Source organism: Rhodanobacter sp. K2T2 (genome assembly GCF_013408815.1).
In the GTDB taxonomy this organism is placed as follows: domain Bacteria; phylum Pseudomonadota; class Gammaproteobacteria; order Xanthomonadales; family Rhodanobacteraceae; genus Rhodanobacter.
On the sequence record NZ_JACCCA010000007.1, the window covers coordinates 226030 to 281592 of the forward strand.

Genomic DNA, 55563 nt, shown 5'->3' on the forward strand with positions numbered 1-55563 from the left:
CCGGTGACGCTGCCCTGGTTGACGTGGGTATCCCAGCCGCCGACATCGACAAAGCCGAGCTTGTACTGATCGCGCATCATGGTGGCGATGCGCTGCGTCTCAGTGGCGAAGTTGCGTGCGCTCGGTGCGCCGCGGCCCGCTTTGGCCATTTCGTCCATCAGATCCTTCGACACCGTCTTGCGTAGCTCCAGGCCGTCGGCCGTGGCGGAAGCCAGCGGGGTGCCGCGATACATGTCGGTGAGGATGGCCGACTGCCGCGCGTCGAACGAGGAGGCGGTATTGCCGCGCAGCGAAATGTTCGGCACGTCCTTGGCCGCGCCCTGCAGGCTCAGCGGCAGGTCGTTGGTGAAGGCGATGGTCGGCACGCCGGTGAGCTGGCCGGACAGTCGCGCGAGAAAGCCGGAACGGTAGTTGCCGGTAGCACCCGCTGCCTGGCCGCGCTCAATGTTGTCCTGCGTTTCGAAGTGGCTGCGCGAGAGATCGTCGGTGCCGGCGAATGGGATGAAGGCGACCTGTTTGCGCTGCCATAGCGGATAGATCGAATCGCGCAGCACCGGGTTGAGCCCCCAGTGGGCATCCAGCGCAATGGCACTGTTCGCGTTGCCGACGTCGGGCTTGGCGATGGCCAGGGTAGGCCGCGACTCGTAGTAGAAGTCGCTGCTGTAAGGCACCAGCAGGTTGTTGCAGTCGTAGCCGCCGCGCAGAAAAACGAACAGGAAGCGCGGTGAGCTGGCGGGCGCCGCAAACAGCTTGCCGGAGAAGGACAGCGTCGGCAGCGCGACGGCCGCCGAGGCGGCAGCGAGCAGAAATTCACGACGGTTCATAAGCACCTCGACTCAGTGGGTGTTCTGGAAATAACGCAGCGTTGTTGCATTTGATAAGCATCGAAATAAGTCGTACCCGGCTCATCGGTAATTGAACTCCGGCGAGGACAGCACAAACGTATTCCATTCTTCCGGTGACGTGGCCTTGCTCAACGCGGTGCGCGTGTTAGGCGATAGCATCGGCTCGATCGTCTGCTGATATACGGTATTGTTCATGACCGGCGGATCGACTCGCGCTGGCGGCGCATCGCCGACGGCGAAGAGGCGGTTTTTTCCGCTACCGATCATATGCGCCACGTCGAAGCGTTTGGCCATCTGTCCGGAACTCGACCAGTTGCCGCCATCCAGCGGCCAGCCGTCAGGCGTGACGCGGCCGAAGACCGGCTCGCCCATCTGGTTGAGCCAGTTCACCAGCGGCTGCGCGTTGCCGATCGGCTGTCCATCGTAAGCCAGCCGCATGGCGGAAACCAGAAACTGGGTCGGGTCCTTGAACTTTCTGGCCTCATGGGCCGAGTTCAGGCTGGCCGTCAGCGCTTTGGACAGAAACATCGTGCGCAGCACGGAAGCGATATCGCCGTCGGTGCGCTGGAACGTCTTCGCCATGGCATCGACCAGCGCGGCGGGCGGCTTATCGGCCACGAAATACTGCGCGATCTGTCCTGACACGAATGTCGCGCAAGCCGGCTGCTGCACGATCAGGTCCACGGCCTGCGCGATTTCGTCCGCGCCGCGGCCCTTGATCGTGTGGCCAAGAAAAATCTTGTCGCTGAAATCGTGCTTGTTGGGGTTGAAGACGAACAGGCCGTTGCGCACCATGCCGGGCGATTGGCGATGGAAAAAGCCCTGGTCCGCGCCATCCCCCTTGCCGAGGGCCAGGCCGGCGCCGGTGAGGATCAGCGTCAGCTGCTGCACATCCTGCTGGCTGTAGCCCGAGCCGACGCCCAGCGTATGCAGTTCCATGAGCTCGCGCGCGTAGTTCTCGTTGGTCTTGTCCTTGACGTTTTTTGCGTTGTCGAGAAACTGCAGCATCGCGGGGCTTTCCAGCGTCGCCAGCAGCAGATCCTTGAACTTGCCCAGTGCGCGGGGGCGAATCACGTTTTCCTCGTAGTCGGCCGCACCGATGGCGACGCCGCCTTTGGCCGCATAGACGCTGAAGTGATTGAGCCAGAACCAGACCATTTGCTCTTTCAGCTGGTCGGTGCCGTAAATGGCACGTAGCAACTCGGTTTGCTGAGCCTGCGTCGCCAGTTCGCGGCCGTGGATGCGCAGCGCTTTTTTGGCGGCAATCTTGCCATCGCCGTCCGGCATCGCCTGAATGCCCTGTCGAGCATCGCGAAACTGCACTGCCAGTTGGCTGATGGGGGTGTCGATGGCCTCGTAGCTCTGAATCATCGAAGCGACCTCGGGCGGCAGCGCATTGTCGCGGCGGTCGGCAAGCTGTTCATCCAGAAACCGTACGCGGCCAAGCTTTCGGTAATCTGACAATTCGGCCGAGTCGATACCGAAGCCGATCCGCTGCAGCCAGGCGATGTCTTCCTTCCCGAGCGGCTGTTCGCTCGACAGCGCGGGCGTGGCGGCCAGCACGCACAGCGTAGCGACTGCCAGCGCGGGCCATACCTTGCGTACCCGAGTGCCTGTTTTCGAGACCATGCCGATGCCCACGCGAGACGACGAAAGCGCCGCCGGAAGGCGACTTGTTTCCTATCAACGTATGAAATCGTGGTCGGCTGACTCGCCAACGAAAATAAAACGATTGTGTTGGCTTGGATTCACCTGGCGCGTCGCGAGAACTACCCAGCTGGGCAGTTATTTATGATCGAAGCGCGCTGCGCGTTTTTGCGACGCCGAGCCGCGTCAAAACTCGTCGACGAACTCGATGCCCGCTTCCAGTTCGTAGGCCACCGCTTCGGCGCTGCCGCGCACGGTGTCGGCGACTTCGTCGGTCGGCGTATCCACTTCGATGCAGTAGACCTGGCCTTCGCTGTCACTGACCGACTCGCTGGAGCTGGAGTCATCGCGCATCATCGGCATCAGATCGTCGACTTCTTCCACATGCTCGACGTCGTTGATGCCATGCAGTGCGGCGATGACCGAATCGGCGCTGGCGCGGCTGCCGATCAGACGAAAACGGACCATGGGCATAAGGGATTCCTTCGGCAAGATTCAGAACATGATGCTGACAAGCCGCACGCATACGCGAGGTGATGTCTTCGCTATTGGATACCATATGCGCCAGGCGGGCGTTTCCCTGCATCGCCCATCGCCGCGCCTTATCACCCGAGAACCGACCATGCCGAAGACCTACGATCGCGATTATTTCGACAAGTGGTATCGCGACCCGAAGCACGCGGTGGGCTCGCCTGCCGAGCTGAAGCGCAAGGTGGCGATGGTGGTGGCGCAGGCGGAGTATTACCTCGGCCGGCCGCTGCGCAACGTACTCGATGTGGGCTGTGGCGAGGCGACTTGGCGTGCGCCGCTGTTGTCCTTGCGGCCAGGCGTCGCGTATCGGGGTCTCGATGCGAGCGAGTACGTGGTTGCGCGTTACGGCCGGCGCCGGAATATCGGGCTGGCGCGTTTCGGGCAGTTGGAGCAGCTGCGCTTCGATACGCGCTTCGATCTGATCGTTTGCACCGATGTGCTGCACTATCTCAAGCCGGCGGAAATTCGCGCCGGCCTGGTCGGTATCGGCGAGATGCTGGAGGGTATCGCCTTCCTCGAAGTATTCACCCGTCGCGACGATGTGGCCGGCGATCACCATGGCTTCGTCTCGCGCGCGCCGTCGTGGTATCTGCGCCAGTTCGGCGAGGTCGGCCTACTGCCCTGCGGTTCGCACTGCTACCTGGGGCCACGGCTGGAGCGCCACATCGCGGCGCTGGAGCGGGCGCAATTGCCAGTTTGATGAACGGGGAACAGGGAACGCGGAACAAAAGCTTGAGCTCGCCGTGATCCGCTCTTTCCGTTCCCCGTTTTACCGCTTCTCCACTGTCTTGTCCTTGAACCGACAAAGATCGCGAATCACGCATTGCGGACAGTCCGGCTTGCGCGCCTTGCACACATAGCGGCCGTGCAGGATCAGCCAGTGGTGGGCATCCATCTTGAACTCGTCCGGGATCACCTTGACCAGCTTGTCTTCGACCGCGCGCACGTCTTTGCCGGGCGCCAGGCCGGTGCGATTGGCGACGCGAAAGATATGCGTATCGACCGCCATGGTCGGTTCGCCGAACGCGGTGTTGAGCACCACGTTCGCGGTTTTGCGGCCTACTCCGGGCAGGGCTTCCAGCGCTGCACGGTCGCGGGGCACCTCGCCGTCATGCCGATCGATCAGCAGCCGGCATAGCGCGATCACGTTTTTCGCTTTGGCATTGAACAATCCGATGGAGCTGATGTAGCGCTTCAGGCCGTCTTCGCCGAGATCGAAAATGGCTTGCGGGGTGTTGGCGACCGGATAGAGTTTCTTGGTCGCCTTGTTTACGCCAACATCGGTGGCCTGCGCCGACAGCACCACCGCGACCAGCAGTTCGAACGGTGTGCTGTACGCCAGTTCGGTGGTGGGGTGCGGATTGAGTTCGCGCAGGCGGGTGAACAGCTCGATGACGTCGGCGCGCTTCATGATTCACTTTTCATGGGTTGGTGGTCGGCTTTTTGGCTTTGGCGCGGGCGAGCGCTTCGAGCACCGGATTGCGTTGTGCGACGCGCTCCCCCACGGCGGCCTTGTGCGCCGCCAGCTCGGCGTCACGCTGCCGGCGCTGGCGTTCCAGTCGGGCTTCGCGCCGCTGGAAGTGCTCGCGTGCGGCATCGGCATGGGCTTGATCGATCTGTGTCGCAGGCATCGGCAGCAGCACGATGCAGTCGACCGGGCAGGCGGGCACGCAAAGTTCGCAGCCGGTGCAGTCGTCGGCGATGACGGTGTGCATCACTTTGGATGCGCCCACGATCGCGTCCACCGGGCAGGCCTGGATGCACTTGGTGCAACCAATGCAATCGGCCTCGACGATGCGCGCCAGCGCACGCGGCTTCTCGACACCGTGATCCGGGTCGAGCGGTACGATCGGTCGATTCAACAGCGAGGCGAGCCGCTCGATGCCTGCTGCGCCACCGGGCGGGCATTGATTGATCGATGCTTCACCGCGCGCTATGGCTTCGGCATACGGTCGGCAGCCGTGGTATCCGCACTGCTCACACTGCGTCTGCGGCAGGATCGCATCAATGCGGTCGGCGAGCGTTTGGAAAGAGGATTCGATGTTCACCGTCGCATTGTAACGACGGGCGACCTGCTGCGATGCATGTATAGCCGCTTGCCTGCCTGTCTATCGGCGGGTTGAATCGCCGAGCGATCGCCGCATGTATTCGGTACACCCTTCGCCAGATCGAGGAATCATCATGAAAATAGGCATCATCGGCGCCGGCCAGATCGGCGGCACGCTGGCTCGACGTTTCACCGAGCTCGGCCATCAGGTTTCCATCGCCAACTCGCGCGGACCGGCCTCGTTGGCCGACGTGGCGGCAAAGACCGGCGCGAAGGCCGTGACCGCCCACGAAGCGGCGCGCGCGGGCGACGTGGTTGTCGTGACGATCCAGCAGTCGCGCATCCCGGAGTTGCCCAAGGATCTGTTCGCCGGCGTACCCGACAGCGTCACGGTGATCGACACCGGCAATTATTATCCGCGCGAGCGCGACGGCCGCATCGAAGGTATCGAGGGCGGCCTGATCGAGAGCCGCTGGGTCGAGCAGCAGTTGGGTCGGCCGGTGATCAAGGCGTTCAACAATATCTACGCCAAGAGCCTCGGCGACAAAGGCACGCCGGTGGGCACGCCGGGACGCGTGGCGCTGCCGGTCGCGGGCGACGAAGCGGCTGCCAAGGCCGCCGTGCTGAAGCTGGTCGAGGAGCTGGGCTTCGATGCCATCGATGCCGGCGGCCTGGATGAGTCGTGGCGCCAGCAGCCCGGCACGCCGGTCTACTGCAAGGACTACGACGCGGCCGGCGTGCGCAAGGCCTTGTCCGAAGCCAGCCGGCAGCGCACGGCGCAGTGGAGCGGCACCGAAAACAGCCCGGGCACGTTTGAATCACCGGCGTGATTGCGCAGCAGCTTCATAAAATAAAAGCCGGCGGCCTCGAAGCAGCCGGCTTTTTATGGAAAGCGATCAGCGGACGGCGGCGCGCGACGTGACCGTTTCATAAGCTGCGCTAGCCGATGTGTGCGAATGACTTAAGCGGTCCCTTCCTTACCGAGCGTCGAAACGCCTGACGGGTGATTTCATTCCAGCGGTTTCAACGCCTTGGGCACTGGATACGTTTTGCCGTCGTAACTCAATCGATAAGCCGGTTGATCCTGCTTGCTGATCTTCTGCTGGCAATCGCCGTTCTTGCCCACCGAGGCCGTGGTGCTGGAGGCCTTTTCGGTCACCAGGATATCGGCGTAGCCATTGTGCGTAGCCGCGTCCATGGCGAGCGTGCGGTGGGTTTCGTCGAACGTCCCCGCGCATTGGGTATCCCATTCACCGCCGTTCTTGCGGGTAACTATCCCGTCAAGCACAGGGCGCAGCCTGTCGTGGTCAACCATATAGAGCGACAGATCCACTTCTCCGAAGGGATCGGGGCGAGAACTCCCCTCGAGGCTGATGCGCAGCCCGAAAGCCGACTGATCCGGCGTGAGTCGATAGCGCGCGGTATCGAACTGGATGTCGGCGATGCGAACGGCGTCGTCATTCATGCGCGCATGCAGGCGCAGTCTCGACTGGACCTTCAGCGAGTTTCGATCGATCACCAGCACATCGAGATCGCCCTCGTTGCCGTCGTCATCGATCTTGGTCATCAGTGGCACGGCCACCAGCAGCCGTTGCGGGTACGCGGGCCACGCGCGGCAGATCAGCGCGTGGGGGTCATCACCTGAAGCGTCGGCCGTGGGCAGCGTGATACTGGCATCGCCCACGCGGAAGCTGTCGGCTGAAGCTTTTGCCCCGGGGTAGGCCTGCTGCACGATGGTGGCGGCCTTGTTGCCGCAGGTGTCTTCGGCGTGCGCGATTGGGGTTCCGAGCAGCAGGGCGGCGACAATCAAAAAGCACTGTGTCTTCAGCATGCGCATGACTTCCTGTGTGGCTAATGCGACGCAACGAAAGCCTGATGCCGCTCAGCGGACAGTGGCACCCGGCGCGGCGCCCTGGTCGGCATCGAGCAGAAACAGATCGCTGCCACCGTCACCGGCGGAAAGAATCATGCCTTCGGACAGGCCGAAGCGCATCTTGCGCGGCGCGAGGTTGGCGATGAAAACCACGTTGCGGCCGACGAGTTTTTCCGGCTCGGCGTAGGCGGCGCGAATGCCCGAGAAGATCTGGCGCGTGCCGAGGTTGCCGGCGTCCAGTGCGAAGCGCAGCAGCTTGTCCGAGCCTTCCACGAATTCGCAGGCGGTGACTTTGCCGATGCGCAGATCGAGTTTGGCGAAATCGTCGATGGAAACGGTCGATGTCGCCGCGGCGTCGCCGCTGGTGGGCTGGTTGTCGTTCATGGGCTTGCTGGATTCCTTGGGTTTTTTAGTCGGCGCGCCCTTCGCTGGCGGCTCGCTGGAGGGAGCGCCCAGCGATTCCTTCGAGGCTTCGACCATAGCTTCGACGTGTTTCGGATCGATGCGGCCGAGCAGCGACTCGAACGGCTGGATCGTGTGGCCGAACAGCGTACGGCGCGCATCGTCGAAGCTGCCGATCGGCGCAGCGAGGAACTGTTCGGCAGCGGCAACGGTTGCCGGCAGGATCGGCTTGAGCAGTCCGGCCAGCAGGCGAAAGCCATTCAGCGCCAGCGTGCAGACCTGCTGCAGTTCGTCGCGACGGCTGTCGTCTTTCGCCATCAGCCACGGCGCCTTGGCCGCGATGTAGCCGTTGACCAGATCGGCGATGGTGACGAAGCGGCGAGTGACCTCGGCAAATTCGCCGGTTTCGTAAAGCTCGTCGACGCCGTCGTAGTGCGCCAGGAGGGTTTGCCACAGCGCGGATTCTTCGGTGCCGAAATGATCGGCCAGCTTGCCGTCGAAGAATTTCTGCACGAAGCCGGCGGTGCGGCTGGCAATATTCACCCACTTGCCGATCAGGTGCGAATTGACGCGCTCCTCGAAGGCCTTGAGGTCGAGATCCACGTCGACCGGCGCATCGCTGAGCATGGTGGCAAAGTAGTAGCGCAGGAATTCCGGATGCAGGCCCGCATCGAGATACGTGCGGGCCTTGATGAAGGTGCCGCGCGACTTGGACATCTTGGCGCCGTTGACCGACAGGTAGCCGTTGACGTGCAGCGCCGTCGGCGTGCGCAGCTGCGCACCGTGCAGCATCGCCGGCCAGAACAGGCCGTGGAAATTGATGATGTCCTTGCCGATGAAGTGGTGCATTTCGGCCGTGCTGTCCGGCGCCAGAAAGTCGTCGAACGTCAGCCCGGTCCGGTCGCACAGCGCCTTGAAGCTGGCGAGGTAGCCGACCGGCGCATCCAGCCACACATAGAAAAACTTGCCCGGCGCATCGGGTATCGGAAAGCCGAAATACGGCGCGTCGCGCGAGATGTCCCAGTCCTTCAGGCCGCCGTCCAGCCACTCCATCAGCTTGGCCACCACGCCGCTGTTGGCGACCGGCTTGCCGGCAGTGAATTTGCCGCCGAACCAGTCGCGCAGCAGCGGTTCGAACTTGGACAGCTCGAAAAAGTAGTGCTCCGAATCACGCAGCACCGGCGTGGCGCCGGACATCACCGAGTAAGGGGCGATCAGGTCGGTCGGCGCATACGTGGCGCCGCAGTTCTCGCAGTTGTCGCCGTACTGGTCGGGCGTGCCGCAGTTGGGGCACACGCCCTTGATGTAGCGGTCCGGCAGGAACATGTCCTTTTCCGGATCGAACAGCTGCTGGATGCTGCGGCGGGCGATGTAGGTTTGATTTTCCGCGCTGCCGCGCCGGGCGCCGTCGCGCAGTCGCGTATAGATCAGCGAGGCCAGCTCGCGATTTTCTTCCGAATGCGTGGTGTGATAGTGGTCGAAGCTGAAATGGAAGTCCGAAAAGTCCGCTTCGTGACCCGCACGAATGTCGGCGATAAACGCTTCAGGCGACACGCCGGCCTTTTCGGCGGCCAGCATGATCGGCGTGCCGTGCGCGTCGTCCGCTGCCACGAAATGCACCTCGTTGCCCATCATGCGCTGCGCACGCGCCCAGATATCGGTCTGGATATAACCCAGCATGTGGCCCAGATGCAGCGGGCCATTGGCGTAGGGCAGGGCGTGGGTAACGAGCAGGCGACGTGGCATGGCGGTTTTGATGACGGCGATTCGGCAGCGGGAAAGCCCCGAATTATGGCACGCAGGCATGACGGCCGGTGCGGCGTTCCCCTTGCGGGAGCCCGGAATGACTCAACCGAGCGTGCACGATTTGCAATGCATGTTTATGCATGTTTATATATGTTTATGAATATTCTAAACGACGTGGTGCAAGAGCCGTATGAAGCCGTCGGAGGGCGGGCCTTGCAAAAAGCCGCCCTGGCGACGCGCCTGATTTTTCTGATGGCGGGATTTGCGATGGCCAGCTGGGCGCCGATGGTTCCCTACGCCAAGGCCCGACTTCATCTCGACGATGCGGATCTCGGGCTCGTGCTGCTGGCGTTCGGCGGTGGGTCGATGCTGTCGATGCCGGCGATCGGCTGGCTGGCCGGTCGCTACGGCAATCGCCGCGTGATCGGCGCCGCGGGCCTTCTGATGTGTCTGGCTCTGCCGGTGTTGGCGCTGGTTTCCACGCTGCCGTTGCTTGCCGTGGGGCTGCTCTATTTCGGCGCGATGCTTGGCGCGGTGGATGTGGCGATGAACGCGCATGCGGTGGACGTCGAGCGGCTGCAGGGTCGCGCGATGATGTCCGGCTTCCACGGGCTTTTCAGCGTGGGCGGTCTGGTCGGTGCCGCGGGTATGAGTGCGATGCTGGCCAGCGGTCTGCCTTTATTGGCCTGTGCGCTGCTTGTCTCGCTGGCGATAGCGGTCATCGTTTTCAGTCAGCAAGCCAGCCTGCTGCGTGGGGCGGCTGCCACGCGCGGTGCGGCCGCACCGGCGTTCGTCTTCCGCCTTCCCCGCGGATTGCTGCTGCTGGTCGGCATGCTTTGCTTCGTCATCTTTCTGGCGGAAGGCTCGATGCTCGACTGGAGCGCGCTGCTGCTGCGCGACTTTCGCGGTACTGCAGCGGCGTCTGCCGGCATCGGCTATGCGTGTTTCTCAGTGGCGATGGCCGTTGGACGGCTGACCGGCGATCGCCTGGTCGCGTGGCTCGGCCCGGTGTGGACGGTGCGCGCGGGCGCAGCGCTGGCAGCGATCGGTTTTCTCATCGCGGCGTTGCTGCCGTGGAAAGCCACCGCGCTGCTCGGCTTTGTGCTGGTCGGCCTGGGCGCTGCCAACGTGGTGCCGGTGATGTTCAGCGCGGCGGGCCGTTTGCCGGCGAGCGCGCCGGCGGTGTCGATCGCCGCCGTGACCACACTGGGCTACGCCGGCCTGTTGCTGGGACCGGCGTTGATCGGCTTCGTCGCCCACGCAACCACTCTGCCTGCGGCGCTGGCCTGCGTGGCGGCGCTCTTGCTGCTGGTGGCGGCGTCCGCGCGCGTGGTGCGCCGTTGATTTCTTCTTTCTTGCATGGAGTGAATGCCGTGAACGATGCATGGGTCGACGAACCGGAGCAGCCTGCGCCCGATACGGTGATTTTCGATATCGGTGGCGTGCTGATCGACTGGAATCCCCGCTATCTCTATCGCCAGTTGTTCGACGATGAAACGGCCATGGAACGATTTCTCGCCGAGGTATGCAGCCCCGAGTGGAACGAACGGCAGGATGCCGGTCGCTCTTGGGATGAGGCGATCGCGCTCTTATTGGCGAAATTCCCTCGGCAGGCGTCGCTGATCCGCGCTTACCGCGAGCGCTGGGACGAAATGCTCGGCGGCGCCTTGCACGACAACGTGGCCGTGCTCGATGCGCTGCGTCAGCGCGGCGTGCGCGTGTTTGCCTTGACCAACTGGTCGCACGACACGTTCGTCATTGCGCGGCAGCGCTATGCCTTTCTGCAGTGGTTCGAAGACATCGTGGTTTCCGGCACCGAGGGTTTGATCAAACCGGATCCGGCCATCTTTCGGCTGCTGCTGGCGCGCGGTGGTATCGACGCGGCGCGCGCGGTCTACATCGACGATACGCTGCGGCACGTCGATGCAGCGAAGGCGCTCGGCATGCGTGCGCTGCAGTTTCGCGATGCGGCGGGCTTGCGCCGCGAGCTCGCCGCGATGGGCTTGCTGGCGCCCTTGTCGGAGGCGACCGCGTCATGACCACGCCCACGCCCGACGAAGCGCTGCCGCGCGAACGACAGCAGTGGATTCTCGAACGGCTGCGCAGTCATGGTCGCGTGGTGTCGGTGGAACTGGCGCAGACGTTTCGGGTATCGGAGGACGCGGTTCGTCGCGATCTGCGCGAGCTGGCGGCGCAAGGACTGTGCAAGCGCGTCTACGGTGGCGCGCTCCCGCTTTCCGCGGCATCGACGCCGTTGAAACAGCGTCGTCAAGAACATGCCGAGCGGAAGATGGCGCTGGCGCGCAAGGCCGTGACGCTGGTGCGTCAGGATCAGGTATTGCTGATCGATGCGGGTTCGACCAACGCGGCCATCGCCACGGCCCTACCTGAAAATTTCGGCTTGACCGTGGTCACCAATGCACCCGACGTGGCGCGCATCCTGATCGATCGCGAAGGTTTCGAGGTACTGCTGATCGGCGGTCGCATACACGCCGGTATCGGCGCTGCCATCGGGGCGCAGGCGATCAAGGACATCCGCCGCATTCGCGCCGATCTCTGCTTTCCCGGCGCCTGCGCCATCGACGCTGAGCACGGCTTGTGGAGTTTCGACAGCGAAGAGGCGCTGCTGAAGCGGGCCATGATCGAGGCCAGCGGCGAAACGGTGGTGGTCGTGACGCAGGACAAGCTGGGATCGGCCGCGACATATCAAGTTGCCGGCATGGACGAAGTGCATCATCTGGTGATCGAACATGCGGTGGATCGCGCCACGCGCGGGGCGTTGACCGCCAGCGGCGTCACGGTGCATCGGGCGGATGCGGTCAGCGGTTGAAGCCCTGCGATATCGCGCACGCGGAGCCATAAAAAAACCCCATGCCGGATAAAAACATGGGGTCTTTCAGGGTGGATGACCTTTTCAGCGCTGTGGCAGCGAATTATTGCGACAGGCGATACCAGGTCTGCGAGCGGCCGAGCAGCGAGAAGCCGATGTAGCCGCGCACGTCCATTTTCCGGCCGCCGTTGTCGAGCGTGAGCTTGACCTTATAGACCTTGCCGGTTTTCGGGTCGAGAATCTTGCCGCCATCCCACACGTCGCCGTCCTTCTTGACGCCGGACATGATCGTCATGCCTTCGACCGGCTGATCCTTGAGCGCGCCCTCGCACAGCACGCATTTGGGATGCTCGCCGCCGCCTTTGGCGATTTCTTCCGGGGACAGGTTCATGATCTGCAGAACCTTGCCCTGGAGCGTGCCTCCATTATCGGTGATCTCGATGACCGACTTCTGCTTGCCCGAGACATCGTCGATCTGCTTCCATTTTCCGACTGGCGAGTCGGTGGCCGCCATGGCGGTTGCGGCCGCCAGCAACAGGCTGGTGGCGAATGCGATGCGAAACACTTGCTTCATGGTATTTCCTCCCGTACGAAAGCGTATGGATGCAGAGTGACCAGCCGTCGGGAAGCGGTCAAGTTGCACTGCGCAAAGACTGATTTTTCACATATGGCCGGCCTGTATGGCGCCGACTGGCATAATGCGCAGCTGACTCTTTCCGATTGCTTATAACGAATGAATGTCTCTATCGAAGCCCTGGTTCGCCGCGTTCTCGCCGAGCAAACAGATCCGCACACGGGCGCTCCCTTGGTCGACGCCGTACGCGCTATCGGCGTCGATGGCGGCCGCGTTTCCGTCGATATTCAGTTGGGTTATCCCGCTATCGGTGCCGTTGACGAGCTGACCAAACGCGTCCAACAGGTGCTCGAAGCCGAGCCGACCATTGAGTCGGCGGCGGTGTCGATGACCAGTCGCGTCCATGTCCACAAAGTACAGGGCACGCTGGCGCCGCTGCCCAACGTGAAGAACATCATCGTGGTCGCCTCGGGCAAGGGCGGCGTGGGCAAATCCACCGTCTCGGCCAATCTGGCGTTGGCGCTGCAGGCGGAGGGGGCCAAGGTGGGCGTGCTGGATGCGGATATCTACGGTCCGAGCCAGCCGCGCATGCTCGGCGTCAGCGGCAAACCCGAGTCGCCCGATGGCAAAGTCATCATCCCGATGCAGGCGCATGGCCTGTCGGTGATGTCGATCGGCTTCCTGGTCGAGGAAGACACGCCGATGATCTGGCGTGGCCCGATGGTGACCCAGGCGATGATGCAGCTGCTGACCGATACGCGCTGGGAGCAACTGGATTATCTGATCGTCGACCTTCCGCCAGGCACCGGCGATATCCAGCTGACCCTCTCGCAGAAGGTGCCGGTGGCCGGCGCGGTGATCGTCACCACGCCGCAGGACATCGCGCTTTTGGACGCGCGCAAGGCGCTGAAGATGTTCGAGAAGGTCGAGGTGCCGGTGCTGGGCGTAGTGGAAAATATGGCGACGCACGTGTGCTCGAACTGCGGCCACGAGGAACATATTTTTGGCGAAGGCGGCGGTGCGCGCATGGCCGAGCAATACGGCGTGCCGTATCTGGGTTCGCTACCGCTGGATATCCGCATCCGCGAGCAGGCCGATGGCGGTACGCCGACGGTCGTGGCCATGCCGGATTCCGATCTGGCCGCCCGCTATCGTGAAATCGCCCGCAATGCCGCCGGGCGCCTGTCGCGTCAGCCGCGCAACAAGTCGCTGGGGCTGGGCAAAATCGTGGTGCAGGGCGCGCCTGCCGCATGATGCGGCAACGCGTGCTGTGCCTGTCGGGCAGCCTGCGCCGGATCTCGACGAATACGGCGGTACTGCAGGCAGCGCAGCAACTGGCGCCGGACACGCTCGAACTCGAGTTATATACCGGTCTTGGCCGCTTGCCGCTGTTCTGTCCGGATGACGACGTCGAGCCGTTGCCGGCCACGGTACAGGCGTTGCGCAGTGCGGTAGGTCGCAGCGATGCGCTGCTGATTGCCTGTCCCGAATACGCCCATGGCGTGCCGGGTGCGTTCAAGAACCTGCTCGACTGGCTGGTTGGCAGCCTGGAGTTTCCGGGCAGACCGGTGGCACTGCTGAATACCTCTGGCCGTGGTTCGTTTCATGCGCAGGTCGCCTTGCGCGAGATCCTGCGCACGATGTCTGCGCAGTTGCTGGAGTCAGCCTGTATGACGGTGCCGTTGTCGGGCGCAGGCTGTGAGGTCGGGGCGATCCTGGACAACCCGGCGCGCTGCGCCGAATTGCGTGGCGTCCTGGCCGCGCTTGCCACGGAACTGTCCAGTGGGTGATGCCCAAGGCGCATTGCGCGGCCCGTGCCGTGGTATTTTGGGCACCTTTGGCCGGGTTCGTGCCCAGCCGCAGCCCGCTTTGAGACTGGAGATCGCGTGAGCATCAAACCTGACAAGTGGATTCGCCGCATGGCGGAGCAGCACGGCATGATCGAGCCGTTCGAGCCCGGCCAGGTCAAGCTGCGGGACGGCCAGAAGCTGGTCTCCTACGGCACCTCCAGCTACGGCTACGACGTGCGCTGCGCCAACGAATTCAAGATATTCACCAATATCAACTCGACCATCGTCGACCCCAAGCATTTCGATGCGGGCAGCTTCGTCGACGTGACGGCGGATGTCTGTATTATCCCGCCCAATTCGTTCGCCCTGGCGCGGACGGTCGAGTACTTCCGCATTCCGCGCAAGGTATTGACCATTTGCCTCGGCAAAAGCACCTATGCACGCTGCGGCATCATCGTCAACGTGACGCCGCTGGAGCCGGAGTGGGAAGGTCACGTGACGCTGGAATTTTCCAACACCACGCCACTGCCGGCACGCATCTATGCCAACGAAGGCGTAGCGCAGATGCTGTTCCTCGAATCCGACGAGGAATGCGAAACCAGTTACAAGGATCGCGGCGGCAAATATCAGGGCCAGCAGGGCGTTACGCTGCCGCGCACCTGAGCCATCGCTTCCTGCGCCTGAACGGCCTTTGTAAAGGCCGCTGCCATTGCCGCAGCCGGGCGCTACACTCCAACCGATTGAATCGATCCACCGCACGGGAGACTTGCATGATCCGTTTTTCCACACTGCTGAAGCGCGCCACGGCCGCGATCATGCTGGGCAGCGTTGTGCTGCTTTCCGGTTGCCATATGTTTGGTGGGACGAAGCAGGTTCCTTCCTATACGGTGAAAGGTCAGTTTGACACCACCATCCAGGCTTACAAGGAAGGGCAATTTCTTGTCGATGGCGCCGTTTTGTCGGCAATCGACACAGGTAGCCATTTCGCCTATCTGAAAGATCAGGGCAAATTGCCCAAGACGGTGCTGCTGACGGCCAGCGACGATTCAAAAATCCGTAAAATTCACTTGCAGTACATGGCTCGCCTGCAGCTCGATTACGGTTTTCGCGTGTATTACCAGGACAAGGATCAGTTGGTCGAAATCAACCCGGTCGATACCAAGGCGCGCGCTCTGGAAGATCACCACGAGAAAGCACCGATTGAGGACTCCGCTCCACCGCCGCAGGACCATACCGGTGCGGGTAACGGTTACTGACCAGGCAATTTCTACCGTCTAGTCAAAAGGTCCGCGGAGCAATCTGCGGACCTTTTGCTTTTGAGTCGTTCAATGAGGCGAGCTGGGCGTGCTTAGCGCTGTATCAATCTATTGCACCGGCAGAAAGCTTGCGATCAACGCTGGTGACAATGGCGGTGCGCAGCGCAATCTCAAGTCCCTGCACGACATCAGCCTGCGCCATGCTGGCGGCGCCGCGCAAGCGTGCAGCCTGCTCCGGTAGGTAGGGAATATGCATGAAGCCTGCCCGCACGCCGCGCTTTTCAGAAGCTAGATGCAGCATGGCGTAAGCGATATGGTTGCAGACGTAGGTTCCCGCCGTTTGCGATATCTCGGCCGGCAGTCCCTTCGCGTGGAGCGCAGCAAGCATGGCTTTGATCGGTAGGGTGCTGAAGTATGCCGCCGGACCATCGGCAATCACCGGCTCGTCGACCGGCTGTGCGCCGGCGTTGTCGGCGATGCGCGCGTCCTGCACGTTGATGGCGACGCGTTCGATCGATAGCTGAGTACGACCGCCCGCTTGGCCCACACCGAGCAAAATAACCGGGGCGATCTCGCGGACGGCCGCCTTCAAGACGCGCAGCGAGCCGGCGAATTCGGTCGGCAGCTGACGGGCCACGATGCGATGCCCGCCGATGCGCTTTCCGTCCAACGTGCGCACCGTCTCCCATGACGGGTTGATGCTTTCGCCGCCAAACGGATCGAAGCCGGTCAGCAGAATGCGTGGCAGATCCTGGTGGGTGGTCTTTGGCATGGTCGGTGATCGAATCAGCGGAACACCAACAGATACATCAGCATGACGTTGGCGGCAAGAATCGCCAGCGCGCTGCCGAGCTGGGCACGAATCACGCCGTACGGGCTGCGCAGTTCCAGCAGGGCGGCCGGCACCAGATTGAAGTCGGCAGCCATCGGCGTCATCAGCGTGCCGCAATAGCCGCACAGCATGCCCATCGAGCCGAGAATCGCCGGATTCGCGTGATGCTGCTGGATCAACAGCGGCAGGCCGATGCCGGCCATCATCACTGGAAAGGCGGCGAAGGCGTTGCCCATGATTACGGTGAAGATCACCATGCCCAGCGCGAACCCCAGCAGGCAGGCGAGCGCGCTACCGGTAGGCAGCCAAGCGCTGGTGAGCCCGGAAATCGCGTTGCCGACGCCACTCTCGGTAAACACTTGGCCCAGTGCAGCGAGTAGCAGCGGCAAAACGGTAGCCCAGCCGATCGCATCGAGCAGGCGTCTGCCTTCGAAGAACCCGTCTTGCATCGGTGCGCGGGTGACGCGCGAGGCAGCGAACAGTGCGACAACACAGGCGAGCGCCAGGCCGGTCAGGGTCAGCTGCGGCTTGGCGAATACGGCGTAGCCCATGATCGACAGATGTGGGCCGAGCAGCGCGATCAGCAAGGTCACCAGTGGAATAAGCAGCGCAGGTACGAATAATCGGTGACCAAATCGCAGCGCCGATTGCCGGCGCGTCTCGCTGCCGACATCCTGCGCGTGCGGCACACGCCGCAACCGCGGCGCCAGCAGTGCGAGCAGAATCACGCCACCACCGACCAGTTGCGCGGGCAGTTCGTTCCCTGCTGCCTGCTGTGCCAGCACCTCGTCGCCACTGGCGAAAAGCAGGCCCAGCAGTAGCCAGAATGCCGCGCGCCAGCCCTGGCGCTCGCGCAGATGGCGTAGCCCTGCATAGAGCAAAAAAGCGGCGATCAGCCAGTAAGCGTATTCAACCCGCAGCATGCTCAGCCTTTCCTTGGTGCATGAACGTCGCCGGCCCGGCGTTGCAGCTGCCGTTGATAAAGCCAGACGCGCACCGATTGAATGACGAAGGCGGCCACAGCGGTCGGCAAGGCCCATAGAGCAATCGCCAACGGCGACAACTCGATGCCGTGCTGGGTATAGAACGCCTGAATCAGCAGCACGCCGCCGAGCGCAATGAACACGTCCTCGCCGAAGAAGCGGCCGACGTTGTCGGTGGCGGCCGCGATGGCGCGCACTTCATCGCGATCGGCATCGGTCAATGCCGGCAGGATTTTTTCCGCCGCCGCCTCGCTCATCGGGGCCAGCAGTGGGCGCACCGTTTGCGGTGCACCGGCGACGCCAGTCAGGCCGAACATCGCCAGCACTTGGCGCACGAGAAGGTAGCTCATCAGCAGTCGCGCCAGGCTCAGACCGCGCAGCTGGCCGATCCAGCGCTGCGCGTGTTCGCGTAACCCGGCACGCTCAAGCAGGCCGATCACCGGTAGGGTCAGCACAAAAAGCAGCAGCAGGCGGCTGGAGACGAAGCTTTTGCCCAGCAGCGCGAGCAGCGTCAGCGGGGCGATGCCGGCCAGCAGACCACTGGTCAGTGCGGCGCACACGACAACCGGCACCGGATTGAAGCGCAACAGAAAACCGATCACGATCACGGCGATGCCGAGCAACGGCCAGTAGTTCATCGGCTCGTCTCGGTAATGGCCGCGGCCTCCGCTAACAACGTCGACGCGACCAGCATCATTGCGTGCCCGGTGCGCTGATTTGCAAGCCAGCAGTCAGCAAGGCTTCGTGCAACCGGCTGGCGAACATCAGCGCGTGCGCGCCGTCGCCATGCAGGCATAGCGTGTCGGCGTGCAGCGATACGGTGCTTCCATCGTTGGCGATGACATGACCGTGCTGTGCGATAGCGATCGCCTGCGTTGTCGCGTCGTCGATGTCCTCGATGACGGCACCGGTTTCGCCGCGTGGCTGCAGCGAACCATCGTTGCGATAGCGCCGGTCGACAAACGCCTCGCTCGCCGCCGGCAAACCGATGGCTTCGGCCGACGCGATCAGCGCGGAGTTCGCCAGGCCAAACAGGCGCAGCCGCGGATCGAACCGATGAACGGCGTCGGCGATGGCGTCGGCGAGCGCGGCGTCGCGTGCGGCCATGTTGTACAGCGCGCCGTGCGGTTTGACGTGCGCCAGCCGCGTGCCGGCCGCGACGGCGAAGGCGTGCAGGGCGCCGATCTGGTACAGCGTCATGGCGTGTACTTCGGCCGGTGTCACGCGCATTTCGCGCCGGCCGAAACCCTGCAGATCCGGCAGGGATACGTGCGCGCCGATCGCCACGCCGTGTGCCATGGCCTGTTTGACGGTGTACTGCATGATCGTGGGGTCGCCGGCATGGAAACCGCAGGCGATGCTGGCGGAGCTGATCAGTGCCAGTACCGCATCGTCGGCGCCCATGCGCCAGGCGCCGAAGGACTCGCCGAGGTCGCAGTTCAGGTCGATGCGTTTCATCGCGTATCCCCTCTCATCCCATCCCACTCCATCTCGTTCGCTTAGTGTGCCGTCCGATCCAGCCGGAGCCTGCGCTGGATCGTCTGGATCAACTTCCCCAGCCGCTGCTCACGTTCGTGCAATCGTCGGACAGCGTCGTCGAGCGTGCTCGGACGAAAGCATACGGCATCACCGGGACGACGCTGTGCCAGTCGCGGTAGATCCACCACGGCGATCTGGCCGATGCGTGGGTAGCCGCCGGTCACCGGCGCTTCGGCCAGCAGTGCGATCGGCTGGCCGGACGGCGGCAGCTGCAGCGTGCCGGGAAGGGTGGCTTCGGAGATCAGTTCCAGCGGCTGGCGCAGGCTCAGCGTATGGCCGTCCAGACGTCCGGCGGTTCGGTTGCTGTCCTTGCTCAGAACGAACTTTCCATCATGCAAAATTTGCTGCGATCTTTTGTCCAAAAGCGCCGAGTGTTTGCCCGCCAATAGCGCCAGCGGCCGGAAAGCGAAGTCGAACCACGGATGCGGGTCGATGCTCCAGGGCAGCGATGTCAGTTCATCGTTGTGGTGCATGGATGCTTGCGATGTGCACGCTCCCGTCGGCAGTGCGTCACCCGCGCGCAGCGCCCGGCCGTTGGCGTAGCCCAGCCTGGCATGCAGATCGGTACTGCGGCTGCCCAGCACCTTCGCCACGTCGAAACCGCCGCCCACGGCTAGATAGCTGCGGCAACCCACCGACATGCCGCCGAGCTGCAGCACGCTTCCGGCGGGCAGCTGGCAGCGCGTCCACATCGGGATCGGTCGACCGTCGACCGACGCCTCTATCGTGGCGCCGGTCAGCGCGATCACGGTCGCTTCGATAAATTTCAATGTGGGTCCGAGCAAGGTGCATTCGATCGCCGCCTCGTTGTCGACATTGCCGACCAGCGCGTTGGCCAGCTGCAAGGCCGGCCCATCCATCGCGCCTGCGCGTCCCACGCCAAGCGCCGCATGGCCCGGGCGACCGGCGTCCTGCAGCGTGCTCAGAAGCCCGGGCTTGAGGACGATGACGCTCATGCGGATCGCGCTTTGGCGATCTGCTGAAAGGTCGCCCGATCGATCGCGCGGAACCGAACCCGATCGCCGGCGGCCAGCAGCGATGGAACATCGGCGGCGACATCGAACAGCTGCAGCGGGGTGCGTCCGATCAGCTGCCAGCCGCCGGGCAATTCAGTGGGATAGATACCGGTCTGTCGGCCACCGATGGCGACGCTGCCGGCGGGCACTCGCTGGCGCGGATCGGTCCGGCGCGGTACGGCAAGTGCCGGATCCAGTCCGAGCAGATAGGGAAAGCCTGGCGCGAAGCCGAGCATCGCCACTCGATATTCCACCGCGCCGTGGCGCACGATGACGTCCTCGATGGAAAAGCCGGTGAGCGCGGCAACGTCGGTCAGATCGGGGCCGTCGTAGAGCACGGGTATCTCGATCAGCGCAGATGCGGTCGCTGCCGTCGACAGGTCGGCCAGCGCGGCGATAACGGCATCGCCCAGCTGCTGATGCGGCGAGCGTCCTTCGAGCGCAGGCCAATGCGCGGGATCGAAACGCAGCAGCACGCTGGCATAGGCCGGCACATATTCCAGTGTCGGCAGCCGCTCTCGCAGATGCGCGGTAGCCGCATGGACGCAGGTGTTGAGGGAACTATCGATCGTGTCGCCGAAGCGCAACAGCAGGGCGTTCTCCGCCATCGCCTCCCACTGCACGGCAGTCGGCACGGCGCTAATGGGCGGTGCCGCCGAGCGCGTCACGCAGTGCCTCGACTCGTTCGTTCAGCGCTGGCGCGCCGTACGTCTCGGCCTTGCCATGGCCCCATACCGGGCCGGGCCATGCGGCGTCGCCCTCGATACGCGCCACCAGATGAATATGCAGCTGGCGCACGATATTGCCCAGCGCGCCGAGGTTGAGCTTGTCGCAGGGCGCCACCGCGCGCAGGGCGGCGGTGGCGCGGTCGACTTCATGCCACAGCGTTGCTTGGTCCTCAATGGCCAGATCGGTGATTTCGACCAGGCCGGCGCGGCGCGGTACCAGCACCAGCCACGCGTAGCGCGCGTCGTTCATCAGCAGCACGTCGCACAGCGGGAGCGACATCACGTCGACCGTGTCGGCCGCCAGTCGCGCATCGAGTGCGAAATGCCGATCGATCACGCCAGGTTCTTCTCGAAGAAGGCCAGCGTGCGCTCCATCGCCAGCTTGGCGGCGCTCGCGTCGTAGCTGCCGCGCTGGTCGCAGTTGAAGCCATGGTCGGCGTCGTAGACGTAGAAGCCGGCATCCGGATTGGCGGCCTGCACCTTGGCGCGATCGTCGGCGCTGATATGCGCGTCGCGTTCGCCGTAGTGGAACAGCAGCGGCGCCTTGGCCTGCAGGTCGACGAACATGACGTTGCGCCCGCCGTAGTAGCTCACGCCCGGCAGGCCCAGCTTGATCGCCGACAGGTACGCCACGCTGCCGCCCCAGCAGAAGCCGACGGTGCCGACTTTACCCGCGCCGGCAATACGCTTGGCGGCGGCTTCGACGTCCTGGATCGGCTGGTCGAAGCCGACCTTGCCGACCAGATCGATACCGGCCTTCATGCCGGCTTCGTCGTAATTCAGCTCGACGTTTTTCTCGGCGTGATCGAACAGCGCCGGTGCGATGGCGGTATAGCCGGCCTGGGCAAAGCGATCGGTGACGTCGCGGATGTGGCTGTTGACGCCGAAGATCTCCTGGATCACCACGATACCGCCCTTGGATTTGCCCGCGGGTTCCGCCAGATAGGCGTCGATAGTGGTATTGCCGCTTTCAAGCTTGATGAACTGGCCCATGAGTTGTCCTGTGCTGTGGTTGGGGGGTATCGGTGGCATCGCATGGAGAGCAGGGAAGCGATGCCGACGAAACGGTGGATCGAATGCGCGAAGTCTAGCGCGAGGCACCGCCCGGGCATGTTAGACATTCGTCGTCGCAAGGTGCTGCGGCCGATGGACGCGGCGCGCGGGGTACAATACGCAGTCTTGCCATCACGTTTCCAGCCCATGCCCGCCTCAGCCAGCCCCTCTGCCAGCACGCAAAAAATCGGTTTCGTCAGCCTGGGTTGCCCCAAGGCGCTGGTCGATTCCGAGCGCATCCTCACCCAGCTCAAGGTCGAGGGCTACGAGATCGTGCCCAGCTACAACGCCGCCGACGCGGTGGTGGTGAACACCTGCGGCTTTATCGATTCGGCCGTGCAGGAGTCGCTGGACGCGATCGGCGAGGCCTTGCACGAGAACGGCAAGGTGATCGTCACCGGCTGCCTGGGCAAGCGCGAGAGCCTGATCCGCGAGGCCTATCCAGACGTGCTGTCGATCAGCGGTCCGCAGGACTACGCCAGCGTGATGACGGCGGTGCACAAGGCACTGCCGCCGATGCGCAACAAGTTCCTCGACATCGTGCCGGACACGGGCGTGAAGCTCACGCCCAAGCACTACGCCTATCTGAAAATTTCCGAAGGTTGCAACCACCGCTGCAGCTTCTGCATCATTCCGTCGATGCGCGGCAACCTCGTCTCGCGCCAGGTCGACGAAGTGCTGCTGGAAGCCGAACGGCTGGTGAAGGGCGGCGTCAAGGAGCTGCTGGTCATCTCGCAGGACACCAGTGCCTACGGTGTGGATCTGAAATACGCCGAGCGCCCGTGGCGCGACAAGACCTACCGCACGCGCATGACCGAACTGTGCGAAGGCCTGTCGGAGCTGGGCGTGTGGTCGCGGTTGCATTACGTCTACCCGTACCCGCACGTCGACGAAATCATGCCGCTGATGGCAGAAGGAAAATTGCTGCCGTATCTGGATATTCCGTTCCAGCACGCCAGCCCGCGCATCCTCAAGCTGATGAAGCGGCCGGGCAATATCGACCGCACGCTGGAGCGCATCAACAACTGGCGCAAGGTCGTGCCGGATCTGACGATTCGCAGCACCTTCATCGTCGGCTTTCCCGGCGAGACCGACGCCGAGTTCGAGGAGCTGCTCGATTTTCTGCGTGAGGCCAAGCTCGATCGCGTCGGTGCGTTCGCCTATTCGCCGGTCGACGGCGCCAAGGCCAACGAGCTGCCCGATCCGGTTTCCGAAGAGCTGAAGGAAGATCGCCTCGAGCAGTTCATGATGGTGCAGGCGGAGATTTCCGCGGCCAAGCTGCAGCAGAAAATCGGTCGCACCATCAAGGTGCTGGTCGACGAAGCCGGGAAGGACGGTGCAATCGCGCGTTCGGCCGCCGATGCGCCGGAAATCGATGGCACCGTCATCATTGCGGACGGTCAGAAGCTGCGCCCGGGTCAGTTTGTCGACGTGGTCGTCGAGTCCGCCGACGATCACGACCTGCACGCCCGCCTCGTCGGCTGATCCATGCGCTATCACGCGCCGGCGCGCGGGACGGTCGATGCGGCCGCGTTTGCGCGGCTGCCGCTGGCGGCGTGGCGCGATCATGCCGCGAAGCTGGAGGGCGTTAATTGGCCGTCCATCGATACGCTGAACGATGCGCTCCCCAGCGATGCCTACGTCCGGTTCGTTGCGCAGACGCCAGAACTGCTCGCCGATGGCATGCACTACGAGCAGCGCATCGCCGAGCGCGGTGAAATTGCCACCCGTGAGGGCAACTGGCACGACCTGCTCAATGCGCTGATCTGGCTGCGCCATCCGGCGTTGAAGCAGGCGTTGAACCGACGTCAGGTCGACGAGATCGCACGCATGGGGCCGAAACAGCGCTCGCGCCCGCAGTACGCGATGACCCACTTCGACGAAGCCGGTGTGATCGTCGCCGTGCGCGACCCCGCGCTGCTGGCGCTGTGGAATGCGCACGACTGGTATGGCCTGTTCTGGAATCGGCGGCGGGCTTGGCTCGACGGCAGCATCGAAGTGGAAGTATTCGGCCATGCGCTGCTGGAGCACGCGCTGAGCCCGGATAAGCTGCTGGTCGGCAAGGCGCTGGTCTTCCAGCCGACGACCACGATGGACATGGCGGATGTGCATCGCGCCTGCGTCGATGCCGTGATGAGTGGACAGCTGCTGTGCGATCCGTTGGAGCTGCGGCCGCTGCCGCTATCGGGCATTCCGGGCTGGCATCCGCAGAGCGACGACGAAGCGTTCCATCGCAGCGCGGACTGCTACCAGCCGCGGCGGGCGGACCGCGAGTATCCCGACGCCTTGCGTCTGGCCTGAACCAGGCGTTGCTCCACGCTCACACTGACTAAATGCGCCGATGCTAGGCTCTGCGTTCACCGAAACCAACCAGGAGCGTTTGATGAAAACACGTACGACGGTAAACAAGCGCTTTAGGCGACCGCTGCTGTTATTGCTCGGCGGCATGCTGGCGATGGCCCCGTTCTGGTCGCAGGCGCAGCAGGTTCCGGTCTTTTCGCCGGAAGACAAGCAGGCGATCGAGAATTACAGCTTGAACGAAGACAACTTCAAGCGACTCGTCGGTGCGACCAAGGAAGCGCACGACCTGCACATCAATCCGGAGCAGCCGAAGGATTTTTCCAACGTGCACAGCCTGGACGATCTGGCCAACCTGCCGGTGGCGCAGGACAAGCGCGTGGCTCCGCTGCTGCAGAAGTACGGCTTCACGCCGCGCGAATTTCTGCTGGCGAACTTTGCGCTGATGAATGCGGGTATGGCCGTGCAGGCCAAGAGCCATCCGGAAGCGGCGCAGTATATGGACAAGAGCCGGATCAACCCGGCCAATGTCAGCTTCTACGAAGCACACGAGGAGCAGATCGGCGCGCTGCAGCAGGAACTGAACGGCGCTCAATAGTCGCTTTCGACGCCTGCGGCAATCGTCGCGGGCGTCACCTTCCAGCGGCCGCCTTCAGGCGTATTCGATGCCGATAATGGCGAACGCTGCCGGACCATGCGGCAATTCCACGTTGAACTCGTCGTCGACACGTCGCTTCAGCGCGGCACGCGCCAGCGGCGAGTCGATACTGATCCACCCACGCTTGGCGTCGGTCTCGTCCGGCCCGACGATCCGGTAGTGGACGATCTCGCCGGTATCGACGTTTTCCAGTTCGATGCGCGCGCCGAAAAACACCAGGCCCGGATCGCCCGGCAGTCCTTCCGCGACTTTCAGATCGGGAATGCGCTTGCTCAGATAGCGCGCCCGCCGGTCGATTTCACCCAGCTGCCTTTTGCGATAGATGTATTCGGCGTTTTCCGAACGATCGCCTTCGGCTGCCGCGGCGGCCAGAGCCTTCACCACCTGCGGCCGCAGCACGTGCCACAGGTGATCGAGCTCGGCCTTCAGCCGCTCGAAACCCTCGCGGGTGATGATCGCGGTGGAGCGGGGTGACGGCGGGCGCCAGCGGCTCATGGCGTGCGCGCCAGGCGCGATCGCTGCAGGCCGATTTCTGCGTGCAGCGGGTGTTCCGGCCACGCGCAAGCCAGGCTATCCAATAGCTGTGCCGCTTCGCTTTTGTGCTCGGGCTCGTCGGCCAACAGGCGCGCGGCCAGCAGGCCGACATGCGGTGCATCGGTGTCGCGCGGCCACGTGTTGAGAAATCCGCGGCCGAGATGAAGCGCCAGCCGGCGCATGCCCAGCCGCGCCGACAGATCGGCCAGTTCGCGGCAGGTGCGCGGGTCGTCGGGAATGAAATGCGCGTCGATGCCGCAGCACTCCTGCAGCACGCCCAGCGCGCGTTTGGCTTCGCCCTGGGCCATCAGCGAAGCCATCCATATCTGTCCGTGCACCAGCAGGCCGTCGCGAAAACCCTGCTGCTGAAGCAGCCGTCGATACGCCAGATGCAGCGGCGTCGGCGCCACGCGATTCTGCATGCGCGCCACCAGCAGCGACGTGGCCGCCATCGGATCGTCCGACGCCAGCGCTTCGACCTGCGCCAGCAAATCTTCATCGGCATCTTGTCCGACGGCCTTGGCCAGCCGTGGCGCTTCGGGCTCCAGTCCGAAACGCTCATGGCGCTGATGAATAAGTACCCCCATCAGATGGAAGGCCAGCACGGCGAGATAGCTGTAGGCAAAGGCGAACAGCGGCAGCGCCAGGATCTGCGGCAAAAAGGCGGTGGTGATCGATGCGATGACGATCGTGATGGCCAGCAGCCCATTGATCGCCACCGGAACCAGATACGCGCTGCCGAAGGCGCCGATTACGCGAGCCCAGTTCAACGGGTTGATCGCCAGCGCCATATTGCCGTCGAATGCCAGCGACATGTCGATCGCCGGCAGCACCAGCGCAAACAGGATCAGCAGCGGCAGCAGCGCATGCGGATAGAACACGATCGCCAGCACGCAAAACGCCACCACCAGCAGATGGATGGCGGTGAGCCCCCAGGCGCTGGCGTCGCCGCTGTCCACGCCGACATCGGGTGGATCGGCGTAGCCGTTGGCGGTGTGCAGCAGGCAAGTGGCGGCATAGCGCCAGGTCGCGGTCCATACCAGCATCCTGGCCAGCACGCCGATGTACGACGGTAACAGGCCGACATAATGAAACAGCGCCAGCGCGACGCAGGTGGCCAACCCTGCGCCGCGCAGCGGGTAACCGAAGCCGCTGCGCAGGCGTTCGCGGAACGGGGTGTCGGCCGAAGCCACTTCGATGCGTGCCATGCCGAATTCAGCACTCGTCGCCGGCAAGGTCGCAACGCCTATAACGGCCGCGGCGTTTGCCAACAGGAGCCGTCGGTTCCGTTTCCTTTTTGCAGCCAGGTCGATGATCGCCCGGGCCGTTCGGGCGGGTGCGGCGTCTGTTACTGCGGTCGATGGGGGTTTCCTTCATGGTGTGGCAATCCGTGGTTGGCCGCTCGATTGTAGCGATCAGCCGATGCCTGTCGTTATCCGCGCCGTTTGCAGCCATGGTCGTTGAGTCAAAACGCCGTGCGGGCTATGGTGGGCGCTTTGCAGCCAGCGAACTTTCCATGTCGGTACTTCTCCGTTGCCTCCGTGTCGCGCCTCTCGCTGCCGCCATGACTTTGCTTGCTGCTTGTGCAACCACGCCCTCGGCGGCCGGCAAACCCAGTGCCCAGGTCAACGCGCTCTACGCTCAGCTCGACCAGGCCAGCCAGGGCTACGAAGTGGCGCTGCAGCAGTCGCGCCAAGGCAACGTGCAGGCCTCGCAGATCACGCTGACGCAGTCGCTGGATCAGCTCAAGGCGGCGGCGGCGCGCTGCGGCAGCACGCCGGGCTGCGATTCGCAGCGCTTCTATTCGGTGTTCGATCATCTGCTGCGGCTGAAGGACGGCGACTTCGGCGGCGATCAGGATCTGGACAGCGATATCGATCCCAGCCAAGCCGCGCTGCCGACCGGCAAGACCGGCGCGGCCAGCCTGCCCGAGGCGCAGCGCAGCGTGACCCTGCTGCACGGGCAGAAACTCTCTGAGTTGATCGCGATGAACGGGCCGGTCAAGGCGGCGCTGGAAATGTGGCTGACGCAGTGGCGCCCGGCGCTGATGGATGCCTACGTCAACTACCAGTACATGCGCTTCGAGATGTGGCCGCAATACCAGGCGGCGGATCTACCCGAAGCGCTGCTGTTCGGCATCATGGCCAAAGAGTCCGGCGGCAAGGTGCATGCGGTATCGCGCTCGGGTGCGGCCGGGCCGCTGCAGTTCATGTATGCCACCGGCACGCGCTTCGGCCTGACCAGCGACGGCGGCTTCGATCTGCGCTACGACCCGTCGGAATCGGCGCGCGCCAACGCCGAGTACATCAACGAGCAGCTCGGCCAGTTCAACAACAATCTCGAGCTGACCATTGCCGCTTACAACGGCGGCGAAGGGCGCGTGCGCCGCGTGGTCGGCGACGATACCTCGGTGAGTTTTTACGACCCGCGCATCTACAACCAGCTGTCGCAGGAGACGCGTGACTACGTGCCGTCGGTGCTGGCGGCCGCGTGGCTGTTCCTGCATCCGGACAGCTACAACCTGAAATTTCCCAAGGTCGATGGCGCACCGGGCAAGGTCACGCTCAAGCGCGCGGCCTCGCTGTCCGAGCTCACCGTCTGCCTGGGTTCGTCCAACGGCATGAATGACGGCTGGTTCCGCACCTTGCGCAACCTCAATCCGCGGCTGGATCCGCAGGCCCAGCAACCGGCGGGCAGCGACATCCACCTGCCCAAGTCGCTGGAAAGGGTCTATGCCTCGCGCTGCGTCAGCGGCCCGTGGCCGATTCTCGCTAACGATCTGCATACGGCGGTGATTCCGGTGGTTGCCTATACACCGACGCCATCCTCGCCCGCGCCGAAGGCCGAACGACGCTACAAGGTGTACAAAGTTCGTCGGGGCGATTCGCTAGCCAGTGTTGTGCGCAAGTTGCAGTGTTCGAGCATGCAGGAAGTAGCCGATCTGAATGGGTTGAAGCATCACTCGATCAGCCCCGGTCAGACGCTGAAGCTGCCCGATTGCCGCTAGTCGGCGAATCAGTAAAACCTGCGTCACCGCATTGGCGAGTGACGCAGGCGGTTCCACGCGCGGCGGTTTCAGGCGTTAGTTGCTTGAGTTTGAGCAGAGGCCGATGCGCTGACCGACCAGCACCGCCTGCTGCGGCTGCAGCGCATCTAGCGTGACCATGCCCGCCGGCATGAGCAGGATCACGGTGGAGCCCATATTGAAGCGGGCCATTTCGGCGAACCGCTCCAGCGTGATGTTCTGGCCTTCGAACGACTTGCGCCGGATCGACGAGGCATACGGTGGAATCACCAGACCGTCCCACACCGTGGCGACCGACGACACCAGAATGGCGCCGACCATCACCAGCACGAACGGGCCGTGCTCGCCTTCGAAATGGCAGACCAGCCGTTCGTTGCGCGCGAACAGCCGCGGAATAGCCTCGACCGCGAACGGCGCCACGCTGAAGATGCGGCCGGGCACGTGCACGGTTTCCTTCAGCCGCCCGGCCATCGGCATGTGCACCCGGTGGTAGTCGCGCGGAGAAAGATAGACGTTGACGAAGCGGCCGTTGCGATACGGCGCCGCGGCGGCCTCGTCGCCGAGCAGCTCGGCCGCGGTGTAATCGTGGCCCTTGGCCTGGAAGATCCGCCCGTCGACGATATCGCCGGACTGGCTGACGCGCCCGTCGGCCGGGCAAAGCAGGGTGGTCGGGTCGGCATCGGCAAGCCGGGCGTCGGCGCGCAGCTTGCGGGTAAAGAAGGCGTTGAAATGCTGGTAGGCCAGCGGATCGGGCTGCAGCGCCTCGGCCATATTGACCTGGTAGTTCCGCACGATGGTGCCGATCAGCCAGTTTTTCCACGGCGCGAACGTCCAGCGCGTAGCCCAATAGACCACTCGCGACAGGGCGCGGTGGGGCAGCACGTACTGGAGGATGATCTTGAAGGTCATCCTGCCAGTATAAGCAAGCCGGGCGATCCGGGTCGCTGGCTTTATACTGCCCGCCCTTGAATGCGCCTGCCCAGGATTTTCCGTGACTGCCGAACTCGCCTCGATCATCGACTTCATCCGCTATGGCGCCAGTCGCTTCTCGGCCGCCGGGCTGACCTTCGGGCACAGTCACGACAACCCGATCGACGAGGCCACCCACCTGGTGCTGGCCAGTCTGCATCTGCCGCCGGATATTCCGCCGGCCTACGGCGCGGGACGTTTGACCAGCGAAGAGCGCGCCATCGTGCTGGCGCTGATCGACCGCCGCGTCAACGAGCGCCTGCCGGTCGCCTACTTGGTCGGTGAAACCTGGTTCGCCGGCCTCAAATTCAAGAGCGACCGCCGCGCGCTGGTGCCGCGCTCGCCGATCGCCGAGCTGATCGAGTCGCGCTTTGCGCCGTGGCTGGACCACCGACCGATCGAGCGAGCGCTGGATCTCTGCACCGGCTCGGGCTGCATCGGCATTGCCATGGCCGAATACAACCCCGACTGGCAGGTCGACATCGTCGATATCAGCGAGGAGGCGCTGTCGCTGGCACGCGAGAACATCGTGTTCCAGCACCTGGAAGGCCGCGTGCATGCGATCCAGTCCGATCTCTTCGCCGGCGTCGAAGGCCGGCATTACGATCTGATCGTCTCCAATCCGCCCTACGTCACCGAAGACGAGTACACCGCGCTACCGGGCGAATACCGGCATGAGCCCAAACTCGGGCTGACCTCGGGCGCGGACGGTCTGGACCTGTGCCTGCGCATGCTGGACGAGGCGGCCGAGTATCTCACCGACGAAGGCCTGCTGATCGTCGAGGTCGGCGAAAGCGAGCACGCGCTGGCGGCGCTGCTGCCCGAAGTGCCGTTTATCTGGATCGAGTTCAAGGTCGGCGCGATGGGCGTGTTCGCGCTCGAGCGGCGCGACCTGATCGAGCATGCCGATGCCATTCGCGCGGCGGCGGCCGCTCGACGCGCGGTTTGATGCGCCTGCCGCAAGCATCGGACCGTGCATGGCGCGCCGCACGGCTGAGTCTTCGCGGTTAAGCTGTAACGGTTATCCACGACGCATCGACGCCATGTCCAGTAATTCCTTCGGCACGCTTTTTACGGTCACTACCTTTGGCGAGAGTCACGGGCCGGCGATTGGCTGCGTCATTGACGGCTGCCCGCCCGGGCTGCCGATCAGCGTCGAAGAATTTCGTACGGATCTCGATCGTCGCGCCACCGGCCGCAGCCGCTACACCTCGCAGCGGCACGAGGCGGACGATGTGGAAATTCTCTCCGGCGTGTACGAGGGCAGGACCACCGGCACGCCGATCGGGCTGCTGATTCGCAACACCGATCAGCGCAGCAAGGACTACGGCGACATCGCGCAGACCTTCCGTCCGGGCCACGCCGATTACACGTACTGGCAGAAGTACGGCATCCGCGATCCGCGCGGCGGCGGCCGCTCGTCCGCGCGCGAAACCACCATGCGCGTGGCGGCAGGGGTCATCGCCAAGAAGTGGCTGGCCGAGAGATACGGCGTCCGCATCCGCGGTTACCTGGCGCAGATCGGCGACATCGTCGCGAGCGCGTTCGACTGGGATGCGGTCGAGCAGAATCCGTTTTTCTGGCCCGATGCCGGTCAGGTGGCTGAGCTGGAAGCCTTCATCAACGCGCTGCGCAAGTCCGGCGACTCGGTCGGCGCACGCGTCAACGTGGTCGCCGAGGGGGTGCCGCCGGGCTGGGGCGAGCCGATCTACGGCAAGCTCGACAGCGACCTGGCCAGCGCGCTGATGTCGATCAATGCCGTCAAAGGCGTGGAGATCGGCGATGGCTTCGCCGCGGTGAGCCAGCGCGGCAGCCAGCATCGCGACGAGATTCGTCTGGACGGCTTTGCGTCCAACCATGCCGGCGGGATTCTGGGCGGCATCAGCAGCGGGCAGCCGGTGACGGCATCGATGGTGCTGAAGCCCACGTCGAGCATTCTGATTCCCGGCCAGAGCGTCAATACCGCCGGCGAAGTGACCGAGGTCGTGACCAAAGGCCGGCACGACCCCTGCGTCGGCATTCGCGCCACGCCGATCGCCGAGGCGATGATGGCGCTGGTGCTGATCGATCATGCGCTGCGCCATCGCGCGCAATGCGGCGACGTCGGTATCGTCGAGCCGCGGATTCCCTGATGCGTTCTACGCCGGATAGGGCGGAAGGCTCCATTGAAAGGACAGTGCTTAAGTGAGCGAGCGACAACGCGTATGGGTATCGCGCCCCATTTTTCCCGAGACCCTGACGACGCTGGGGCAGTATTTTGAGGTCGTGGCCGAGACCGTGGAGCAGAAGCTTTCCGCCGAGCAGCTGAAAGCCACGCTGATGGACGTCGATGGTGCCATCCTCGGCGGCGGCGACCGTATCGACGCGGCCTTGCTCGATGGCAATAAGCGACTGAGGGTGGTCGCCAACCTCGGCGTGGGCTACAACAATCTGGATATCCCTGCGCTGACCAAGGCCGGCGTGCTCGCCTGCAATACGCCCGAGGTGCTCGACGAGAGCGTGGCCGACTACGCGTGGGCGCTGATGCTGGCGGCCGCGCGACGCGTAGGCGCCGCCGAGCGCTGGCTGCGGGCAGGGCAATGGCACGGCATGCGCTTCGACGACTGGCTCGGTGTCGACGTGCACGGAAAGACGCTGGGTATTCTGGGCATGGGCCGCATCGGCCAGGCGATCGCACGCCGCGCCGCGGGTTTCGACATGCCGGTGATCTATCACAACCGCCATCGCCTGTCGGCGGATATCGAACAGGACTGCAAGGCGCGTTACGTCGAAAAACATGCGCTGCTGGCGGATTCCGATCATCTGATCCTGGTGCTGCCGTACACGCCGGAAAACCGGCACGCCATCGGCGCGGCCGAGCTGGCGATGATGAGGCCGCATGCCGTACTGGTGAATATTGCGCGCGGCGGCATCGTCGACGACGCGGCGCTGGCGGCGGCTCTGCGCGAGGGGCGCCTGGCGGCGGCCGGCCTGGATGTGTTCGAAGGCGAGCCGGCGGTGCATCCCGATCTGCTGGCCCTCGATAACGCCGTGCTGAGTCCGCATATTGGCAGCGCTACCGCAGCAACCCGCCGCGCGATGGCCACATTGGCGGTCGATAATGTCATTGCGGCGCTGGGCCACGGTCCGCATGCGGGGCATCCACCCACGCCGATCAATGCCGAGTTGCTCACAAAGTGAGCGCTCAACTGGCCGTCCAAATGTTTGCACGTGTACTCTGTGGCGCGGCGGGATTTCGGCATCGCGATTGTTCCGCCATGTTTTCTCCCTTGAGCCATCCTTAGAACCGGAATCGCAGGTAATCAATCCGTGAGTAAAAAGAGCAGTTACAAAGTGGCCATGGTCGGTGCTACTGGCGCCGTCGGCGAGACGCTGCTGGCGATCCTGGCCGAGCGTGATTTTCCGGTCAGCGAGCTGGTGCCGCTGGCGAGCGAGCGATCCGCCGGTGGCAAGGTCAAATACGCCGGGCAGGACGTGACCGTGCAACTGCTCGATACCTACGATTTTGCCGGCGTCGATATCGCCTTCTTTTCCGCCGGCGGTTCGGTCAGCCGCGCGCATGCGCCGCGTGCGGCGGCGGCCGGCGCTGTGGTGATCGACAACACTTCCGAGTTTCGCTACGACGACGACGTGCCGCTGGTGATCAGTGAGGTCAACCCGCACGCCATCGCCGACTACACGCGCCGCGGCATTATCGCGAACCCGAACTGCTCGACCATGCAGATGCTGGTGGCGCTGGCGCCGATCCATCGTGCCGTGCAGATCGAGCGGATCAATGTAGCGACGTATCAGTCGGTGTCGGGTGCCGGACGCACGGGCATGGAAGAGCTCGGCCGGCAGACCGCGGCGCTGCTGAATTTCCAAAGCGTCGACCCAGGCAAGAAATTTCCGGCGCAGATCGCGTTCAATGTCATCCCGCAGATCGACGACTTCCAGCCCAACGGTTACACCAAGGAAGAAATGAAGCTGGTGTGGGAGACGCGCAAGATCCTCGAGGACGAGTCGATCCAGGTCAATCCGACGGCCGTGCGTGTACCGGTGTTCTACGGCCACTCCGAGGCGGTGCATATCGAGACGACCGACAAGATCACCGCCGAGCAGGCGCGCGAGCTATTGGAAAAGGCGGAAGGCGTGATCCTGGTGGACGAGCGCAAGCCCGGCGGTTATCCGACCCCGGTGGGGGAGGCCGCCGGCAACGACGCGGTCTACGTGGGGCGCATCCGCGAGGATATTTCGCACGAGCGCGGCCTGGACCTGTGGATCGTCTCGGACAACATCCGCAAGGGTGCCGCGCTCAACGCCGTGCAGATCGCCGAAAAGCTGATCGAGGACTATCTGTGATGGCGCGTACAAGCATGACGCTGGCTCTGAAAGCCGCCACCCTGGCGCTGCTGCTCGCTTCCCCCGCGGTCTGGGCCGATGGCCGGGCGATGTCGCACAAGGACCGATCCGGTGCGGCGACGCAGGCCTCGCTGGCCCGCGCCAAGCAGAAACTGCAGCAGCAGCAGGCTCAGGTGGCGCAGTTGCAGGGTTCGGTCGCAAAGCAGGAGTCGGACAGCAAGCAGGCCAGCGAAAGGTTGCAGCAGCAGGACAAGGCCATCGCCCAAATGCAGCAGGAACTGCAGGCTCTGCAGGCAAAACAGGCAGCAGGACATCGCTAAGACGGCTGGCATAGCGAGAACGGACTACAGGAATGTACTGCAAGTGGTCGTTTCAGCTATTGTTGATTGGTCTGCATGTAACTAAAGTGGTTCCGCGTATGGAGCACGCTGCGGCGTCGGCAACTTCATCAATGGCGCTGTCCATGGCGTCAAGAGTCGTTCGGGGGAAAACGCAATGAATCGTTCGTTGAAGTTGTCGATGCTCGTCGCGTTGGCATTGGGCAGCAGCCAAGTGCTGGCGCTGGACATGGGGCAAATCCAGGTCAAGTCGGCCCTCTGGCAGCCGCTGCTGGCCGAGATCCCGATCAATTCCGCTTCGCCGGCCGAGCTGAAAGGACTGACCGTGCAACTGGCCTCCAACGAGGACTTTGCGCGTGCGGGCATTGTCGGCGGGCGAACCACCGTGCCGCTGAGCTTCAGCGTGGTGAACAGCGGCGGGCGACCGGTGATCCGCATTACCAGCACGGTCGCCGTCAACGATCCCTATCTGGACCTGCTGCTCGAGGTGAACGATCACGCGGGCAAGAGCGTGCGCGAGTTCGCCATTCTGCTCGACCCACCCAATTCTACGCCCGGCGCCGGCGTCGCGACCGCTCCATCGGTGCCCGTTCGCTCGGCCCCGGTTCGCCCGGCGCGCACCACGCCATCGACGTCGACCGCCGCCGAGTCTGCGCCCGCGCCGCGCCCGCATCACCCGGCAGCAGCGCCGAAATCCGACGAGGCCGCCGCCGGCGCGAGCAAAGGCAAGTACGGCCCGGTCGAAAGCGGGCAGACGCTATCGTCCATCGCGCGCAGCACGGCGCCGAGTGCCGGCGTCAGCATGAATCAGATGCTGATCGCGCTGAAGCAGGCCAATCCCGACGCGTTCTATCGCGACAATATCAACGCGCTCAAGCGCGGCGTGATCCTGCGCATTCCTACCGCTGCCGAAGCGCAGACGCTCGCCGCTGCCGCGGCGGTCGCCGAAGTCCAGCAGCAGAATAGCGACTGGCGCGCTGGCCGTGTCGGCAAATCGACCACCGTTGCCGACACGGCGACGCGTTCGCCAGCTTCCGGCACAGCCTCGTCAGGATCCAACGGCGTCACGGATCGTCTGGCGCTGGTGTCTGCGGCGGATCGGCAAGGGGCGAGCGGTCAGGGCGGCCAGGTTGGTGGCAAGGGCGATCAGTCGTCCGCCGGCCTGCGGCAGGAGCTGCAGCGCACCAAGGAAAGCCTGGCCAGCGTGCAGCAGCAGAGCAGTGATCTGAAGACGCGGCTGCAGGATCTGAACGATATCAACAGCAAGAACGAGCGCCTGCTGTCGCTCAAAGACAATCAAATCGCCGAGCTGCAGGCCAAGCTCGCCGCCGCGCGCAAGGCCGCCGGTTTGCCGGTGCAGACCGTGTCCGCCGTCGCCACACCGGCCAAAGCCGCCACGGCTGCGGCGAAACCGCCGGTTACGGTGGCTGCCGCGGGTTCCGCAGCGGCGCCGGGTGCAACCGCGTCGGCTTCTGCCGCCGCGCCGGTCGCGTCCAGCTCGGTGAAAACGGCGCCGGTCGCGGCGGTTGCCGCGCCAGCTGCGGTCAAGCCCAAGCCCGTCATCGTGCCGACGCCGGTCGCCGAGGATCCCTGGTATATGCAGACCTGGGCATGGGCAGCGGGTGCCGGTGCGGTGGTCGTCCTGGTGCTGCTGGCCTTGCTTGGCCGCCGCCGTAAGGCAGCGGCCGAGGTCGAGTCGTCGCCGGCGTCGCTGGCCGATCGTTTCGGCTCCGAGTCGATCGGTCACGATCCCAGCGATATCGATCAGAACGAGCTGCTCGATCAGCTGGCCGAGCATCCGGACGACATCGGCCTGCATCTGGAGCTGGTCACGCTGTATTACTCCCGCCGCGACGTCGATCATTTCGAAGCGGCTGCCGAAGCCATGCACGCGCACATCACCGATACCGAGCAGGATGAGTGGCAGGACGTGCTGCATATGGGCGAGGATCTCGCGCCGGGCCACCCGCTGTTCGATCACCACGTGGAGCTGCCGCCGCACGAAATGCATGAGGCGCGCCGTGCGTTCGATATCGACCACTATGCGTCGGACGACGTGATGCCTGATTTAGAGGCGCCTGCGGCGAAGACACCGTCGGCGATGCCGCCGTTGCCACCCTCGAAGATGGTCAGCGAGTACCACTTCAATTTCGACGGCGACAAGCCTGAAGTGTCCAGCACAGCCCCTGGCGAGCCGGAGGACGACGTCATGCTTCCGCCGGTGACGGCGCCGGATTCACACGACGAGCTTTCGCATGCAGCCCCGGTCAAGGCCGTATCGGATTTTGGCTTCGACGAGCCGGAGTCCTTTCACACAGAAACATTCCATAAGGACAGCGACCTTGGCGGCAATCAGGGACTGAATCTGGATGATTTCAACGATGACCCCGTCGATACCAAGCTCGATCTGGCGCGCGCCTATGTCGACATGGGCGACGCCGACGGCGCGCGCGCCATGCTCGGCGAGGTGATCAAGGAAGGTACGCAGATTCAGCAGGATGTCGCCAAACGGCTGCTGGAAACGCTGCACTGATCGTCTGCCGCGACCGATGTACTTGACCGTCGGGCCGGCCTTGCCGGCCCGACGTCGTTGTCGGCGACCGCCGACCGAGGATGGCCCAGTGTCGCGAGCGCCCCTGGAGGGATGCCCAAAGAGCGGGCACAGGATGCGCAGGAGCGACCTGCTAATCTTGTGCGTCTTCGATCGAGCTTTTACCGAACGTCATGCGCATCGCCCTGGGTATCGAATACGACGGCACCGATTTCTCCGGCTGGCAGCGGCTGAAAACCGAGGCCAGCGTGCAGGCGAGCGTGGAGCAGGCATTGTCCAGAGTTGCCGCGCATCCGGTGGAAATCAGCTGCGCGGGTCGTACCGATGCCGGCGTGCATGGACGCTGTCAGGTCGTGCATTTCGACAGCGAGGCGCAGCGCGACATGCGCGGCTGGATGCTCGGCGTCTCGTCCAATCTGCCCGATAGCGTGGCGGTGCTGTGGGCGCAGCCGGTGGCGGCCGAGTTTCACGCGCGCTACGCCGCGCGCAGCCGCCGCTACCGCTATCACATCCTCAATCGGCCGGTGCGCGCGGCGCTGGACGCGCGCTACGTCACCTGGGAGCGCCTGCCGCTCGACGCCGATCGGATGCACGAGGCGGCGCAGGCACTGTGCGGCGAGCACGACTTCAGCGCATTCCGCGCGCTGTCCTGCCAGGCCGCGCATCCGCGTCGTACGGTGCTGAACGTGTGCGTGCGGCGCGAGGGTCAGCACGTTTTCGTCGAGATCGAGGCCAACGCATTTTTGCATCACATGGTGCGCAATATCGTCGGTTCGCTGCTGCTGGTCGGCCGCGGCGAAAAACCGACGACATGGATGGGCGAACTGCTGGCCGGCTGCGATCGCCAGGTGGCCGGTCCCACCGCGCCGGCATCGGGCCTTACCTTTCTGGGGCCGCGCTACCCGACCCACTGGGGTCTGCCGGCCGAGGTCAGTCAGCTCGAACCGTCGGTGCCTGAAGCATTGCCCATCGAATCAGCATGGCCGGAGACTGCCTCGTGACGCGCATCAAATGCTGTGGCATGACCCGGGTCGAGGATGCGTTGCTGGCTGCGCGGCTGGGGGCGGACGCGATCGGGCTGGTGTTTACCGCGCGCAGCGCGCGTCGGGTCACCATCGAACAGGCCGTGCAGATTCGCCGGGCGCTGCCGCCGTTCGTGAGCGCGGTGGCGCTGTTCATGGACGACGCCGAAGTGCTGGTGCGTGAGGTGATCGACGCCGTGCAGCCGGACCTGCTGCAGTTTCATGGGCAGGAGAGCGACGCGTGGTGTGCCCAGTTCGGCCAACGTTACCTCAAGGCGATCGCGATGGGCGAGGGTGCCGCGGCGCTGTCGCGGCTGCACGATTATCCGGGCGCTGCCGGACTCCTGCTGGATGGTCACGGGCTCGGCGAGGTCGGCGGCAGTGGGCGCACGTTCGACTGGTCGCAGATGCCGCGTGACCTGACGCAACCGCTGATCCTCGCCGGCGGACTCACGGCCGACAACGTGGCTCGGGCCATCCGTATCGCCCGGCCGTGGGCGGTGGACGTGGCCAGCGGCATCGAGATTTCGCCCGGTATCAAGGATGCCGCTAAGATGACGGCTTTGATCGACGCGGTTCGATCCGTCGCCATGCCCGCCTGATGGCAACCTTGGCGTTGCGTCGGCGGCTTCCTCCGCGACGTTGTGCCCCTGTGTGGCTTGAGCTGCTGCTGGGATGATGTTTTTTTGTCTTGATTGAGTGAGTGCATGAGCAAGATCGCGGATTTCAACGCCTACCCGGATGCGCACGGCCGTTTTGGCGAGTACGGCGGCAGCTATGTGGCCGAAACGCTGATGGCGCCACTGGCCGAGCTGGCCGATGCCTACGAGCGGCTGCGCCACGATCCGGAATTCATCGCCGAGCTGGATCGCGACCTGAAGTACTACGTCGGTCGACCCAGCCCGATCTACCACGCCGAGCGCCTGTCGCAGCATGTCGGCGGCGCGCGCATCCTGCTCAAGCGCGAGGATCTGAACCACACCGGCGCGCACAAGATCAACAACACGGTCGGCCAGGGCCTGGTGGCCAAGCGCATGGGCAAGCCGCGCATCATCGCCGAAACCGGCGCCGGCCAGCATGGCGTGGCCAGCGCCACCGTGGCCGCGCGGCTCGGCCTGAAGTGTGTGGTCTACATGGGCGAGACCGACATCGAGCGGCAGAAGATCAACGTCTTCCGCATGAAGCTGCTCGGTGCCGAAGTGATACCGGTGACCTCGGGTTCCAGGACATTGAAGGACGCGCTCAACGAAGCGATGCGCGACTGGGTCACCAATGTGGCCGATACGTTCTACATCATCGGCACCGTGGCCGGCCCGCACCCGTATCCGATGATGGTGCGCGATTTCAACGCCATCGTCGGGCGCGAGGCGCGCGAGCAGATGCTGGAGCAGTACGGTCGTCTGCCCGATGCGATGACCGCCTGTGTCGGCGGCGGCTCTAACGCGATCGGCCTGTTCCACGCATTTCTCAACGATGCCGACGTGCGCATCGTCGGTGCCGAAGCGGCGGGCGAGAGCATTGCCAGCGGCCATCACGCGGCGTCGCTGGTGGCCGGGCGTCCTGGCGTGCTGCACGGCAACCGTACGTACGTGTTATGCGACGACAACGGCCAGATCACCGAGACCCACTCGGTCTCCGCCGGCCTCGACTATCCGGGCGTCGGTCCCGAGCATGCGTTCCTGAAAGACGCCGGCCGCGCCGAATACGTCGGCGTGACCGACGACGAAGCGATGGAGGCGTTCCACCTGCTGGCGCGTACCGAGGGCATTCTCGCCGCGCTCGAATCGGCCCACGCGGTGGCGCAGGCGATCAAGCTGGCGCGCGAGTATCCGAAGGACGCGCTGATTCTGTGCAACCTGTCCGGCCGCGGCGACAAGGACGTGCAGACGATTGCCGAGCGCGAAGGAGTCACGATATGAGCCGCATCGATCGGCGCTTCGCCGAGCTCAAGGCGGCCAAGCGCACCGGCCTGATTCCGTTCGTCACCGCCGGCGATCCTTCACCCGACCATGCGGTAGCGCTGATGCATGCACTGGTCGACGCGGGTGCCGACCTGATCGAGCTGGGCGTGCCATTTTCCGACCCGATGGCCGATGGTCCGGTGATTCAGCACGCCAGCGAGCGCTCGATTGCCAAAGGTATCGGCCTGGCGCATGTGCTGCACTGGGTCGGCGAGTTCCGTACGCGCGATACGGACACCCCGGTCGTGCTGATGGGTTACCTCAATCCGATCGAAATCCACGGCTACGCGCGCTTTGCCAAGGAAGCGGTCGAGGCCGGGGTCGACGGCGTGCTGGTGGTCGATTGCCCGCTGGAGGAGGCGGCCGTGCTGAAGCCGCTGATCGATGCGGGGCTGCAGCAGATTCGCCTCGCCGCACCGACCACGGCGCCCGAGCGGCTGGCCCAGCTGTGCGAAGCCGCCACAGGTTTTCTGTATTACGTATCGTTTGCCGGCATTACCGGTGCCGGCCATTTGAGCACCGACGACATTGCCGTACGCGTGGCCGATATCCGTGCACGTGCCAAGGCGCCGGTGGCGGTGGGTTTCGGCATCCGCGACCCGGCCAGCGCCAAGGCGATCGCCGGCTTCGCCGATGCGGTGGTGATCGGCAGCGCGCTGGTCGAAAAGCTCGACGGCGCCAGCGATGCGGCAACGATCGCCGAGCGCGTGAGCGCCTTTCTCGCGCCGATCCGCGCCGCGCTGGATGAGCGCTGACCCATGCCGATCGCGCACCGGACCGGCCGCATGCGGACCTGGGGTGACGACTGGGCGATAATGAACCGATTTCTCGACAAGCGGTGATGCGATGAACTGGCTGCAAAAAATCATGAACCCGCGCACGCGCAGGCCCCAGCCGAACCCCGGCAAGGGCTCGGTGCCCGAGGGCGTGTGGGAAAAATGCGGCGGCTGCGGCAGCGTGCTGTATCGGCCCGAGCTTGAGCAGAACCTGATGGTCTGTCCCAAGTGCGGCCATCATGGCTATATCGAGGCGCGCACGCGCCTGCTCGCGCTATTCGACGAAGGTTCCAGCCAAGAATTCTGGGCCAGCATGGAGCCGACCGACCCGCTGAAATTTCGCGATACGAAAAAATATCGTGATCGCATCGTCGCCATGCAGAAAAAAACCGGCGAGAAAGATTCGCTGCTCGTGATGCGTGGCCTGCTGAAGGCCAGGCCATTGGTCGCCTGCGCTTTCGAATACGCGTTTATCGGCGGTTCGATGGGTTCGGTCGGCGGCGAAAAATTCGCGCGTGCGGGCGAGCTGGCACTCAAAGAGCGCGCGCCATTGGTGTGTTTCGCCGCCAGCGGCGGCATGCGCATGCAGGAAGGGCTGTTCTCGCTGATGCAGATGGCCAAGGCCGCGGCCGTGCTGGCACGTTTGCGCGATGCCGGCATTCCGTTTATCTCGGTGCTGACGGATCCGACCACTGGCGGCGTATCGGCCAGTTTCGGCATGCTGGGCGACATCAACATCGGCGAGCCGAAGGCATTGATCGGTTTTGCCGGTCCGCGCGTGATCGAGCAGACCGTGCGCGAGACGTTGCCGGAAGGCTTCCAGCGTTCGGAATTTCTGGTCGATCACGGCGCCATCGACATGATCGTCGACCGTCGCGAGATGCGCGACAAGCTGGCCGATCTGCTCGGCATTCTATCCAGTCAGGCGCGCGCGGCCTGATCCGTTTGAATGATGAGTTTTCCACAGCGAATGTGGAACGCTTGCGGCAAAGCCTGTGGACAAGCAGGCTTTGTCGTTTATGGATCAAGCACTTGCTACACATTGTGCAGCTTTTGATCAGCTTCGAGCCGACGGTGTCGCCGAAGTTTTCCACAGCGATTGTGGAGCGAGCGGCTTAAAGCCTGTGGACAACATAGCTATCTGTCTGACGGCAAAGAGACTTGTGACAGCGTGTCGATGAATTGACCATGCCGACGTCCGCTGTCGCCGAACCCCTTACGCGATGGCGAACAGCAGTGGTGCGAGATACAGCGACGCCGCGCTCAGGCCGCAGCCGATGCCGATCGCTGCCAGCACGTCGCTGGGATAATGCAGGCCGAGTATCACGCGCGAGGCGGCGATCAGCGAGGTAAAGCCGATCAGCAAGGGAGCCAGCGCGGGAAACCAGCTGATCGCCACGACGCTGAAGCTCACCGCTTGCAGCGTATGGCCGGAGGGGAAACTGAATTCGTCCAGCGGCGGCACGTGCGCGATCACGCCAGGGCATACGCGATAGGGACGCGGTCGACGCGTCCAGCGTTTCAGCAGTCGATACAGCAGCAGCGCGGTGAGCCCTGTCAGGGCCATGTGGATCGCGGCAAACACGCCATGCCTGCCGCCGATGACGGCCAGCACCGCCATCAGCGAATACCAGAACACGCCGTCGCCGAGCCGGCTGATGACGCCGAAGAAAAGTCCGACTGCGCGTCGTGCGCCCCAGCGATTCGCCGCGACACATACGCGACCGTCGAGCGCAAAGCGCGGGCCGAGGCCAAGTTCCGGCGTCAGCACAGGGTCGAGCTCAGGCGTGCGAAACAGCGGCAGCAGACGCATCGGAGTTCTCCTCGGCCAGATCACGCAGCAGTTTTTCGAAATCGCGGATCACCGCATCGGGCGAAAGACCCGCCATGCCTTGGTGCGCAGCGCGGCCCATGTGTCGGATCAGCGCCGGATTGCCGCCGAGGTTGGCGGCCGCCTCGATAAAGGCGGCGCTGTTGCCCGACTCGATGCAGTAGCCGTTGACGCCGTCGATCAGATGTTCGCGCGCGGCGCCTTCCGCAAACGCGACGACCGGCAGACCTGCGGCCAGCGCTTCGAGAATCACGTTGCCAAAGGTTTCGCTGAGGCTGGAAAACGGAAACAGATCGGCGCTGGCGTAGTGCCGCGCCAGCGCATCACCGCGCTGCACGCCGGCGAAGACTAAATCCGGGTTGGCAGCTTGCAGCGCCGCGCGCTCCGGGCCGTCGCCGACCCACACGTAGCGCGCCTGCGGTACACGCTGCTGGATGGCGCGAAAGGCCTGCACGGCGACAGTGAGATTCTTTTCCGCCGCAATGCGCCCGACGTACAGCACCACCGGCGTAGCGGCATCCACACCCCACGACGTGCGCAGGGCCTCATCGCGATAGCGGGGATGGAACAGCTGCGTATCGACCGCGCGGCGCAGCAGGCGCGCGTTGCCGACGCCCATGGCGTGCAGTTCGTGGGCCAGCGCCTCGGTGGGCACCAGCGTGGCCGCCGCGCGCTGATGAAAGCGACGCAGGTAGCCGCGCACCAGCGGCGTGAGCAGACCCACGCCGTAATGATCGGCATAGCTGTCGAAACGCGTGTGGAAACCGCTGCTCAGCGCAATACCCATGGACTTGGCCGTGCGCATCGCCGACCAGCCGAGCGGGCCTTCGGTGGCGACATAGACGGCGTCGGGCCGCTGCTGCGTCCAGTGCTGGCGCAAGGTGCGCGCCGCCGGCAGTCCGAAACGCAGGCCTGGATAACGGGGCAGGGCGCCGCCGCGCACGCTCAGCACGTCGATGCCGGGCTCGTCCGGATGCGGCTGCTGCTGGCGCGGGCGGATCAGGTCGACGCTGTGGCCGCGCGCGGCGAGTCCGGCGGCCAGGCTGTGCACGGTAAGTGCGACGCCATTGATCTCGGGCGGATAGGTTTCGCTGACTATGCCGATGCGCATGAGCGTGCCCCTACAGTGTTGGCGTAGCTTGGCCCGATCGCGTTGCGTCAACGTGGCGGCCGCATGACGTTGCGGTGACTGCGATCGTGCACGCGTCGATTCGCCGGGATGCGTTTACGTCAAGGTCGTGACTACACTGGCTTCCCATCCTTAGTGGAGTGCACCGATGAAACGCGTACTGCTCGCTCTCGCTCTCTCCGTCGCAGGCTTCGCCGGCGCCTCGATCGCCGCCGATGCGCCCGGTCTGCCCATCACCAAGGCGCCTAGCGGTGCCGAGGTCTACATCATCTCGCCGAAAGACGGCGCCACCGTGGGTCAGAACGTGACCGTCCAGTTCGGACTCAAGGGCATGGGCGTGGCGCCGGCCGGCGTCGATAAGGAAAAGACTGGCCATCACCACCTGCTGGTGGACGTCAAAGATCTGCCGCCCGCCGGCCAGCCGATTCCCAAGGACGAAACGCATCTGCACTTCGGCGGCGGTCAGACCGAGACCACACTGAAGCTGACGCCCGGCGCGCACACGCTGCAGCTCGAACTGGGCGATGAGAACCACATTCCGTTCGATCCGCCGCTGGTGTCGAAAAAGATCACCATCCACGTCAAGTGATCCCGACGCGGTGCATGCGATGCGCGCATGCACCGCGTTCGATCAGCGGCCGAAGTAGATCGACACACCCAGGTTGGTCTGCCACTCGGAGGCGCTGCCGGAAATGCGATGGTCGAAGCCGGCGTCGAGCTGCACGCGTGGGGTGACCAGCCAAGCCATGCCGGCACCGGCCACGGCGCCGCTGCCTTGGTCCGGTGTGTGCAAAAAGGCGGTTTCCGCATAAACCGTCAATGTCTTGCTGACGCTGTAGTTGTCGCTGAGCGCCACCGTGGTGCTGTCGCGGCCGCCGGCCCGAACGTCTTCCAGATACGCGCCGAGCGAATTTTTTTCATCGGCCTGCAGATTGAACTGCGCGCCCAGGAGGTACTGGTTCTGGTCGTTGCGAAAGGTTTTCGAACCGTCGGTGAACTCGACGCTGGCGAGCAGGCCCCAGCTGAAAATCTTGCTCGAGGTGGGCAGCACGAATTTCACCGCCAGGTTGGTGTCGCCGTGACCGTAGCTGCGACTGTTGATGCCGGGTCCGGTCTGGTGCAGGTAGTCGTACGCCGATCCGCCCAGCTGCAGCTCGAACGGGCCGCCGATGCCGAGCCTGAGCAGGGTGTCGGTGGTGTATTGCGAGCTGCTCACGCCATTCTGGTGATCGCGACTCCAGTCCGGAAACCCCTGTTCCAGAGTGAAGTCGCCCGCGCCCAGCACGACCGGGGTGAAACCGTAGCCGGGGCGGTCATAGCCGGGATTGTCCGCGCGCGCTGGTGCGGCGACGGCCAGCCATCCTGCCAGCACAGCCACGGACGCCGCGACGCTTCGATGCAACCGACGCATGCCGCGCTCTTTTTGCCGGTTATCGCTCCGGTATCGGCTAAAATCCACGCTTTGATTTCCCCATAGTTTGAATACGATGACCGTACGCACCCGCTTCGCCCCCAGCCCGACCGGCTTTCTGCATATCGGTGGCGCACGCACTGCACTTTACTGCTGGCTCGAATCGCGTCGTCGCGGCGGCGAGTTCGTGCTGCGCATCGAGGATACCGACCGTGAGCGCTCGACCGACGCCGCCGTGCAGGCCATTCTCGACGCGATGCAGTGGTTGGGCCTGAATCACGACGAAGGTCCGTTCTACCAGACCCAGCGGCTGGAGAGATACCGGCAGGTGGCTGACGACCTCGTGAAGGCGGGCAAGGCCTACTACGCTTACGAGAGCAAGAACGAGATCGAAGCGATGCGCGAGGCCGCGATGGCCAAGGGCGAGAAGCCGCGCTACAACGGCTATTACCGCGAGCGCAATGAACCTCTGCGCGACGATCCGAACCGTGTGATCCGCTTCAAGAATCCGACCGAGGGTTCGGTGGTGTTCGACGACAAGGTCAAGGGCCGCGTCGAGTGGGCGAACGCCGAGCTGGACGATCTGGTGATCTTCCGCTCCGACGGCTGGCCGACCTACAACTTTGCCGTGGTGGTCGACGATATCGACATGGGCATCACCGAGGTGATCCGCGGCGACGACCACGTCAACAATACGCCGCGCCAGATCAATATCTATCACGCGCTGGGTGCGACGGTGCCGGAATTCGCGCACCTGCCGATGATTCTGGATAAGGAGGGCAAGAAGCTCTCCAAGCGGACCAGCGCGGTCAGCGTGATGGAGTATCGCGACGACGGCTTCCTGCCGCACGCCTTGCTTAATTATCTGGTTCGCCTCGGCTGGTCACACGGCGATCAGGAGATTTTTTCCACCGACGAAATGATCGCGCTGTTCGATATCGCCGACGTCAACAAGGCCGCCTCACGCTTCGATACCGAAAAGCTGGCCTGGCTCAACCAGCATTACCTGAAGACCGACGATCCGCAGACCTTGGCGCCGGAGTTCGCATGGCATCTGGCGCTCGCCGGCGTCGACACGTCGAACGGCCCGGCGCCGGCCGATGTGATCGTGGCGCTGCGCGATCGCGTGCACACGTTCAAGGAAATGGTCGAGAAGGCGATGATCTGGTACGGCCCGATCGTCGAGTGGGACGACAAGGCGGTGGCCAAGCACCTGAAGAACGACACCGCGGTGGCGGTGCTGCAGCAGGCGAAAACGCTACTGGCCGATTGCGAGTGGAAGCCCGAGCCGATTCATCGGGTGATCGAACGGATTGCCGCCACGCTCGAACTGGGCATGGGCAAGATCGCGCAGCCGCTGCGCGTGGCGCTGACCGGCACGCAGGTGTCGCCATCGATCGACCACACGCTGTATCTGGCCGGTCGCGCCGAGGCGCTCACGCGCATCGAGGCGGCCATCGGCAGGGCGCAGGGTTGATCGCCTCCCTGTCGATAACGTACTGATATCGGCATGGACGCGCTGCTCGCCAAGGCCTCGCAGGGCGTCGATCCGGATGCCCCCGACGCGTTTTTCCAGATATTTCTCAACCTGTTGAATCTGATGCCGTGGGCAGCCATGTTCTGGTGGAGTGTGGCGTTTGTCGTGGTCGGCGCCTTGCTCGGCTGGTTTCGCGGCCGCACCGTGGAAGGCATCGTGTGGGCCGCCGCACTGGGCCCGATCGGCTGGATCGTGATCTTGATCCGGCCCAGACCCAAGCCGCGCGCGGAGCCGCCGCCGCTGTAGAGGCATCCCCGTAGCGCAGCGGCGGGGATGTATGATCCGCCAACGAGGTAATCCCGTGAGCCATGACGCCAACCCGCACGCCCATCATCCGCATCCGCACGATGCCAAGAAGTTCGTGCGCGCGGTGGAACACGCCAGCGAAGAGCGCGGCCTGCGCCTGACGCCGCTGCGCAAGGAAGTGCTGGAGCTGGTCGCCGCGGCCGACAAGCCGGTCAAGGCCTACGATCTGCTCGATCAGCTGCGCGAGCGGCACGGCAACGCCGCGCCGCCCACGGTATATCGCGCGCTCGATTTTCTGCTCGACAACGGATTCATCCACAAACTCGAGTCGATCAACGCCTTCGTTTCCTGCCATCACCCGGCGGAAGCCCACCAGGTGCCGTTTTTGATCTGCGACAGCTGCGACAGTGCGCAGGAGGTCTGCGACGAGCGCGTGGCGGACCTGATCGAAGCGCAGGCCAAAGCCATGGGCTTCAAGCCGCAGGCACAGACGCTCGAAGTTCACGGCACCTGCAAGGCCTGCCGCACGGCCTGATGCATGCATTTTGCCCGTAGCCGGCGGCTATGGATTTCGTCAGTGTTATAAAGTAACATCGCCGGACTGAGCACAAGCCGCCCCGCCGGGTGACGCCCAGTCCAGGCCTATGAACTCCGATCAGGCACCCAAATCCCGCTGGTGGCATCTGGCCGATCGCGTCGGCGCGACGGCATCATTTCTCTGCGCCATCCACTGCGCAGCGCTGCCCTTCGTGCTGGCGCTGCTGCCGTTTATCGGCCTGCAGTTTCTGGCCGACCATCGATTCGAGCGCGGCTTCGTATTCTTCGCCTGCGCGCTCGCTCTGTTTGCGTTGATCACCGGCTATCGCCGTCATCAGCGCCCGCTGCCGCTGATGCTGGCCATACCGGGTTTATTGCTGCTGATTTTCGGCGTGACCTGGGCCGAAGGCATCTCGATCATCGTACACAGCGTGCTGGTGACGATTGGCGGCCTGCTGGTGGCCAGCTCGCATTTCGTCAACCTGCGCAGCGACCGCCGCCGAAGCCACGCCGGCCACGTCCATGGCCCGCAGTGCGCGCATTGATTCGCATGCTTTTTGTGCGCAGTGATTGTGTAACGGCGCCGGCCGTTCCTAGCATGTGCGCATGAGCACCACTCACAACCACTCTCATGATCACGCGCATGACCACGCGCCTGGCCATGCCCATGCGCACGCTCACCATGATCATGGCATCAGCGATATCGGTGATCCGGGCAGCCGTCGCCGCACCAAGCTGCTGTTCGCCTTTGCGCTGACGACGGTGATGATGGTCGCCGAGGTGTTCGGCGGCCTGTGGTCCGGCTCGCTCGCACTGCTCGCCGACGCCGGCCACATGATGGTCGATTCGCTGGCGCTGCTATTGGCATTCGTCGGCGCGTGGATGGCGACCAAGCCCGCCGACGCGCGGCGCAGCTACGGCTACGGCCGGATGGAAGTGCTGATCGGCTTCGTCAACGCGCTGAGCCAGTTCGTGCTGGTCGGCTGGATCATCTACGAGGCGATTACCCGGTTGATGCATCCGGGCGAAATCCTCTCCGGCGTGATGTTCGTGGTGGCGATTTTCGGCCTGCTGGTCAATGTGGTGGTGCTGCGCATGCTGCACGGCCACGCGCACGACGACGTCAACCTCGCCGGTGCCAGCCTGCACGTGCTGGGCGATTTGCTCGGCTCGGTCGCCGCCGTTCTGGCGGCGCTGGCGATCCGCTGGAAGGGCTGGGTGTGGGCCGACCCGGTGCTGTCGCTGCTGGTGTCGCTGCTGATCCTCAACAGCGCATGGCGACTGCTGCGGCTGTCGGCGCATATCCTGCTCGAAGGCGTGCCCGACGGCATGGACTGTGCCGAAGTGGAAACCTCGCTGCGCGGGGCGCACCCCTCGATCCGCAACATCCACCACCTGCACGTGTGGCAGCTGGCCTCGGGCTCGCGCATGGCCACCCTGCACGCCGAGTTGACCGAGCCTGGACAAAGCGCCGAGGCCCTGCTGGCCATCAATCAGCTGCTGCTGCAGCGCTTCAACATCCAGCATGTGACGGTGCAGGTCGATCCGAACGGCGAATGCTTCGATCAGGCGGCCGGCTGCGTGGGCCACGGCCATCTCTGACTTTGGCGCTTTGCGCCCGCGCTGCTATGATGCTCGGCCAGTCATTCATATTTGTAAGGAGTTTCCATGGGTAAGGGCGATCGCAAGACCCGTCGTGGCAAGACCTACCGCGGCAGCTACGGCAATACCCGTGCGCACGGCGCAGCTCCGGCTGTGGTCGGCAGCAAGGAGACCGTGACCAAGCCGGTCGCCGCCAAGAAGGCCGCGCCGAAGAAAAAGTCGGCCTGAGTCTCTCCGGCCAGATTTGACGAAGACCCCCGCCCGTGCGGGGGTTTTTGTTTGTGGAAGCTGCCTCGGCTATGCCGTGGAAAGCCGATGATGCAGGCTTCAGCCCCCTTGCGCCTGCGCCATCCCCAGCCTGCACGGCTGCGGTTGCACGATGACATCGTCACCCACGTGGATCAGCGGTCGACCGTCGGCTATCGGTATCGCCAGCCTGTAGCTCGGCATGCGTCGGCCCAGATGAATGGCGACGATCGCGACCTTGCTCTTGTCGTCGCTGCCGCCGTCAGCCGTGCCCAGGCAGTGGTCGTCGATGCCGGCCGGAAGCTTGGCGCGCGACACGATGCCCGCGATGCGGCCATCCCGCCATTGCTCGGGGCTTTTGCTGAAGAGCGGCGTGCAGCCCGCGCAAGCCAGCGCGGCAGACAAAGTTGAAAGGCATAAAGCGCTGATTTTGGGATACATGGGATGCCTCACTTGGCGACCTGTAGGCTCTGCGGGTTGGTGCTGTGGTCGGTGCTTTCGGGTTCGGCGATGCCGAGCGCGGGCGAGACGGGCTCTTTGGCGGCCGTCCAGCTGCCGCCCAGCGCCTGCAGCAGCGCAGCGGTATCGCTGAATTCGGCAGCCTGCGCCTGGATTTCGGTCAGGCGCGTCTGCTGATACGCCTGCTCGGCATTGAGCACGGTCAGCGCATTCACGTAGCCCAAGGCCTGCTGCTTGCGAGTCAGATCCAGCGTCTTGCCCGCGGAGGTTTCGGCATAACGGGCGGCCTGCAGCGCGCGGTCGTCCGCCTGCAGCGCGTACAGCGCATCGGCGACGTTCTGAAACGCCGAGAGCACCACCGATCGGTACTGCGCCTGCGACTGCTGCCAGGCTGCCTCGGCGGCGCGCTGGCGGTGCTTGAGCGTGCCAAAGTCGAGCAGGGTCTGCGACAGGCTGCCGGTAAGCCCCCAGAAGGTGTTGTTGTCGGCAAACATCTGGCTGAAGCTTGTCGCGCTGCCGCCGTATTGCGCCGAAAGCGATAGCTGCGGCAGCCGGTTGGCGATCGCCACGCCCACCTGCGCGTTTGCGGATTGCACCTCGGCCTCGGCCGCGCGCACGTCCGGGCGCTGATCGACGAGCTGCGATGGCAGCGCGCGTGGCAACGAAGCCGGCAGTCGCAGCGCGGCTAGATCGAAATCCTGCTGGCCGCCCTGCGCCGGCGGATCGCCGGCGAGCACGGCCAGCAGGTCGCGCGTCTGCTCGAGCTGCTTTTCCAGCGGTGGCAGCAGCTGCTGTGCCTGTGCCAGAGCCGTCTCCTGCGCCGCGACGTCGAGACCGGAGGCTTCGCCGAGCGCGGCCTGCTGTTGCAGCAGCTGCAGCGACTGCTGATCGGCACGTAGCGCCTCGTGGGCCGCCTGAATCTGCGCGCGCTCTGCGGCCTGCTGGATCGCCGCCAGCACGACGTTCGATGCCAGCGTGAGATAGGCCGCCTGCAGCTGAAAGCGCTGCACATCGGCCTGCGCCTGCAGCGATTCCACCGTGCGGCGATTCAGGCCGAACACATCCGGGGCATAGGCGATGCTCAGCTGCGCCGTATGCAGCGTATAGAGCGCCTGGCCCGAGCTGAGCGTCGGGGCAAGCGTGCCCACCGCATTCTTCTGCCGGCTGGGTGAGTAGCTCAGTGAGGCGGTAGGGAAGTAGGCGCCGCGCTGGGCCGCCACGTTCTCCTGCGCTTCGCGCAGCGTGGCCTGCGCGCTGGCGATATCGGGGTTGTGAGCAAGCGCGCGCTCGACCAGCGCATCGAGCGACGGCGAGGTGAAGACGGTCCACCAGTCCTGCCGGATGACGGCATGCGTGTCGCGGATCGCCGTCTCTGCATCGGTTTCGCCTACGCGGGACGAGTCAGCCGGCACCGGCCGGGTAAATCGCGTTTCGCTGGGCAGGCTGGGGCGGCGATAGTCCGGGCCGACCACGCAACCGGCACACAAGGCGTTCAAGGCGAGCGTCAAGGCGCAGGCGAAACGACGAACGAACGCCATGCGTTTCATCACAGACCTCCGGTTTCACGCGGGCGCGCTGGCTTGCGGCTCTTGCGCCGATGCGACCACTCCACGACCAGCACCTGCAGCGCCGGCGCAACGATCAACAGCATCACCGGACCGAGCAACATGCCGCCCACCACCACCGTCGCCAGCGGACGCTGCACCTGACTGCCGATGCCGGTGGACAGCGCCGCCGGCAGCAGGCCGATACATGCCGACAGCGCCGTCATCAGCATCGGGCGCATACGCTGTTCGGCGGCCAGATACATCGCCTCCAGCGGCGTCCTACCCTCGAATACCAGGTGGTTGAAATAGGAGATGACCAGGATGCCGTTCATCACCGACACGCCGAACAGCGAGACGAAGCCGATCGCCGCCGAGACGCTCATGTTCAGGCCGGAAAAGTACAGTGCGATAATGCCGCCGGCGATCGAAAACGGAATCGCCGCCAGCGTCAGCAAGCTGTCGCGCAGCGAATTGAACAGCGTGTAGAGCAACGCGAGAATCAGGCCGATGGCAATCGGCAGCACGATCGCCAGGCGATGCTTGGCTTGCTGCATGTCTTCGAATTCACCGGCCCACACCAGGTGGTAACCCGTCGGCAGCACGACGTTCCTGGCGATGCGCTGCTGGGCGTCTTCCACTGTACTGCCCAAGTCGCGGCCGCGCACGCTGAACTTCACCGGGATAAAGCGCTCGTTGCTCTCGTGATAGATGTAGGAGGCGCCGGTATCGAGCGAGATGTCGGCCACATCGCGCAACGGGACGTACGCCGTGGCGCCGCTCGGCGTGGCGTATCCCACCGGTATGTTGCCGATGGCCTCCACGTCGTTCCGAAACGGCGAGGCAAGGCGTACCACCAGTGAAAACTGCCGATCGTCCTCCAGCACCGTGGTCGCCTGCGTGCCGCCGGCGGCGGCCTGCACCACTGCATTGATGTCGCCGGTATTGAGGCCGTAGCGCGCGGCCCTGGCCCGATCGACGGTGATGTTGAGATTGGGCTGGCCCAGCACGCGGAACACGCCCAGATCCTGCACGCCTTTGACCTGGCGCATCTGGTGCAGGACATCGTCGGAGAGCTTCTCCAGCTCGTGCAGATCGGGCCCGACGATCTTGACCGAGTTGGCGCCCTTGACGCCCGACAGCCCTTCTTCGATGTTGTCCTGGATGTACTGGGAGAAGTTGAACTCCACGCCCGGAAATTCGTCGCTGAACTGCTGCTGCAGCGAATTGACCAGCTTTTCCTTGCTGTCGCCGCTGGGCCAGTCGCCCTCCGGCTTCAGCGGTACGAACAGCTCGACGTTGTAGAAACCCGAGGCGTCGCTGCCGTCGTCGGGTCGGCCGTGCTGGGACACGACGGTCACCACCTCCGGATGATTCTTGATGATGCGGCGCATGCGGTTGACCTTGTCCATGCCCGCCTCAAGCGAGATCGTGGTCGGCATGCTGGCGCGGATCCACAGATTGCCTTCTTCCAGCGCCGGCAGAAACTCGCTGCCGATATGCGGCAGCAGCAGTCCGGCCACGAGCAGAAAAGCGACGCCGATGGCCACGGTCGCCTTGCGCTTCTCCAGCGCCCAGCGCAGCACCGGCGAGTAGACGCGGCGGATGCCGCGTACGAACAGCGTCTCCACTTCGTTGACGTGCTTGGGTAACAGTAGCGACGCCAGCACCGGCGTCACGCTGAAGGTCGCCAGCAGGGCGCCGGACAGCGCATAGGTGTACGTACGCGCCATCGGATTGAAGATCTGGCCCTCGACGCCCTGCATCGTGAACAGCGGGATGAAAGCGGCGACGGTGATGGCCGAGGAAAACAGCACCGCGCGATCGACCTGGATCGCACTGATGTAGAGCAGGCGCAGACGTTCGGTCCAGCCATGTGCGGCGTTCCCGCGCGCATACATGGCGTGGTTGCTCTGTGCCTGGTCGTGCAGCAATTCCTGCCGCTCGTCGTGATTCTTCTGGAAGTTGCGGAAAATATTCTCGATCAGGATCACTGCCGAATCGACGATGATGCCGAAGTCCACCGCACCCACCGAGAGCAGGTTTGCCGAGTCGCCCAGCAGCACCAGGATGATGATGCTGAAGAACAGGGCGATGGGAATATTGGCGCTGACGATGATTGCGCTGCGCAGGTCGCCGAGGAAAATCCACTGGATGAAAAACACCAGCAGGCAGCCGAAGAGCAGATTGTGCAGCACCGTATGCGTGGTGACCTCGACCAGCGACGAGCGGTCGTAGAACGGCACCACCCGCACGCCGGGCGGCAGGGTGCCGTCATGATTGAGCTTGTCCACCGCCGCCTTGACGCGGTTGACCACGTCGTTGGTCTGTTCCGTGCGGTTCATTACGACAATGCCGGTGACCACATCGTCCTGATCGTCGCGCCCGGCATTGCCCAGTCGCGGCACGGCGCCGATGGAAACCTTGGCGAGGTCGCTCACCAGCACCGGCGTGCCGTTGGATTGGGACAGCACGATATGGCCGATATCGTCCACGTCCTTGATCAGCCCGACACCGCGGATATTCACCGACTGCTGGCCGATATTGATCGTGCGGCCGCCGACGTTGGTGTTGGCATTGCCGATGGCGGCGATCAGCTGCGGCAGCGTGACGCCGTAGCCCTGCAGCTTGTTCAGATCGACATCGACATCGTACTCCTTGGTCGTGCCGCCCCAGGTCACCACCTGCGCGATGCCTGGGACTGAGAGGAGTCGCCTCGTCACGACCCAGTCCTGCAGCGTGCGCAAGTTGGTCAAACCGAAATGCGGCGGGCCGACGATCTGGTAGCGGTAGATTTCGCCGACCAGGCTCGATGCCTGGATCTGCGGCTGCACGTTGTTCGGCAGCGTGACGTTCTGCTGCAGGTTCAGCGCGGCCTGCGCCAGCGCAAAGTAGTAATCGACGCCGTACTTGAAGGTCACGCGGACGAAGGACAGACCATAGAACGAGGTCGAGCGGATATTGTCGACGCCGGGCGTGGTCGCCAGTCCCACCTCCATCGGTCGCGTATAGCTGCGCTCCATTTCCTCGGCGGACAAGCCGGGCGCCTGGGCGGTGATCTCGAGGATCACCGGGGCAGGGTTGGGGTAGGCCTCGATATTGAGCTTGGCGTAAGCGACCAGTCCGGCGCCGACAAAGGCCAGCAGTGCCAGGATGATGATCGAGCGCCGGGTCAGCGCAAACGCGATAAGACCTCTGAACACGTGGGGTTCTTCCGTATCCGGGGCTTACTGCGACTGCAGCGCCAGCGCGCTGCTGATAAACAGCGCACCGTCGCCGGCCAGCTTCTCGCCGGGACTGAGGCCGGCAAGAATCTGATCCATGCCATATTGTTGGAGGCCCAGCCGAACCTCGCGCCGCTCGAAGCGACGACCGTCCTGCGTGGTGAACACGGTCATGCTGCCATCGCCTTCGCGCACGACGGCATCCGGCGGCACGGCCACCGAAGGCGTCGGTGCGCCGGTCTGTACTGTAAAGTTCGCCATCGTCTGCGGATGCAGCTGATGCTGGGGATCGTCGATCTGCGCCCGCACGCCGATGCGGTGGGTGCCTGGGTCGGCTGCGCTGCCGATGTAGCTGATGGTGCCGTACAGCTTCCGCTGCGGTAGACCGTTGACGCTGACCTCGACCGGCTGGTCCATCCGCACGCGGGCAATCTCGTCTTCGGGTACGTTGGCCACCACCCAGACGCTGGAAAGGTCGGACACCACAAATGCCGGCGAGGATGCGCCCGGCTGTACCAGGGTGCCCGGCGCAATATTGCGCGCGGTGACGTGGCCGTCGATCGGGCTGCTGATCGTCAGCGTGTTGTCGATCGTGCGCGTGGCGATCAGGCGATCGATCTCGGCATCGGATTTGCCGAAGATCTTGACCGCATTGCGCGACGCCAGATAGTTGCCGTGCGCCGTTTGCTGATCCGACACGGCCTGCTCCAGATCTTTCTGCGCATTGGCCTGCACCGCGAGCATCTTGCGCGCGCGCTCAAGTATCTTGGTCGACAGATCGAAGACGGCCGCATTCGAAATCAAGGCCGATTCCGCCTGCACCAGATCGGGGCTCTCAACGGTGAACAACACCTGGCCTTTCTTGACGTCGTCGCCCGCCCTGGCCCGCACCGCGAGCACGCGACCCTGGTAAGGCGAGAAGATTTGCGCCGTGCTGTCCTGGTTGAAGTCGACGTATCCGAGCGCATCCAGCCGTGCATCAAAGGCCTGCGTGGCAGCGCGGATCACATGCACCTGCGTCGCCTGCTTGTCGCTGATCGTTACGCTGTCTGTCGCGCTAGCCGTTTTCGGCGGGGGCGAGTCAGTGCTTGGGCTGGCCGTGCGGTTCGAAAAGTGCAGCCAGCTCCACGCGGCGACCAGCACGATCACAGCAGCAACCGCCCAATGTCGATGACGTCGATGGCGCATGCCTGTTCCGGTTTTTCTTGGTTCGCACGGGTATCCGGCGCACGACGAGGCCGTGCCGGCCAGTGCAGCGCCGATTACCTTATCGGCCACGCACGAGGACGAACAGTTACGATCCGGAAAGGTTTGGCGAGCCGGCGAGGCAGCTTAGTCGCGCGGAAGCCGGATGCTCACACGCAGCCCCGGCTGGGCGTCTTCGAGCGCCATCCGGCCGCGGTGCAGCGCGACCACGGCGGCCACGATCGACAGCCCCAGACCGTTGCCGCGCAGATGCCGGCTCGCATCGACGCGGAAGAAACGCTCGGTGGCGCGACCGATCAGTTTAGGCGGAATGCCCGGGCCATTATCCTCGACGACCAGGCAGAAGCTTTCCGGCTCAGCGGTCACGCGCACCGTCACCTGCGTGCCGGGGCCGGCGTACTTCAGCGTGTTGTCGAGCAGGTTGGC

58 protein-coding genes (2 of these 58 cut by a window edge) are annotated in these 55563 nt (G+C 64.3%); 31 read left to right on the plus strand and 27 right to left on the minus strand.

Annotated elements, in window-relative coordinates; genetic code table 11:
* The 3 genes from HDE78_RS13250 to HDE78_RS13260 all read right to left on the minus strand — a co-directional run.
* On the minus strand, positions 1 to 824 hold the 5' portion of the coding sequence (locus tag HDE78_RS13250) for a DUF1501 domain-containing protein (protein WP_179480213.1). Its footprint begins 379 nt before the window's first position; the window shows 824 of its 1203 coding nt (coding positions 1-824); it begins with the start codon at positions 822 to 824; its stop codon lies beyond the left edge, outside the window.
* An 81-nt stretch (positions 825 to 905) separates the two neighbouring features.
* Positions 906 to 2474 (minus strand): DUF1800 domain-containing protein, encoded by a 1569-nt coding sequence (locus HDE78_RS13255; protein WP_179480215.1) that lies wholly within the window; start codon positions 2472 to 2474, stop codon positions 906 to 908.
* Positions 2475 to 2678: 204 nt separating this feature from the next.
* Positions 2679 to 2966 carry a hypothetical protein gene (locus tag HDE78_RS13260; protein ID WP_179480217.1) on the minus strand — a complete coding sequence of 96 codons (288 nt, stop codon included), beginning with the start codon at positions 2964 to 2966 and terminating at the stop codon, positions 2679 to 2681.
* A 148-nt stretch (positions 2967 to 3114) separates the two neighbouring features.
* Between HDE78_RS13260 and HDE78_RS13265 the strand changes: the two genes are divergently transcribed.
* On the plus strand, positions 3115 to 3723 hold the full coding sequence (locus tag HDE78_RS13265; RefSeq protein WP_179480219.1) for a class I SAM-dependent methyltransferase: 609 nt from the start codon (positions 3115 to 3117) through the stop codon (positions 3721 to 3723).
* 69 nt (positions 3724 to 3792) lie between these two features.
* Here HDE78_RS13265 and nth read toward each other — a convergent pair whose 3' ends face one another.
* Entirely contained in the window at positions 3793 to 4434 is a 642-nt protein-coding gene (nth, locus tag HDE78_RS13270; protein ID WP_179480221.1) for an endonuclease III, read from the minus strand.
* Between the two features lie 10 nt (positions 4435 to 4444).
* Positions 4445 to 5071 carry an electron transport complex subunit RsxB gene (rsxB, locus tag HDE78_RS13275; RefSeq protein WP_345776063.1) on the minus strand — a complete coding sequence of 209 codons (627 nt, stop codon included), beginning with the start codon at positions 5069 to 5071 and terminating at the stop codon, positions 4445 to 4447.
* Between the two features lie 133 nt (positions 5072 to 5204).
* On the opposite strand from rsxB, the gene HDE78_RS13280 reads away from it, so the two are divergent.
* Positions 5205 to 5900 carry an NAD(P)-binding domain-containing protein gene (locus HDE78_RS13280; RefSeq protein WP_179480223.1) on the plus strand — a complete coding sequence of 232 codons (696 nt, stop codon included), beginning with the start codon at positions 5205 to 5207 and terminating at the stop codon, positions 5898 to 5900.
* A gap of 179 nt (positions 5901 to 6079) precedes the next feature.
* Here the strand turns inward: HDE78_RS13280 and HDE78_RS13285 are convergent, their stop codons facing one another.
* Both HDE78_RS13285 and metG read right to left on the minus strand, forming a co-directional pair.
* Positions 6080 to 6901: a hypothetical protein gene (locus HDE78_RS13285; protein ID WP_179480225.1), complete on the minus strand. Its 822-nt coding sequence runs from the start codon at positions 6899 to 6901 to the stop codon at positions 6080 to 6082.
* Positions 6902 to 6952: 51 nt separating this feature from the next.
* Entirely contained in the window at positions 6953 to 9091 is a 2139-nt protein-coding gene (metG, locus tag HDE78_RS13290; protein WP_179480233.1) for a methionine--tRNA ligase, read from the minus strand.
* Between the two features lie 252 nt (positions 9092 to 9343).
* On the opposite strand from metG, the gene HDE78_RS13295 reads away from it, so the two are divergent.
* From HDE78_RS13295 to HDE78_RS13305, 3 genes are read left to right on the plus strand one after another with little or no spacing between them, the layout of a single operon-like run.
* Positions 9344 to 10435 carry an MFS transporter gene (locus HDE78_RS13295; protein WP_179480375.1) on the plus strand — a complete coding sequence of 364 codons (1092 nt, stop codon included), beginning with the start codon at positions 9344 to 9346 and terminating at the stop codon, positions 10433 to 10435.
* A 29-nt stretch (positions 10436 to 10464) separates the two neighbouring features.
* Complete coding sequence (locus HDE78_RS13300; RefSeq protein ID WP_345776064.1) at positions 10465 to 11130, plus strand: HAD family phosphatase; 666 nt, start codon at positions 10465 to 10467, stop codon at positions 11128 to 11130.
* Positions 11127 to 11921, plus strand: a complete 795-nt coding sequence (locus HDE78_RS13305) for a DeoR/GlpR family DNA-binding transcription regulator (RefSeq protein WP_179480235.1) — start codon at positions 11127 to 11129, stop codon at positions 11919 to 11921. The genes HDE78_RS13300 and HDE78_RS13305 overlap by 4 nt, the downstream gene beginning before the upstream one ends.
* Positions 11922 to 12024: 103 nt before the next feature.
* Here HDE78_RS13305 and HDE78_RS13310 read toward each other — a convergent pair whose 3' ends face one another.
* Positions 12025 to 12495, minus strand: a complete 471-nt coding sequence (locus HDE78_RS13310) for a DUF2147 domain-containing protein (RefSeq protein ID WP_179480237.1) — start codon at positions 12493 to 12495, stop codon at positions 12025 to 12027.
* 159 nt (positions 12496 to 12654) lie between these two features.
* Here HDE78_RS13310 and apbC point away from each other — a divergent pair, with 159 nt between their 5' ends.
* From apbC to HDE78_RS13330, 4 genes are all read left to right on the plus strand, one after another.
* Positions 12655 to 13749, plus strand: coding sequence for an iron-sulfur cluster carrier protein ApbC (gene apbC, locus HDE78_RS13315; protein WP_179480239.1), 1095 nt, complete (start codon positions 12655 to 12657; stop codon positions 13747 to 13749).
* A complete protein-coding gene (locus tag HDE78_RS13320; protein ID WP_179480241.1) occupies positions 13746 to 14285 on the plus strand; it encodes an NADPH-dependent FMN reductase in 540 nt (179 codons plus the stop codon). The genes apbC and HDE78_RS13320 overlap by 4 nt, the downstream gene beginning before the upstream one ends.
* Positions 14286 to 14381: 96 nt before the next feature.
* Positions 14382 to 14948 (plus strand): dCTP deaminase, encoded by a 567-nt coding sequence (gene dcd / locus HDE78_RS13325; RefSeq protein ID WP_179480243.1) that lies wholly within the window; start codon positions 14382 to 14384, stop codon positions 14946 to 14948.
* 107 nt (positions 14949 to 15055) lie between these two features.
* Positions 15056 to 15541 carry a hypothetical protein gene (locus tag HDE78_RS13330; RefSeq protein WP_179480245.1) on the plus strand — a complete coding sequence of 162 codons (486 nt, stop codon included), beginning with the start codon at positions 15056 to 15058 and terminating at the stop codon, positions 15539 to 15541.
* Between the two features lie 103 nt (positions 15542 to 15644).
* Here the strand turns inward: HDE78_RS13330 and pcp are convergent, their stop codons facing one another.
* The 8 genes from pcp to HDE78_RS13370 are packed head-to-tail and all read right to left on the minus strand — an operon-like array spanning position 15645 to position 21632.
* Positions 15645 to 16313, minus strand: coding sequence for a pyroglutamyl-peptidase I (gene pcp, locus HDE78_RS13335; protein ID WP_218862333.1), 669 nt, complete (start codon positions 16311 to 16313; stop codon positions 15645 to 15647).
* A gap of 14 nt (positions 16314 to 16327) precedes the next feature.
* The gene (locus HDE78_RS13340) at positions 16328 to 17296 is read right to left on the minus strand and encodes a DUF979 family protein (RefSeq protein ID WP_179480247.1); all 969 of its coding nucleotides are present in this window, start codon (positions 17294 to 17296) and stop codon (positions 16328 to 16330) included.
* A gap of 2 nt (positions 17297 to 17298) precedes the next feature.
* Positions 17299 to 17994, minus strand: a complete 696-nt coding sequence (locus tag HDE78_RS13345) for a DUF969 domain-containing protein (protein ID WP_179480249.1) — start codon at positions 17992 to 17994, stop codon at positions 17299 to 17301.
* Between the two features lie 55 nt (positions 17995 to 18049).
* Positions 18050 to 18814 (minus strand): 5-oxoprolinase subunit PxpA, encoded by a 765-nt coding sequence (locus HDE78_RS13350; protein ID WP_179480250.1) that lies wholly within the window; start codon positions 18812 to 18814, stop codon positions 18050 to 18052.
* 41 nt (positions 18815 to 18855) lie between these two features.
* On the minus strand, positions 18856 to 19851 hold the full coding sequence (locus HDE78_RS13355; RefSeq protein WP_179480252.1) for a biotin-dependent carboxyltransferase family protein: 996 nt from the start codon (positions 19849 to 19851) through the stop codon (positions 18856 to 18858).
* Positions 19848 to 20579 (minus strand): 5-oxoprolinase subunit PxpB, encoded by a 732-nt coding sequence (gene pxpB / locus HDE78_RS13360; protein ID WP_345776065.1) that lies wholly within the window; start codon positions 20577 to 20579, stop codon positions 19848 to 19850. The genes HDE78_RS13355 and pxpB overlap by 4 nt, the downstream gene beginning before the upstream one ends.
* Complete coding sequence (locus HDE78_RS13365) at positions 20551 to 20919, minus strand: HIT family protein (RefSeq protein WP_179480383.1); 369 nt, start codon at positions 20917 to 20919, stop codon at positions 20551 to 20553. Before HDE78_RS13365 ends, pxpB begins: the two co-directional genes overlap by 29 nt.
* 53 nt (positions 20920 to 20972) lie before the next feature.
* On the minus strand, positions 20973 to 21632 hold the full coding sequence (locus tag HDE78_RS13370) for a dienelactone hydrolase family protein (RefSeq protein WP_179480254.1): 660 nt from the start codon (positions 21630 to 21632) through the stop codon (positions 20973 to 20975).
* Positions 21633 to 21839: 207 nt separating this feature from the next.
* On the opposite strand from HDE78_RS13370, the gene rimO reads away from it, so the two are divergent.
* The 3 genes from rimO (at position 21840) to HDE78_RS13385 (ending at position 24588) form a co-directional block, all read left to right on the plus strand.
* Positions 21840 to 23177, plus strand: a complete 1338-nt coding sequence (rimO, locus tag HDE78_RS13375) for a 30S ribosomal protein S12 methylthiotransferase RimO (RefSeq protein WP_179480256.1) — start codon at positions 21840 to 21842, stop codon at positions 23175 to 23177.
* A gap of 3 nt (positions 23178 to 23180) precedes the next feature.
* Complete coding sequence (locus HDE78_RS13380; protein WP_179480258.1) at positions 23181 to 23993, plus strand: DUF3025 domain-containing protein; 813 nt, start codon at positions 23181 to 23183, stop codon at positions 23991 to 23993.
* Between the two features lie 82 nt (positions 23994 to 24075).
* Positions 24076 to 24588, plus strand: a complete 513-nt coding sequence (locus HDE78_RS13385) for a hypothetical protein (protein WP_179480259.1) — start codon at positions 24076 to 24078, stop codon at positions 24586 to 24588.
* Positions 24589 to 24642: 54 nt separating this feature from the next.
* On the opposite strand, the gene greB is transcribed toward HDE78_RS13385, so the two are convergent.
* Both greB and HDE78_RS13395 read right to left on the minus strand, forming a co-directional pair.
* Complete coding sequence (greB, locus tag HDE78_RS13390) at positions 24643 to 25143, minus strand: transcription elongation factor GreB (protein ID WP_179480261.1); 501 nt, start codon at positions 25141 to 25143, stop codon at positions 24643 to 24645.
* Positions 25140 to 26390, minus strand: coding sequence for a hypothetical protein (locus tag HDE78_RS13395; RefSeq protein ID WP_179480263.1), 1251 nt, complete (start codon positions 26388 to 26390; stop codon positions 25140 to 25142). The genes greB and HDE78_RS13395 overlap by 4 nt, the downstream gene beginning before the upstream one ends.
* A 308-nt stretch (positions 26391 to 26698) precedes the next feature.
* Between HDE78_RS13395 and HDE78_RS13400 the strand changes: the two genes are divergently transcribed.
* Positions 26699 to 28189 carry a transglycosylase SLT domain-containing protein gene (locus HDE78_RS13400; RefSeq protein WP_179480265.1) on the plus strand — a complete coding sequence of 497 codons (1491 nt, stop codon included), beginning with the start codon at positions 26699 to 26701 and terminating at the stop codon, positions 28187 to 28189.
* A 75-nt stretch (positions 28190 to 28264) separates the two neighbouring features.
* Here the strand turns inward: HDE78_RS13400 and asd are convergent, their stop codons facing one another.
* Complete coding sequence (gene asd / locus HDE78_RS13405; protein ID WP_179480267.1) at positions 28265 to 29116, minus strand: archaetidylserine decarboxylase; 852 nt, start codon at positions 29114 to 29116, stop codon at positions 28265 to 28267.
* A gap of 82 nt (positions 29117 to 29198) precedes the next feature.
* On the opposite strand from asd, the gene prmB reads away from it, so the two are divergent.
* The 11 genes from prmB (at position 29199) to accD (ending at position 41105) form a co-directional block, all read left to right on the plus strand.
* On the plus strand, positions 29199 to 30125 hold the full coding sequence (gene prmB / locus HDE78_RS13410; protein ID WP_179480269.1) for a 50S ribosomal protein L3 N(5)-glutamine methyltransferase: 927 nt from the start codon (positions 29199 to 29201) through the stop codon (positions 30123 to 30125).
* 94 nt (positions 30126 to 30219) lie between these two features.
* Positions 30220 to 31308, plus strand: a complete 1089-nt coding sequence (aroC, locus tag HDE78_RS13415; protein ID WP_179480271.1) for a chorismate synthase — start codon at positions 30220 to 30222, stop codon at positions 31306 to 31308.
* A gap of 52 nt (positions 31309 to 31360) precedes the next feature.
* Positions 31361 to 32356, plus strand: a complete 996-nt coding sequence (locus HDE78_RS13420; protein ID WP_179480273.1) for a D-glycerate dehydrogenase — start codon at positions 31361 to 31363, stop codon at positions 32354 to 32356.
* Between the two features lie 129 nt (positions 32357 to 32485).
* Entirely contained in the window at positions 32486 to 33517 is a 1032-nt protein-coding gene (locus HDE78_RS13425) for an aspartate-semialdehyde dehydrogenase (protein ID WP_179480280.1), read from the plus strand.
* Positions 33517 to 33837 carry a hypothetical protein gene (locus tag HDE78_RS13430; RefSeq protein ID WP_255457798.1) on the plus strand — a complete coding sequence of 107 codons (321 nt, stop codon included), beginning with the start codon at positions 33517 to 33519 and terminating at the stop codon, positions 33835 to 33837. The genes HDE78_RS13425 and HDE78_RS13430 overlap by 1 nt, the downstream gene beginning before the upstream one ends.
* Positions 33838 to 34012: 175 nt before the next feature.
* Complete coding sequence (locus HDE78_RS13435; RefSeq protein ID WP_179480282.1) at positions 34013 to 36388, plus strand: FimV/HubP family polar landmark protein; 2376 nt, start codon at positions 34013 to 34015, stop codon at positions 36386 to 36388.
* A gap of 191 nt (positions 36389 to 36579) precedes the next feature.
* Positions 36580 to 37407, plus strand: a complete 828-nt coding sequence (gene truA / locus HDE78_RS13440; protein ID WP_179480284.1) for a tRNA pseudouridine(38-40) synthase TruA — start codon at positions 36580 to 36582, stop codon at positions 37405 to 37407.
* Positions 37404 to 38030, plus strand: a complete 627-nt coding sequence (locus HDE78_RS13445) for a phosphoribosylanthranilate isomerase (protein ID WP_179480286.1) — start codon at positions 37404 to 37406, stop codon at positions 38028 to 38030. The genes truA and HDE78_RS13445 overlap by 4 nt, the downstream gene beginning before the upstream one ends.
* Positions 38031 to 38135: 105 nt before the next feature.
* Positions 38136 to 39347, plus strand: a complete 1212-nt coding sequence (gene trpB / locus HDE78_RS13450) for a tryptophan synthase subunit beta (protein WP_179480288.1) — start codon at positions 38136 to 38138, stop codon at positions 39345 to 39347.
* Positions 39344 to 40144, plus strand: a complete 801-nt coding sequence (gene trpA / locus HDE78_RS13455) for a tryptophan synthase subunit alpha (RefSeq protein ID WP_179480290.1) — start codon at positions 39344 to 39346, stop codon at positions 40142 to 40144. The genes trpB and trpA overlap by 4 nt, the downstream gene beginning before the upstream one ends.
* Before the next feature lie 91 nt (positions 40145 to 40235).
* On the plus strand, positions 40236 to 41105 hold the full coding sequence (accD, locus tag HDE78_RS13460) for an acetyl-CoA carboxylase, carboxyltransferase subunit beta (protein ID WP_179480292.1): 870 nt from the start codon (positions 40236 to 40238) through the stop codon (positions 41103 to 41105).
* A 276-nt stretch (positions 41106 to 41381) separates the two neighbouring features.
* Here accD and HDE78_RS13465 read toward each other — a convergent pair whose 3' ends face one another.
* Entirely contained in the window at positions 41382 to 41978 is a 597-nt protein-coding gene (locus HDE78_RS13465; RefSeq protein ID WP_179480293.1) for a phosphatase PAP2 family protein, read from the minus strand.
* Positions 41947 to 43107, minus strand: coding sequence for a glycosyltransferase family 1 protein (locus HDE78_RS13470; protein ID WP_179480295.1), 1161 nt, complete (start codon positions 43105 to 43107; stop codon positions 41947 to 41949). Before HDE78_RS13470 ends, HDE78_RS13465 begins: the two co-directional genes overlap by 32 nt.
* 166 nt (positions 43108 to 43273) lie before the next feature.
* Between HDE78_RS13470 and HDE78_RS13475 the strand changes: the two genes are divergently transcribed.
* Complete coding sequence (locus HDE78_RS13475) at positions 43274 to 43714, plus strand: DUF4399 domain-containing protein (protein WP_179480297.1); 441 nt, start codon at positions 43274 to 43276, stop codon at positions 43712 to 43714.
* 42 nt (positions 43715 to 43756) lie between these two features.
* Here the strand turns inward: HDE78_RS13475 and HDE78_RS13480 are convergent, their stop codons facing one another.
* Entirely contained in the window at positions 43757 to 44536 is a 780-nt protein-coding gene (locus tag HDE78_RS13480; RefSeq protein ID WP_179480299.1) for a transporter, read from the minus strand.
* 76 nt (positions 44537 to 44612) lie between these two features.
* On the opposite strand from HDE78_RS13480, the gene gltX reads away from it, so the two are divergent.
* From gltX to HDE78_RS13510, 6 genes are all read left to right on the plus strand, one after another.
* The gene (gene gltX, locus HDE78_RS13485; RefSeq protein ID WP_179480301.1) at positions 44613 to 46013 is read left to right on the plus strand and encodes a glutamate--tRNA ligase; all 1401 of its coding nucleotides are present in this window, start codon (positions 44613 to 44615) and stop codon (positions 46011 to 46013) included.
* Between the two features lie 33 nt (positions 46014 to 46046).
* The gene (locus HDE78_RS13490) at positions 46047 to 46319 is read left to right on the plus strand and encodes a hypothetical protein (protein WP_179480303.1); all 273 of its coding nucleotides are present in this window, start codon (positions 46047 to 46049) and stop codon (positions 46317 to 46319) included.
* Positions 46320 to 46350: 31 nt separating this feature from the next.
* Complete coding sequence (locus tag HDE78_RS13495; RefSeq protein WP_179480305.1) at positions 46351 to 46854, plus strand: transcriptional repressor; 504 nt, start codon at positions 46351 to 46353, stop codon at positions 46852 to 46854.
* Between the two features lie 109 nt (positions 46855 to 46963).
* Positions 46964 to 47401 carry a MerC domain-containing protein gene (locus tag HDE78_RS13500; RefSeq protein ID WP_179480307.1) on the plus strand — a complete coding sequence of 146 codons (438 nt, stop codon included), beginning with the start codon at positions 46964 to 46966 and terminating at the stop codon, positions 47399 to 47401.
* A gap of 61 nt (positions 47402 to 47462) precedes the next feature.
* Positions 47463 to 48458 (plus strand): cation diffusion facilitator family transporter, encoded by a 996-nt coding sequence (locus HDE78_RS13505; RefSeq protein WP_179480309.1) that lies wholly within the window; start codon positions 47463 to 47465, stop codon positions 48456 to 48458.
* A gap of 66 nt (positions 48459 to 48524) precedes the next feature.
* Positions 48525 to 48686, plus strand: a complete 162-nt coding sequence (locus tag HDE78_RS13510; RefSeq protein ID WP_179480311.1) for a 30S ribosomal protein THX — start codon at positions 48525 to 48527, stop codon at positions 48684 to 48686.
* Between the two features lie 99 nt (positions 48687 to 48785).
* Here the strand turns inward: HDE78_RS13510 and HDE78_RS13515 are convergent, their stop codons facing one another.
* The 5 genes from HDE78_RS13515 to HDE78_RS13535 all read right to left on the minus strand — a co-directional run.
* Positions 48786 to 49145, minus strand: a complete 360-nt coding sequence (locus HDE78_RS13515) for a hypothetical protein (RefSeq protein WP_179480313.1) — start codon at positions 49143 to 49145, stop codon at positions 48786 to 48788.
* Between the two features lie 8 nt (positions 49146 to 49153).
* Positions 49154 to 50710 (minus strand): efflux transporter outer membrane subunit, encoded by a 1557-nt coding sequence (locus HDE78_RS13520; RefSeq protein ID WP_345776066.1) that lies wholly within the window; start codon positions 50708 to 50710, stop codon positions 49154 to 49156.
* Positions 50710 to 53910: a CusA/CzcA family heavy metal efflux RND transporter gene (locus HDE78_RS13525; protein ID WP_179480315.1), complete on the minus strand. Its 3201-nt coding sequence runs from the start codon at positions 53908 to 53910 to the stop codon at positions 50710 to 50712. The genes HDE78_RS13520 and HDE78_RS13525 overlap by 1 nt, the downstream gene beginning before the upstream one ends.
* A 24-nt stretch (positions 53911 to 53934) precedes the next feature.
* A complete protein-coding gene (locus HDE78_RS13530) occupies positions 53935 to 55119 on the minus strand; it encodes an efflux RND transporter periplasmic adaptor subunit (protein WP_179480317.1) in 1185 nt (394 codons plus the stop codon).
* Between the two features lie 144 nt (positions 55120 to 55263).
* On the minus strand, positions 55264 to 55563 hold the final stretch of the coding sequence (locus HDE78_RS13535) for a HAMP domain-containing sensor histidine kinase (protein ID WP_179480319.1). The gene runs 1059 nt beyond the window's last position; the window shows 300 of its 1359 coding nt (coding positions 1060-1359); the start codon falls outside the window, past its right edge — the gene reads right to left on this strand; the stop codon is at positions 55264 to 55266.

Coding starts and splice junctions, on each gene's coding strand:
- HDE78_RS13255 (WP_179480215.1), bottom strand. CDS start 2,474: ATGGTCTCGAAAACAGGCACTCGGGTACGCAAGGTATGGCCCGCGCTG.
- HDE78_RS13260 (WP_179480217.1), bottom strand. CDS start 2,966: ATGCCCATGGTCCGTTTTCGTCTGATCGGCAGCCGCGCCAGCGCCGAT.
- HDE78_RS13265 (WP_179480219.1), top strand. CDS start 3,115: ATGCCGAAGACCTACGATCGCGATTATTTCGACAAGTGGTATCGCGAC.
- nth (WP_179480221.1), bottom strand. CDS start 4,434: ATGAAGCGCGCCGACGTCATCGAGCTGTTCACCCGCCTGCGCGAACTC.
- HDE78_RS13280 (WP_179480223.1), top strand. CDS start 5,205: ATGAAAATAGGCATCATCGGCGCCGGCCAGATCGGCGGCACGCTGGCT.
- HDE78_RS13285 (WP_179480225.1), bottom strand. CDS start 6,901: ATGCTGAAGACACAGTGCTTTTTGATTGTCGCCGCCCTGCTGCTCGGA.
- metG (WP_179480233.1), bottom strand. CDS start 9,091: ATGCCACGTCGCCTGCTCGTTACCCACGCCCTGCCCTACGCCAATGGC.
- HDE78_RS13295 (WP_179480375.1), top strand. CDS start 9,344: ATGGCGGGATTTGCGATGGCCAGCTGGGCGCCGATGGTTCCCTACGCC.
- HDE78_RS13305 (WP_179480235.1), top strand. CDS start 11,127: ATGACCACGCCCACGCCCGACGAAGCGCTGCCGCGCGAACGACAGCAG.
- HDE78_RS13310 (WP_179480237.1), bottom strand. CDS start 12,495: ATGAAGCAAGTGTTTCGCATCGCATTCGCCACCAGCCTGTTGCTGGCG.
- apbC (WP_179480239.1), top strand. CDS start 12,655: ATGAATGTCTCTATCGAAGCCCTGGTTCGCCGCGTTCTCGCCGAGCAA.
- HDE78_RS13320 (WP_179480241.1), top strand. CDS start 13,746: ATGATGCGGCAACGCGTGCTGTGCCTGTCGGGCAGCCTGCGCCGGATC.
- HDE78_RS13330 (WP_179480245.1), top strand. CDS start 15,056: ATGATCCGTTTTTCCACACTGCTGAAGCGCGCCACGGCCGCGATCATG.
- pcp (WP_218862333.1), bottom strand. CDS start 16,313: ATGCCAAAGACCACCCACCAGGATCTGCCACGCATTCTGCTGACCGGC.
- HDE78_RS13340 (WP_179480247.1), bottom strand. CDS start 17,296: ATGCTGCGGGTTGAATACGCTTACTGGCTGATCGCCGCTTTTTTGCTC.
- HDE78_RS13345 (WP_179480249.1), bottom strand. CDS start 17,994: ATGAACTACTGGCCGTTGCTCGGCATCGCCGTGATCGTGATCGGTTTT.
- HDE78_RS13350 (WP_179480250.1), bottom strand. CDS start 18,814: ATGAAACGCATCGACCTGAACTGCGACCTCGGCGAGTCCTTCGGCGCC.
- HDE78_RS13355 (WP_179480252.1), bottom strand. CDS start 19,851: ATGAGCGTCATCGTCCTCAAGCCCGGGCTTCTGAGCACGCTGCAGGAC.
- HDE78_RS13365 (WP_179480383.1), bottom strand. CDS start 20,919: ATGTCGCTCCCGCTGTGCGACGTGCTGCTGATGAACGACGCGCGCTAC.
- HDE78_RS13370 (WP_179480254.1), bottom strand. CDS start 21,632: ATGGGCCAGTTCATCAAGCTTGAAAGCGGCAATACCACTATCGACGCC.
- rimO (WP_179480256.1), top strand. CDS start 21,840: ATGCCCGCCTCAGCCAGCCCCTCTGCCAGCACGCAAAAAATCGGTTTC.
- HDE78_RS13380 (WP_179480258.1), top strand. CDS start 23,181: ATGCGCTATCACGCGCCGGCGCGCGGGACGGTCGATGCGGCCGCGTTT.
- HDE78_RS13385 (WP_179480259.1), top strand. CDS start 24,076: ATGAAAACACGTACGACGGTAAACAAGCGCTTTAGGCGACCGCTGCTG.
- greB (WP_179480261.1), bottom strand. CDS start 25,143: ATGAGCCGCTGGCGCCCGCCGTCACCCCGCTCCACCGCGATCATCACC.
- HDE78_RS13395 (WP_179480263.1), bottom strand. CDS start 26,390: ATGGCACGCATCGAAGTGGCTTCGGCCGACACCCCGTTCCGCGAACGC.
- HDE78_RS13400 (WP_179480265.1), top strand. CDS start 26,699: ATGTCGGTACTTCTCCGTTGCCTCCGTGTCGCGCCTCTCGCTGCCGCC.
- asd (WP_179480267.1), bottom strand. CDS start 29,116: ATGACCTTCAAGATCATCCTCCAGTACGTGCTGCCCCACCGCGCCCTG.
- aroC (WP_179480271.1), top strand. CDS start 30,220: ATGTCCAGTAATTCCTTCGGCACGCTTTTTACGGTCACTACCTTTGGC.
- HDE78_RS13430 (WP_255457798.1), top strand. CDS start 33,517: ATGGCGCGTACAAGCATGACGCTGGCTCTGAAAGCCGCCACCCTGGCG.
- HDE78_RS13435 (WP_179480282.1), top strand. CDS start 34,013: ATGAATCGTTCGTTGAAGTTGTCGATGCTCGTCGCGTTGGCATTGGGC.
- truA (WP_179480284.1), top strand. CDS start 36,580: ATGCGCATCGCCCTGGGTATCGAATACGACGGCACCGATTTCTCCGGC.
- trpB (WP_179480288.1), top strand. CDS start 38,136: ATGAGCAAGATCGCGGATTTCAACGCCTACCCGGATGCGCACGGCCGT.
- trpA (WP_179480290.1), top strand. CDS start 39,344: ATGAGCCGCATCGATCGGCGCTTCGCCGAGCTCAAGGCGGCCAAGCGC.
- accD (WP_179480292.1), top strand. CDS start 40,236: ATGAACTGGCTGCAAAAAATCATGAACCCGCGCACGCGCAGGCCCCAG.
- HDE78_RS13465 (WP_179480293.1), bottom strand. CDS start 41,978: ATGCGTCTGCTGCCGCTGTTTCGCACGCCTGAGCTCGACCCTGTGCTG.
- HDE78_RS13470 (WP_179480295.1), bottom strand. CDS start 43,107: ATGCGCATCGGCATAGTCAGCGAAACCTATCCGCCCGAGATCAATGGC.
- HDE78_RS13475 (WP_179480297.1), top strand. CDS start 43,274: ATGAAACGCGTACTGCTCGCTCTCGCTCTCTCCGTCGCAGGCTTCGCC.
- HDE78_RS13480 (WP_179480299.1), bottom strand. CDS start 44,536: ATGCGTCGGTTGCATCGAAGCGTCGCGGCGTCCGTGGCTGTGCTGGCA.
- gltX (WP_179480301.1), top strand. CDS start 44,613: ATGACCGTACGCACCCGCTTCGCCCCCAGCCCGACCGGCTTTCTGCAT.
- HDE78_RS13490 (WP_179480303.1), top strand. CDS start 46,047: ATGGACGCGCTGCTCGCCAAGGCCTCGCAGGGCGTCGATCCGGATGCC.
- HDE78_RS13495 (WP_179480305.1), top strand. CDS start 46,351: ATGATCCGCCAACGAGGTAATCCCGTGAGCCATGACGCCAACCCGCAC.
- HDE78_RS13500 (WP_179480307.1), top strand. CDS start 46,964: ATGAACTCCGATCAGGCACCCAAATCCCGCTGGTGGCATCTGGCCGAT.
- HDE78_RS13505 (WP_179480309.1), top strand. CDS start 47,463: ATGAGCACCACTCACAACCACTCTCATGATCACGCGCATGACCACGCG.
- HDE78_RS13510 (WP_179480311.1), top strand. CDS start 48,525: ATGGGTAAGGGCGATCGCAAGACCCGTCGTGGCAAGACCTACCGCGGC.
- HDE78_RS13515 (WP_179480313.1), bottom strand. CDS start 49,145: ATGTATCCCAAAATCAGCGCTTTATGCCTTTCAACTTTGTCTGCCGCG.
- HDE78_RS13520 (WP_345776066.1), bottom strand. CDS start 50,710: ATGAAACGCATGGCGTTCGTTCGTCGTTTCGCCTGCGCCTTGACGCTC.
- HDE78_RS13530 (WP_179480317.1), bottom strand. CDS start 55,119: ATGCGCCATCGACGTCATCGACATTGGGCGGTTGCTGCTGTGATCGTG.